The organism is Roseibium sp. QJM3NY_11, from assembly GCF_056173175.1.
This window is the reverse complement of record NZ_CM149660.1, coordinates 2,882,041-2,939,711: the sequence shown is the minus strand read 5'-3', so window position 1 is coordinate 2,939,711 and position 57,671 is coordinate 2,882,041. Positions and strand designations below refer to the sequence as shown.

Sequence of the window (57,671 nt, the reverse complement as noted above, 5' to 3'; positions counted from 1 at the left end):
CACCAGACGATGGACCCCGGATTCCGTCTTCAGCCAGCCATAGGCGTTCTCGCCCTTGATCAGCAGCGTCGCGGACTTGATGCCGGCTTCCTCACCATCGTGATATTCGAGCACTTCCACCTTGAAGCCGCGTTTTTCGGCCCAGCGGCGATACATGCGCATCAGCATGGACGCCCAGTCCTGGCTTTCCGTGCCACCTGCCCCGGAATTGATTTCCAGGTAAGCGTCATTGGCGTCGGCCTCGCCGGACAGCAGCGACTGCAGCTGCAGGGCGTTGACCTTTTCCTTCAGCCCCCGCAGCGCGTCTTCCGCGTCAGTCACGACGGAAGCGTCGCCTTCCATCTCGCCGAGTTCGATCAGTTCGATGTTGTCCGACAGATCCTGTTCGAGCTGTTTGACGCCGGAGATGCCGTCATCGAGCTGCTGGCGTTCGCGCATCAGCTTCTGCGCCTTGCTCGGCTCGTTCCACAGATTCGGATCCTCGGAGAGGGCGTTCAGTTCTTCGAGACGGACGAGAGCCTGATCCCAGTCAAAGATGCCTCCTCAGCAGGCTTATGGCCTGCTTGATTTCATCGACGATGGCTTCCATTTCGGCGCGCATCGGATACCTCGCTTGGTTTTTACGGGAATCGGCCCGGCCTCTTTTCAAAGACGCCGGGCCGTGAATTGGAGCGGGACATTACCCGCGCGGGCCTGCACTGTAAACCGGCCTCACGGCCCAACACAGGCTCAGGTCCGGCCCGAAGGAAGATCAGTACAGACCGCTGGTTCCGTTGAACACGGCGCCCGCGGCTTCCGGCGACACGGCGGTGGGAACCCCCATCGTGTCCTGGAACCCGATCACGGAATAGCTGTCCGGCGGCGCCATGCCCGGCTTGAAGGCTTCCAGGATCGCTCCGGGCGATCCGGCGGCTGTTCTCAGCCCCGTACGCCGGTTGATCGGGATCAGCTGCAGTCCTTTGGGCACCCGGAATTCAACCGGCGGCTTGTCCGCGAGCGCCTTCTTGACGAAATCCGTGAAGATCGGCGACGCGACCTGACCACCTGTCGCCCCGCGTCCCATGGGCTTGGGAGTGTCGAAGCCGACAAACACGCCAACCGCGAGATCCGGGGTGTAACCCATGAACCAGGCGTCCTTTTCGTCGTTTGTCGTTCCGGTCTTGCCGGCAACGGGACGTCCGACGGCACGCACCCTGGTGGCGGTGCCGCGCTGGACGACCCCTTCCATCATGGACGTGATCTGGTAGGCGGTCATCGGATCAAGCACCTGCTCGCGGTCATCGATCAGGGTCGGTTCGTCCTGCCCCTCCCAGATGTCCTGCGTGCAGCCGTCGCAGATGCGGCTGTCGTGCTTGTAGATGGTACGCCCGTAGCGGTCCTGGATCCGGTCGATCAGGGTCGGCCGGACTTTCCTGCCGCCGTTTGCGATCGTGGCATAGGCAGTGGTCAGACGCAGCACGGTGGTTTCCCCGGCCCCCAGCGACATCGACAGCACCGGCAGCATGTTGTCGTAGATCCCGAAGCGCTTGGCATATTCGGCGACCAGCGGCATGCCCATGTCCTGGGCAAGCCGGACGGTCATGACGTTCCGCGACAGTTCGACCCCGGTGCGCAGCGTCGAGGGACCGTAGAACTTGCCGCCGTAATTCTGCGGCCGCCAGGTGCCGAGACCCGGGCCCTGGCTGATTTCAAGCGGTGCGTCCATGATCACCGAAGACGGCGTATAGCCATTGTCGAGCGCGGCCGCATACAGGAACGGCTTGAAGGACGAACCGGGCTGACGGTAGGCCTGGGTCGCACGATTGAATTCACTCTGGGCGAAGCTGAAGCCGCCGACCATGGCCAGCACGCGGCCCGTATAGGGGTCCATGGCGACCAGCGCACCGGACACTTTCGGGATCTGGCGCAATTCGAAGATGCCGGGCGTCACATTGCTTTCCTGAACATAGACAATGTCGCCGGGTGCGAGCACGTCGGACACGCTCCCGGGTGCGCGGCCGTTGACACGGGCCCATTTCATGGTGTCGAGGAAAAGCGGGCCCGTCTTGCGCTCTTCGGAGAGCTGGCCGCTGACCAGCTTGACCGGCTGAATGCCGACGGTTGCCTGATCGCTGCCGCTTTCCAGCACCACGGCAAGCTGCCATTCGGGGATATCGCTGAGCGCCTCGACCTTGGCCAGATCGACTCCCCAGTCCGCGCCGAGCGTGATCCGGTCGACCGGACCGCCCCAGCTGCCGCGTTTGTGGTCGAAATCGATCAGCCCGTCCATCAGCGACTTGCGCGCCATTTTCTGAAGCTCGGGGTCCAGCGTCGAACGGACCGACAGTCCGCCTTCGTAAAGACGCTTGTCACCGAATATGCCGGCAACCTCGCGCCGGACTTCCTCGGTGAAATACTCGGCCGAAAACAGGCGGGACCCGGTTTCCCTGGGTGTCACCACGATCGGCTTGCGCTTGGCTTCCTCGCCCTCTGCGGTCTTGATGTAGCCGTCGGCGATCATGCGGTCGAGCACGTAGTTCCGGCGCGCGATCGCGGCTTCCGTCTTTCTGTAGGGATGATAGTTGCTCGGCCCCTTCGGCAAGGCCGCCAGATAGGCGACCTCGTCCAGAGTGAGCTCATGGACGGACTTGTCGAAATAGATCAGCGACGCCGCCGCGACGCCATAGGCACCGAAGCCGAAATAGATCTCGTTGAGATAGAGTTCGAGAATTTCGTCCTTGGTATAGGCCTGTTCGATCCGCAGGGACAGAATGGCTTCCTTGACCTTGCGTTCATAGGCCGCCGAGCGTCGGCGCCGTTCTTCGCTGACCAGATCGGACAGCAGAAAATTCTTCGCAACCTGCTGGGTGATCGTCGACGCGCCCTCGGGCCGGCGGCCGGAACCGTAATTCTGCACGAACCGCACCGCCGCACGGGCGATGCCTTCCGGGTCAACGCCGATATGGCTGTAGAAATTCTTGTCTTCCGCCGCGATGAAGGCCTCCTTCACCTGGTCAGGAATGGCCTGGATCGGCAGGAACATGCGCCGCTCCGTCGCGTATTCGGCCATCAGCTGGCCATCCGCCGCATGCACGCGCGTCATCACCGGAGGCTCGTAATTCTTCAGGGCGGTGTAATCCGGCAGATCCTCCGAAAGGGTCTGCAGATACATCCACACGCCGGCCGCGATCAGAAGCGCGAACACCGCGCCGATTCCGAACAGGTAGCCAAAAAACTTAATCAAGAATTTCATACTGCGGGCTCGTCTTTCCCCGTCTCTGGTGCTGCTGTTTTTCTAGCACGGAAACTGTCACACGGCACGCTTCGATGCCGACTGTCTCTCAAACTTGATCGCCTTCCTCTTGCACCAATATGGCGATGCTGAGGCAAATACCGGAACGAACCCCGACCTTGCAAGGCAATTCAAGGTTTTTACTGCGAGGGCGCTGCCTGCTGGCGGGCAAGACGCGGCCTGAAAAATCCATGCACCGCCTCCGTCATGGCGTTGGCCATACGCGCGCGCCATTCATCCGAAATCAGGAGTTTCTCGTCGTGCTCGTTGGACAGATAGCCCAGTTCCACCAGCACCGAAGGAACGTCATGCGCCCGCAGCACGCGGAACCCGGCCGAGCGGTGCGGATTGTTGATCAGCCGGACGGCGCTTTCCAGTTCGCTGACCAGCGTGCGCGCGAAATAGACCGAAAACGACCGCGTCTCCCGGCGCGCGAGGTCCAGAAGGATGTCCGTGACCTCCGTCGGCTCCTCCGCCAGTTCCACCCCCGCGATCACGTCCGACATGTTTTCGGACGCGGCGAGATCTTCGGCGAGCTGGTCGGACGCCTTGTCCGATATGGTGTAGACGGTCGCCCCGCGCGCGAATTTCTGGCCCCGGCGCACCGAATCCGCATGGATCGAGATGAACAGGTCGGCCTCCAGCTCATGGCCGATTTCGACCCGGCGCAACAGCGGTATGAATGTGTCGTCGTCACGGGTCAGCTGGACGTTGTACAGGCCGCTTTCGTCCAGTTTCTCTTTCAGCAGCTTCGCGAAATCCAGCACGATCGCCTTTTCCAGCGTACCGTCCACGCCGGTCGCGCCGCTGTCGATGCCGCCATGGCCCGGATCGAGTACGATCAACGGTTTGTCGCTGTCTTTTTCGGCAGTCAGCTTGTCGCTCTTGGGAGCGGACGTCTTGCTGCTCGCTGCCTGTCGGGCGCGCGCGGTTTCCACGAATTCTTCGAACTCCTCAGCCGAGGCGCGCACCAGATCCACCACCAGGCGCGCCGGCTGGTCGTCGACCGCGGGAAGGAAAAAGGTCTTGTCGACCTTGACCGGCCCGGTCAGGTCCATCACGACCCGGGACTTTCCGACCGCGAACAGGCCGAAACGCCAGTCCGCGATCAGACCGCGCCCTGTCTTGCCCGAATCGGTGGCAATGGAGAAGGCCACTTCCGGCAGGTCGATGATGAGACGATAAGGACTGGCCAGCGCCGATATGGCGGGCGTGACCTGACGGTCCATGTCCAGCACGAATCGGGTCCGCGTGTCGTCCCCAGCAACCCTTGCGCCCGTGATGACGGGATTTTGCGACTGCGCGCCGGCAGCGACCGGCAGCATCGCGAACCCCGCAGCAAGCACAACCAGAAGGGCGCAGGAGCACCGAATCCGGTGCAACACGCCTGTCCGGACAAGGGTTACCTGCGGTTTCAGAAAGTTAACCAATTCAATTATTCCGGCCAATGCGCTTGCAATCCCTGCGGCTGAACCCGCCGCCAGCCTCGTCTTATGCTATCCGCCGCCGCTGTAAAATGCCCTGTCGAATTCACATGCTTGCAATGCGGAGCGTCGGATCGTAATAGTACCTTACGGATTTAGGTTCGAAACCGATACCTTCTCCGATGGCGAACATGGGTGTCTATCCACAACGTCATCACGTTCCCGGACTTCCAATCAACAGAACAGAGGCCGTTCTGTTGCTTCATGACGGATCTGGAACGCAAGGGAAAAGGATATCGGCGCCTCTTCGAGACCGCCCCGCCTCGCAACGTGATGCCCTGACCATATGGCAGTTTTTCCGGCGAGGCTCGCGGCGGACATCAAGAGCGAACCATTCCGGAACCGGATGCAGATCAGGCGGACAAGCCCATCTGCATGCCGACATGATTGGTACAACGACTTAACTAAAGGGCCTGCGTTGCCCCGAAGGACCCGCGCGATGCACATGGTGATCGACATAAAGCAAGGAACCGCCGAGGCGGCCGCTTGTGTTGATCATACGACCGCGCCGGGCGCAGACGCCCTTTCATTTCTTAGCAAATCAAGTACGGCAGCCATCCTCCTTTCGGGCGAGGCGCGTTTTGCATACGCGCCCATGCGTGCTGCCGTGGAGACGTTCAATAATGTCAAACAAAATGCTGATAGACGCGGGCCACCCGGAAGAGACCCGGGTAGTCGTCGTGCGTGGCAATCGGGTTGAAGAATTCGACTTCGAGGCAGCGAACAGAAAACAGCTGCGCGGGAATATCTATCTAGCCAAGGTCACGCGCGTCGAGCCGTCGCTCCAGGCAGCTTTCGTCGAATATGGCGGCAACCGTCACGGGTTCCTGGCCTTCAGCGAAATTCATCCCGACTATTACCAGATCCCTGTTGCAGACCGGGAAGCGCTGCTCGCCGCCGAGGCCGCCGACCGCCAAAAGGATGATTCCGACGCGGACGAAAAGCCGAAGCGCCGGCGCCGGTCCCGTGCCGCGAAGAACGAGGCCACCGAATCGGTTGCCAGCGAAAAGGTCGAGGACGACACCTCCGAAGCGACCGACGAAACGGACGGCTCGGACACCGAGGCAGCCGACAGCGCCGAAGACGGCAACGATGCGGCCGATGAAGACAAAGACAACACCAGCGACGCGGCCTCCCCGGAAGACGAAGACGACGCTCCGGTCAGGTCCCGCAGCCGGCGGCGCCGTCGCCGCAACGACGAGGACGACGAGCCGGACTCGGACGACGATGCGGTTGAATCGGTTGGTGCCGAAGACGCGATGGAAGAAGTTCCCGAGCGTGTCGTACCCATACGCAAGCATTACAAGATCCAGGAAGTCATCAAGCGCCGCCAGATCATCCTGGTCCAGGTGGTCAAGGAAGAGCGCGGCAACAAGGGTGCCGCTCTGACGACCTATCTGTCCCTGGCCGGCCGCTATTCCGTCCTGATGCCGAACACGGCGCGGGGCGGCGGTATTTCCCGCAAGATCACCCAGCCGACGGACCGCAAGCGCCTCAAGACGATCGCCTCCGAACTCGAGGTTCCGGAAGGAATGGGCGTCATTTTGCGCACCGCGGGCGCCAGCAGGACCAAGGCTGAAATCAAGCGTGATTTCGAATACCTGATGCGCCTTTGGGAAAATGTTCGCGAGCTGACGTTGAAATCAAGCGCCCCGAGCCTCGTCTACGAGGAAGGCAGCCTGGTCAAGCGATCCATCCGCGATCTCTACAACAAGGACATAACGGAGGTTCTTGTCGCCGGGGATGAAGCCTATCGCGAGGCCAAGGATTTCATGCGCATGCTCATGCCGAGCCATGCCAAGAACGTGCAACCCTACCGGGATCCGTCGCCGCTGTTCATCCGCTACGGTGTCGAGCCGCAGCTCGATGCGATGTTCTCTCCGCAGGTGACACTGAAATCCGGCGGTTACATCGTTATCAACCAGACAGAGGCTCTGGTCTCGATCAACGTCAACTCCGGCAAATCGACCCGCGAGCACAACATCGAGGACACCGCGCTTCAGACCAATCTGGAAGCTGCCGAAGAGGTCACCCGGCAACTGCGTCTGCGCGATCTCGCCGGCCTCGTGGTCATCGATTTCATCGACATGGAAGAGTCGAAGAACAACCGGTCGGTGGAGCGCAGGCTCAAGGATTTCCTGAAAAACGACCGTGCCCGCATCCAGGTCGGCAGGATCTCTCATTTCGGCCTCTTGGAAATGTCGCGCCAGCGAATCCGCACAGGTGTTCTTGAGAGTTCCACCACCCCCTGTCCGCATTGTCAGGGCACCGGCATGATCCGGTCCGTGGAATCGGTAGCGCTTCATGTGCTGCGTTCGATCGAGGACAACCTTCTGAAAGGTGCCTCGCACAACCTGATCATCCGCACGACCACGCAGGTTGCGCTGTATATCCTGAACCAGAAACGCACGAACCTTGTCGATCTCGAGACCCGTTTCGCGATCGAGATGGAAGTCCATGCCGACGAGATGGTCAACGGCCAGCTGTACGTTCTGGAACGCGGTGCTCCCGTCGACCGGGACCGGGTTCCGGCCCCCTCGCCGATTGTGCAGCCCGACACCATCGAAATCGACGACGTCGAACCCGAGCAGCCCGAGATTTCCGAAACCCCGCAGGATGAGGAAACGGATGGCGACGGCCGCCGCCGCCGTCGCCGCAGGAAACGCCGGAAAAGCGGCTCCGACAGTTCCCAGGATGTCGGTGACGATCAGCAGAACGCCGCTGACGGCGAAGACGGCGACACCGGCGATACCGCCGATGTCCAGCCGCAGGAAGCCTCCGCTTCGGAAGAGGACGGGTCGGACGACGAACCGCGCCGCAAGCGCCGCCGCGGCCGCCGTGGTGGTCGCCGTGGCCGCCGCAACGGCGAGAACGGTGACGGTCTGGCTGCCGATGCCGACAACGGCAACGAAGACACGGCAGGCGAAGGCGGCGACGCGTCTGCCGACGCAGGTCAGGAACCTTCCGAGCCGGCCGCCGCCGAAAACGGGGACGGCGCGGCTGAGCAGGCAAGTGAAAGCCAGGCTGCGGCGGACGAAACCGGTGCACCTGCGGAAGTCCTGGAGACAGCCGCGGCCGCGGATGACAGCGTGAGCGAAGCCGCTTCAACGGACGACACCGGCCCCGCCGAAGAGGTCCCTGCCAGTGCCCCTGCCAGTGCCGATGAAGCGCAAGCGGACGCCACACCCGTGGAGACCACGGTTGAGGACAATGCAGCCGAAAGCGACGCTGACGCTGCAAGCACCGCTGAGGACACGCCGGCATCAGAAGAGACGGTTGCAGCCGAGCCCGCCAGCGCGGAACCCGAGGCACCTCCCGCAGCACCGGCGGAACCGGTTGTGACCAGCGAATCGTCCGCCACGGACGAGGAAGACAAGCCCAAACGGGGCGGCTGGTGGCAGCGCGGACGATCCTTCTTCTGATCACTCGACACCAATCAATGAAAAAGGCGGCTTGCGGGCCGCCTTTTTTTGATGCGTCACTCTGACGGGCTGAGCAGGCTCTACGAGAGAAATTCCGCGAGCCGGCCCAAGGCTTCCTTCATGTCGTCATGCGCCCCCGCGAATGAAAACCTCAGATAATCGTGTCCGTGCACAGGATCGAAATCAACACCGGGCGTGGCGGCAACGCCTGCTTCGTGAAGCATCTGCCGCGCGAAGGCCAGACTGTCGGTGCTGAACCGGCTGATATCCGCATAAATGTAAAAGGCGCCATCGACTGGCAGCAGCCTGTCCAGGCCGATGCCGGGCAGACCGCCCAGCAGCAGATCCCGGTTGGCCGCATAGACCGCTTTCACCGCTTCCAGCTCCTGAACGGAACCCAGAGCCGCGGTTGCCGCGATCTGGGACAGTTCCGGCGGCGAGATATAAAGTGACTGGGCGATCCGTTCCGTCGGCCGGACCAGTTGTTCCGGCAGCACCATCCAGCCGATGCGCCAACCGGTCATGCAGTAATATTTCGAGAAGCTGTTGATGATGATGACATTTTGCGAGGTTTCCAGGGCTGTCTTCTGCCCATCCGCGTAGTCCAGGCCATGATAGATCTCGTCCGAGATGAACCAGATGCCGGCGTCATCGCAATAACGGACCAGATCCTCCAGCGCTTCGGCCGTCATCATCGTCCCCGTCGGATTGGCCGGGCTCGCCACCAGCACCCCCTTCACCGGTCCGTCCGCCTGCGCCTTGTCGAGAAGGTCCGGCGTCAGGCTCCAGCGCGTTTCCGCGCCCACCTCGATTTCGACCGGAACGAGGCCGAGCGCCTTCAGGATGTTGCGGTAGGCGGGATAGCCGGGCGCCGTCAGAACCACCCGGTCTCCGGGATCGAAGGCGGAGAGGAAGGCAAGATTGAAGCCGGCCGACGATCCGGTCGTCGCCATGATCCGGCCGGCGGGAACATCAACGCCATATGTGCGCTTGTAATGACCGGCAAGCGCCTGGCGCAGGGGGGCGATGCCGAGCGCTTCGGTGTAACCGAGACGCCCGTTATCCAGCACCGCGCGCGCAGCGGCCAGCGCGGCCGAGGGTGCGGGCGCCGAAGGCTGACCGACCTCCATGTGGATGATCCTGCGTCCCGCCGCCTCCAGTTTCGCCGCCTCGGCAAGGACATCCATCGCGATAAAGGGCGCGACATCGCTGCGCCGGGAAGGCTGAAAGTCGGTTCTGGTCATGGGATCCTGCGCAAGCGGCTGTGGTTGACGTCCCCCTATCGCGAATTTTCAAGACCGATGCAATGTGCTTGGCCCCGCTTCCAGCAAGTTCGGCAAAGTGCCCCTGCCCGCTGCAGCAAGTCTTCGTGTTGCCTGGCCGGAATTCTTGACCCCGGCCACGTGTGTCCATACCTTCGCCACACAGTTGTGTGTTTGGATAGGCTTTCAGGGCGTCCGGCCCCAACAATATGGTTGTTCTGGCGGAGCGAATGGCGAAGGCACCGCTGGCCTTGAGACCGGTCCGCTCGCCGTGTCCTCCCGTCTTGGCGGACGGATCCCGGAGCCCGATAGGAGAGTTGCAAAAGTGCCAAATCTTGTGCCTGCGGCCCATCAGCCCGGACCGGGTCGCAGCTTCCGCCTGGTCCGCAAAAGCCTTGCCCTCGCCTGCACGCTGGCGCTGGTCCTGCCTTTGGCCGTGTCTCCGGCGAGCGCGCAGCGCAGCAAGCTGCCACTGGTGCGGGATGCGGAAACAGAAGCACTGCTGAAAGACTACGCCAAACCGATCTTCAAGGTCGCGGGCATTTCCAATTCCGAACCGCAGATCATCCTGGTCAACGACAAGAGCTTCAACGCCTTTGTCCCCGACAGCAGGCGCATGTTCATCAATATCGGCGTCCTGATGGAAGCGGAGGCGCCGGGCGAGGTCATCGGCGTGGTCGCGCATGAAACCGGCCACATTGCCGGCCGGCATCTGGTGCGCCTGCGCGCCGCGGCCGCGAACGCCCAGATCATGTCGGTGATCGGCATGATCGTGGGCGCCGGTGCGGCGGCAGCGGGCGCGGCGGCCGGGTCGAGCGATGTCGCCGGCGGCGGCGGCGCCCTCATCATGGGGTCAGGGTCCGTCGGAAAGCGGTCCCTGCTTTCCTATCAGCGCGGCGAGGAAGCGGCGGCCGACAGGGCCGCGCTCAAGTATCTCAACGCCACAGGCCAGAGCGCCCGCGGCATGCTGAGAACCTTCCAGCGCATGTCCGAACAGCAGATGTTCACGCGCAAATACGCCGATCCATACGCACAAAGCCATCCCATGGCCCAGAACCGCTACAATGGTCTGTTGAACGAGGCGCAGAAGTCCAAATATTTCAATCAGCCCGATGACTATGTGCTGCAATACCGCCACGAACAGGTCCGCGCGAAACTGTTCGCGTTCACAAGCCATCCCTCCGCGACATTGCGTGCCTATCCGCGCAGCGACAAGAGCCCCGCCGCCCAATACGCGCGTGCCATCGCCGCAATGAAAAGTCGGGGCAAGGGCGCCGTGAAAGAGATCGATGCCCTGATCAGGGTCCAGCCGAACAATCCCTACTATTATGAGCTCAAGGGCCAGGCACTTCTGGAAGGCGGCGATCCCAAACGGTCGATCGCCCCGTTTCGAAAGGCCCTCTCCTACAAGCCGAACGAGCCGCAATTCCTGGTCTGGCTCGGCTACGCCCTGGTGGCAGCCAACGTGAAATCCTATTTGCCCGAGGCCGAACGGTTGCTGAAGAAGGCTATCCAGCGCGATCCGAATTCGGGGGTAGCCTACTCCCAGCTGGCGATCGCGCACGGCCGTCAGGGAGAGCGCGCGGAGGCCGATCTGGCCACGGCGAAGGGGCTGATGGTCACCGGAGATTTCCTTGCGGCCAAGCGTTATGCGGCACGTGCTCAAAAAAGTTTGAAGCGCGGATCGCCCCCATGGCTTCAAGCGGATGATATTGTGGCGTACAACGCACCTAAACTGCCGAACCGACGATAGATTCTGTGACACGCACGGTGTGGCGTAGTCGAAACATGAAAACGCTGCTCCAGGAGCCCTTGATGACCTATTCCACCAATTTCCTGCGGTCCGTGACCGCGCCGGTCCTGATGCGCATGATCACGGTTTGCGCCCTCTTCCTGTCCGTTCTGGCCGCACCTGCTGCCGCGCAGGACGTTGACAAGGGCGCAATCGAAAAGATCGTGCGCGAATATCTGCTGGCCAATCCGGAGGTGATTACCGAAGCCCTCACGGAGCTTGAGCGGCGCGAACGCGAGGCCGCCGAGGCCGCGCGTGTGGCAACCCTGTCCGACAGCGCGGACATCCTGTTCAATTCCACGCGCCAGGTCGTGCTCGGCAATCCGCAAGGATCGGTCACCCTCGTCGAATTCTTCGACTACAACTGCGGCTATTGCAAACGCGCCTACGGGGATATGGCCAGACTGATCGAGCAGCACCCCGAGCTGAAGGTCGTGCTCAAGGAATTCCCGGTGCTGGGCCAGGGGTCCGTCGAGGCGGCACAGGTGGCCATTGCCGTGAATTCCGTTGCCCCGGACAAATACGGCGAATTCCATGAAGCGCTGCTGTTGAGCCGCGGCCAGGCAAACCGCGCCAGCGCCCTGGCGGCGGCGACCGCCACCGGCATCGCGGAGGATGACCTGCTCGTGGCCCTGAAGACGGACGTGGCCGGCGAGACCATCGAGGAAGTCTACGCGCTGGCCAACCAGCTCGGCCTGACCGGAACGCCTTCCTACGTCATCGGCAATGATGTCGTCATGGGCGCTGTGGGCTATGACCAGTTGAACCAGAAACTCGACGCCCTGAAGAATTGCGGTCAGACGACCTGCTGACCAAGGGCCTTGCCTGCCTGAGCTCCCGGCCGATGGCGGAGGAAAATCCGGCCGGCCGGGCGCGGTCGGCGTGGAACGGTCGCCGGTGCGCAAGACAAATTCCGGCTGGGCCCCGCCCGGGAATCCGGTGTCATGCGGCGTTGACCTGTTGGAAACGCCGGAACCTCGATGTCAACGGGAAATCGGGGGTTTTCCTGTTCCCATTGAATCCCTATAAGGAGCGAGGCCCGTCTTCCCCGGAAGACGGGCAAAGATCTTTGTCCGTCCGAAAAGAGGCGGAGCGAGGAACGCGGTATTACCGGCGTGCTCCGCTCCGGATTGGCCTGTCCGACAGTCCCATCCGGAGCGGACGGGACACCCCGCCATGCGAGGCAGCGGGCCTCGCGGATGGCGGACCGACCGGGTTGCCTGCGGACCGTAGTATGAGAGCCAGACGATATTATGCGCAATGATAACAAGAAATTCGACACGGCCCTGATCCGGGATCTCGCCGTCCTTCTGGATGAGACGAATCTCAGCGAGATCGAGCTGGAACAGGGGGACACCCGCATCCGCGTGGCCCGGCAGATATCGATCAGTGCACCGGTAAGCATGGCGGCTCCGGTTGCCGCACCGGCAGCCGCGCCCGCCGCCGCCGCCGCGCCTGTCGCAGCCGCCCCCGAACCGGTCCAGGCTGGCGCAACCGTCGCCTCGCCGATGGTTGGCACCGCCTATCTGTCTCCCGAACCTGGCGCGGCCGTTTTCGTTCAGGTCGGTGACAAGGTCACCGAAGGTCAGACCATCCTGATCATCGAGGCCATGAAGACCATGAACCACATTCCCTCGACAAAGGCCGGAACCGTCAAACAGATCCTGGTCGACGATGCCCAGCCGGTGGAATTCGGCGAACCGCTCATCATTGTCGAGTAAGGAGCCGCTGTGGCCATGTTTTCCAAGATCCTCATCGCCAATCGCGGCGAAATCGCGCTGCGCATCCTGCGCGCCTGCAAGGAGCTCGGCATCTCGACGGTAGCCGTTCACTCGACCGCCGACGCCGACGCCATGCATGTGCGCCTGGCCGACGAAAGCGTCTGTATCGGACCGCCCGCTGCCCGCGACAGCTACCTGAACATTCCGCAGCTTCTGGCGGCCTGTGAAATCACGGGCGCCGATGCTGTCCACCCCGGATACGGGTTCCTGTCCGAGAACGCCCGCTTCGCGGAAATTCTGGAAGCGCACAATATCGAGTTCATCGGCCCGACTGCGGAGCATATCCGCATCATGGGCGACAAGATCGAGGCCAAGAAGACCGCCAGGGACCTCGGCATTCCGGTTGTTCCGGGCTCCGACGGCGCCGTCACCCCGCAGGACGACGCCCATGCGATCGCCCGCGAGATCGGCTATCCCCTTCTGGTCAAGGCTGCTTCGGGCGGCGGCGGACGCGGCATGAAGGTGGCCCGCACCGAGGCTGATCTCGACACCGCGCTGTCCACCGCGCGCACGGAAGCCAAGGCCGCCTTCGGCGACGACGCGCTCTACATGGAAAAGTATCTCGGCCAGCCGCGTCACATCGAGATCCAGGTCCTGGGCGACGGCAAGGGCAATGCGGTGCATCTGGGCGAACGCGACTGCTCGCTGCAGCGCCGCCACCAGAAGGTTCTGGAAGAGGCCCCCTCGCCGAGCCTCAACGCCGACCAGCGCCGGCAGATCGGCGAAATTGTCGCCAATGCCATGCGGAAGCTGAAGTACCGGGGCGTCGGCACCGTTGAATTTCTCTACGAGAACGGCGAGTTCTTCTTTATCGAGATGAACACACGGCTGCAGGTCGAACATCCGGTCACCGAAATGATCACCGGCATCGATCTGGTCAACGAACAGATCCGCATCGCCGCCGGCGGCTCGCTCGACATGACCCAGGATGACATCCGCTTCGAAGGCCATGCGATCGAGTGCCGGATCAATGCTGAGGATCCGGTCACCTTCATGCCGTCTCCGGGCACCATCACCTATTACCACACCCCGGGCGGACTGGGTGTGCGCGTCGATTCGGGCGTCTATCAGGGCTACAAGATCCCGCCCTATTACGACAGTCTGATCGGCAAGCTGATCGTTCACGGCCGCAACCGCGTGGAATGCATGATGCGCCTGCGCCGGTGCCTGGACGAATTTGTGGTTGACGAGATCAAGTCGACTATTCCGCTTTTCCGCGATCTGGTGGACAATCAGGACATAGCGAACGGTCAGTACGACATTCACTGGCTGGAAAAATACCTGGCTGACAAGTCGTCGAACTGACCGAAACCGGCGAAGGGGCCCGCCCCTTCCCGCCCGGACGGTGGGCATCATGGCTGGATACAAAGATGACATCGTGATGGAAATCACGCCGCAGGTGCTGCTCAAAGCCTATGCCTGTGGCCTGTTTCCCATGGCCGAATCGGCGGAAGAGTCCGGCCTCTTCTGGCTGGAGCCTGAACGGCGCGGTGTCCTGCCCCTCGCCGATTTCCACGTGCCCAGGCGGCTCCGGCGCACCATCCGCAACGACGTTTTCGAAATCCGTATCAGCACGGATTTTCAAGGGATCATCGACGGCTGCGCGGCCCCCAGGCCCGGCCGCCAGAAAACCTGGATCAACCGGGAAATCCGGCATCTGTACGGCGAGTTGTTCGAGATGGGGTACTGCCACACGGTCGAGGCCTGGCAGGACGGCGCGCTTGTCGGCGGTCTGTATGGCGTCAGCCTGAACGGCGCCTTTTTCGGCGAAAGCATGTTCGCCTTCAAGACCGACGCCTCGAAAGTCTGCCTGGCCCATCTGGTTGCCCGGCTGATGGCCGGTGGCTATGCGCTCCTGGACACCCAGTTCGTCACGGATCACCTCGGCACCTTCGGCACGATCGAGGTCACCCAGGCCGAATACAACACCCTGCTGACGGACGCCCTCAAGCTGGAGACCGACTATTACGCCCTGTCGCCGCACTCCGGTGGCGAAGAGGTGCTGGCGGTCCTCGACAACCGTAAGGTTCGGTGAGCAGCTCCATCTGAGCTGCAAACAGTGCGTGAAAACAAAAGCCCCGTCACTTGGCGGGGCTTTTTCAATTCATGTGTCGCCGGCGTCCGGATCAGTTACCCGGCGTCCAGGCCTCGTAGTCACCGCTGACTTCCGGGCGTTCTTCCGGTGTCAGGATCGACCCGTGCGGACGGTAGGCTTCCGGCGTGCCGGTGTGGTTCGGCTCATGCGGCTTCTGCCAATGCTTGGCGTGATAGGTCTCATCGACGGGCGGCGTGTCGACGCGGTGATGCATCCAGCCGTGCCAGCCCGCGGGAATGGTCGATGCGTCAGCGAGACCGTTGTAGGTCACCCAGCGCTTCTTGCCGCCGCGTTCCCTGTAATACTTGTTGCCGAATTCGTCCTCACCGACAAAGTCGCCCTTGCGCCAGGTGAAGAAGCGCGTGCCCATGGTCTGGCCGTTCCACCAGGTGAACAATTCAAGCAGCAGTGTTTTCATGGCCCCTTAGAGGTCCCTTGATTTCAGGTCACAAGGCTCCGCGCCGGATTTGCCGAGCGGAATTTCGCGGACTATGGCGCCAACGGCCGCATCTGTCCAGAGTTTGCTCCCCAGAAAAGCGCCGCGCACGGCCGCCCGGAAGGACCTCAGTGCGGTTTCGCGCCCTTGACGGCGGCAAAGCCGGCCTCACGTATGTGTCTGGCCGCCGCCGAGTGCACCTGTCGGGACTCATTCTTGCCGGCCCCGGCCGGAAAGTCCGGACCGCCGGACTTCGACTCGAACGCCGCCTCGACGGCCCCGTCCAGTTCGGCGCGCTTCTGGGTGGCGATTCGGTGATGCAGGCGCGCGCCCGCCAGCGACTGCATCTTTTCTGCCTGGTGATCCAGGGTCTTCTGAATTCCATAGATGTTGTAGAAGCCGGATTGCTCCAGGATCATCGGACGGTCGTCGTTCAGGATCCACTTGAGCCGCTTGTAGAGCGTCGACGGCGAGACCGGTTTCACCAGCACATGATGGGCCCCCGCCCGCAAGGCCTTGTCCACCAGGGGACGCGTGCCGTGCGCCGTGACGAACAGCATCGGCACGTAGCACAAGGGCTCCATGTGCCGGTGCCGGACCAGGCGCAGGAACTGGTAGCCCGAGGTCGGCGCCATGCGCCAGTCGGTGAGAATCACATTGGGCGGCTCGGCGAGACTCGCCTCCAGGGCTTCGTCGACCCCGTCGAAGACCCGCACCCGGGAGACCTTGAAGCTCGACAGAATCGAACGCAGAATCGTCTGCATCGGCTTGCTGTCTTCCACGACGACAACATCGATGTCTTCTATCGCAAGACCGAACGCGGCGTGATGTTTCATGAAATGCGGCCCCTTTCCCCGGACATTTCCCTGCCCCGTCCGCACTAAACCAGACCCGGCTTAAACCCGCTTGAAACCGGTCCGCGCCATTTTCTTCAAATTTTCATAAAATGCGGTCTATTCTCATCCACAGGCTTTGGCGGAACCGGCTGCGGCATCCCTTCGCCGGGAAAGCAAGCGCTAATTTCCCCAAGGTTCGGCGGACCCCGCCGGGCTCCCCGCTATCCACACCAGCACACAATATTTTGCGTTTGCCCACAATGTGAGCACTAGCTGTTGTCACTCACGCCTTGACCTTAAGAATTCATTTACCTTAGTTTCCTAGTCATTGAGATGGGCGTAGGCGGATCCCGTCCCGGGCTCTCCGGTCATCCAGAAACCACCAGTTCATGCGTACCGCTCCAGGATTTTTCCAGAATCCGGGAGACGGATTTTTGTGTGCCGGCTTTCCGGCGCATGGCGTGACAAACCTGTTGATGACCACTATATATAGTGGACCGAATCACGTGAAACGCTACATACAGACTACAAGACCTGTAGCAGACAGGACGACATCCGGTGACGAGGCAGGCTTTCAGCGCCACGCCGGGTGAGATGCGGACGATAAGTCCGGTTCGAAGCGGACCGGCCGGAATTTGATAAGGGGACAGTGAGAATGCGGATCGAGCGGCGCTATACCAAAGAAGGTCAATCGCCTTACGCAAGCATCGAATTCCGGACCGCGACCAGCGAGATCCGGAATCCGGACGGGTCCATTGTCTTCCGCCTGGCGGACATTCAGGTGCCGACCCAGTTTTCCCAGGTCGCCTCGGACATCCTCGCCCAGAAATATTTCCGCAAGGCCGGCGTGCCGGCGAAGCTGAAGGCCGTCGAGGAGAACACCGTCCCGTCCTGGCTGTGGCGCCACGAGGCCGACCTGGCCGCTCTTGAAAAACTGCCCGAGGACGAGCGCTACGGCTCCGAGATCGACGGCCGTCAGGTGTTCGACCGACTGGCCGGCACCTGGACCTACTGGGCCTGGAAGGGCGGCTACTTCGACCAGGAAGCCGATGCCCAGGCATTCTACGACGAACTGCGCTTCATGCTGGCGACCCAGAAGGTGGCGCCGAACTCCCCGCAGTGGTTCAACACCGGCCTGCACTGGGCCTACGGCATCGACGGCCCGGGCCAGGGCCATTTCTATGTCGATTTCCAGAGCGGCAAGCTGACCAAGTCGAAGAGCTCCTACGAGCATCCCCAGCCCCATGCCTGCTTCATCCAGTCCGTCGGCGACGACCTGGTCAACGAAGGCGGTATCATGGACCTGTGGGTGCGTGAGGCGCGCCTGTTCAAATACGGCTCCGGCACCGGCTCCAATTTCTCCCACGTGCGCTCCGAGGGCGAACGGCTCTCCGGCGGCGGCAAGTCCTCCGGCCTGATGAGCTTCCTCAAGATCGGCGACCGGGCGGCCGGCGCCATCAAGTCCGGCGGCACCACCCGCCGCGCGGCCAAGATGGTCGTCGTCGATGTCGACCATCCCGACATCGAGGAATACATCAACTGGAAGGTCAAGGAAGAGCAGAAGGTCGCGGCCCTCGTCACCGGCTCCAAGGTCTGCCAGAAGCACCTGTCCGCCATCATGCGCGCCTGCATCAACTGCGAGGCGGACAACGGCGACTGTTTCGACCCGGCCAAGAACCCGGCCCTGAAGCGCGAAATCCGTGCCGCCAAGAAGATGATGGTGCCGGACAACTACATCCAGCGCGTCATGCAGTTCGCCCGCCAGGGCTTCACCAAGATCGAATTCCCGGTCTATGACACCGACTGGGATTCGGAAGCCTACCTGACCGTCGCCGGCCAGAATTCCAACAACTCCGTGCGTGTCACCGACGGCTTTCTCAACGCCGTGACCGACGACGGCACCTGGGACCTGACCGCGCGCCGCACCGGCGAGACCCTGAAAACCGTCAAGGCCAAGGACCTGTGGGAGCAGATCGGCTACGCCGCCTGGGCCTCCGCCGATCCGGGTCTGCAGTATCACACCACCATCAACGACTGGCACACCTGCCTGGCCGACGGCGAAATCCGCGCGTCCAACCCGTGCTCGGAATACATGTTCCTGGACGACACCGCCTGCAACCTGGCGTCCCTGAACCTGATGCAGTTCCGCAAGGACGACGCCTCCGTCGACATCGACAGCTTCGAACACGCCGTCCGCTTGTGGACCATGGTTCTGGAAGTCTCCGTGCTGATGGCCCAGTTTCCGTCAAAGGAAATCGCCGAACTGTCCTACAAGTTCCGCACCCTCGGTCTCGGCTACGCCAATATCGGCGGCCTGCTGATGACCTCCGGCATCCCCTACGATTCGGACGAGGGCCGCGCGCTCTGCGGCGCCCTGACCGCGGTCATGACCGGCGTTGCCTATGCGACCTCCGCCGAAATGGCCGGCGAACTCGGCGCCTTCCCGGGCTACAAGAAAAATGCCAAGCACATGTTGCGGGTGATGCGCAACCATCGCCGCGCCGCCCATGGCGAGACCGGCGGCTATGAGGACCTGAACACCGCCCCGGTCGCCCTCGACCATGCCAACTGCCCGGACAAGGTGATCGTGGACCGGGCCAGGAAGGCCTGGGACCGCGCCCTGGAACTTGGCGAGCGCAACGGCTACCGCAACGCGCAATCCACCGTCATCGCCCCGACCGGCACCATCGGCCTGGTCATGGACTGCGACACCACCGGCATCGAACCGGACTTCGCCCTGGTGAAGTTCAAGAAGCTGGCCGGCGGCGGCTATTTCAAGATCATCAACCGCGCCGTTCCCGAGGCTCTCTCCAGGCTCGGCTATTCGGAAAGCCAGATCGCCGAGATCGAGGCCTACGCGGTCGGCCACGCCTCCATCGACCAGGCGCCGGCGATCAATCCGGCAGCGCTCAAGGCAAAGGGCTTCTCCGACGAGAGCCTGGAAAAGATCAAGGCCTCCCTCGGCTCCGCCTTCGACATCAAGTTCGTCTTCAACCGCTGGACGGTCGGCGACGAGCAGATGGCCGCCCTGATGGTTCCGGAAGAAAAGCTGAGCGATCCGGCCTTCGACCTCCTGACCCACATGGGCTTCACCAAGTCAGAGATCGAGGCCGCCAACACCCATGTGTGCGGCGCGATGACACTGGAAGGCGCGCCCTTCCTCAAGGAAGAGCATTACCCGGTGTTCGACTGCGCCAACCCGTGCGGCCGCATCGGCAAGCGCTACCTGTCGGTGGAAAGCCACATCCGCATGATGGCCGCGGCCCAGCCGTTCATCTCCGGGGCGATCTCCAAGACCATCAACATGCCCAATGACGCCACGGTCGAGGACTGCAAGGAAGCCTATCTGCTGTCCTGGAAGCTGGCGCTGAAGGCCAACGCGCTCTACCGCGACGGCTCCAAGCTGTCCCAGCCGCTCAACGCCCAGCTTCTTGCCGATGACGACGAGGACGAGGACGACACGGTCGAGGACATCGCCGCAAAGCCGCAGGCCGCGCGCGCCGAGGTCGTCGCCGAACGCATCGTGGAACGGATCGTCGAGCGGGCCATCCGCGAACGCGAGAAGATGCCGGACCGCCGCAAGGGCTACACCCAGAAGGCCCGCGTCGGCGGCCACAAGGTGTATCTCACCACCGGCGAATACCAGGACGGCCGTCTCGGCGAGATCTTCATCGACATGCACAAGGAAGGCGCCGCTTTCCGCTCTCTGATGAACAATTTCGCCATCGCCATCTCGCTCGGCCTGCAATACGGCGTGCCGCTGGAGGAATATGTCGACGCCTTCACCTTCACCCGGTTCGAACCGGCCGGCATGGTGCAGGGCAACGAGGCGATCAAGAACGCCACCTCGATCCTCGATTACATCTTCCGCGAGCTGGCCGTCTCCTATCTCGGCCGCCACGACCTGGCCCATGTGCCGCCGGAAGCCATCGGCAACACGGCCATGAGCACCGGCCCGAACGAGGGCCGCGGCGACGACGGCAGGACCGGCGGCCACGTGGTCTCCCACGGCCTGGTGCGCGGCCAGACCGAGCGCTTCCGCCTGGTTGCCAGCGGCGACCCCGCCGGCGAGGCCACCGAGGCGATCTCGGTCCAGACCGCCAGCACCCCCGCCGCCCAGGTCTCCGCCGTCGCAACGGCCTTCGCCCGCGGCTCGGAAGCCGCCGCTGCGGTGGAAATCTCCACCTCCCCGGCCCCCCAGCCCAACTCGGCCGCCCAGCAGATCGCCCAGGCCCGCATGAAGGGCTATGAGGGCGAAAGCTGCTCCGAATGCGGCAACTTCACCATGGTGCGCAACGGCACATGTTTGAAATGCGACACGTGTGGCGGCACCAGCGGGTGTAGCTGAAGGATAAAAGCCGGGCGCCGCCCAGGCCGGTCCCCATCGGCCAAGCGCGGTGCCCGGCGCCCAGACAAGGAAAAACCCGCGCGATCGGAGACGATCGGGCGGGTTTTATTCGTGTGTTCTGGTATGAGGTCGGTGTCTCAGGATTGCTGATCGTTTCGCGCTATACGGAGAATAGCAATTCCTCATTTTGTTTCGATGGCAGCTCGCTGCCGCAAAAAAGGCGGGAGACGGTCAATTTCATACTGAGCCATCGATTGCTGACGAGCATCCTCAATTTGACTTTGAAACTTCTTTGCCCACTCCAATTGTTCTTTTGGCATAGGTTTGGCGGTCATCTCGTCGAATTTCGCGAGGCAATCCCGCTCTACACCTTCAAAAGAAAAGTCACTGACCCAACCATTTTCAAAAACATAACGAAGGATCGCCATACAACCGTCAGGTAATTTCTTCCCGTCGCGGAATTGCTTATAAAGCCAAAGTACAATATCCGCGATTTGTATACCTGCGCTCTCGTCATCAGCACACACCTCGAAAGTGCTACCGGCCACTTTCTGGAATTTATGTGACTCTCCGGCCCACAACAATACATCGTCTGATGCTGTAGAATACATGTCGTGCCACATTGCTAACGTTCGCTCAAACTCGCTCTGACGGTCGTGCTTGATACAGGCAACCGGTTGGCGAAAGAGGCCAGAAATTTCCTCCAACCCACTAAGCAAATTCGCGAAAGCTACCATGTTTGGGAAATGTCCTTGTCGGGCAGCCCTACGGTCGACGTGGATCTGGATCGATTCAGGATGGTTTTTTGCCCATTCTAGTCCTTCACGGATTACATCCTGCGACCGTCGATCTGGAAGGCGATCAAGGTTTCTCATTAAACCGGCGCAAACTTCAGGCAGCATCCTCTGCACCGTTTTGTAATTCGGTTCGAGAATGCAACGCCAAAATAACTGGGCGACATCCATGTCAATCAAAAACGACATTTTAAATGTCAACATTAGGCGCAGAAATCGGAAATTGTAATGATGCCAAGCAACGCCAGCATTCTCACCTGAATCCATTAAACTATCGAACATTTTTGTTGCTAAGAGGTACTTTTTCTCCACTCTTGATACGAAGAATTTGGCACCTGAGCGGACTAAAAGTTTTATAATGCGTTGCGCCACGCTCTCTAGCTTTCCAATGCCGAGCTCATTGGCGTGTAGGGCATTTCCCCCTACATCTTTGGCAATGGCAGCAACGAATGCCGCATATGTGACATCGAAGTCTCCTCGAGTGACAAGCGCTGCCGTGAAGAAGTTCGGCTGAGCCTCATCGAAAATGTTGTGTCCAGTGTTTCCTGTTTCATCCACGTAAGCGTGGATCGGCCTTCGCTTTGCCTCTCCCATTTTACGCCCTCCAATCGACCGTCGACCGAAAAAACATCACCAAAATCTATTGCCAAACGAGGGAATTTAGCGTCCGCTCATCAATTGGAATCTGCTAGATGGCAATCTCAATCGCGCAAACCAAGTAGAGAAATCAGAACGTCGAATAAGTGCTCAGTGTTGTTCAAATATAAAACTTGAAGGGCGCCCGCTCGAAGCCCTTGGCTGACCCCATCACCAATACCTCTCCAACCTTGTCTGCGAACCGAACGGTAACCGGCAGGCCGTCATTAAAGTTGCAGGAGTTGTAGTTAATTTTGGTCAGGCCAAGAATATCGCGCAAAACGTCCTCTAGTTCAGGCATCTGACCGGAACTGCGGAGTAAAGAAATAAAAAGTGGGTTCGGGGTTTCCGGGCCGATATAGGTATCAAGGCGCGGCAGAAACCCGTTGCTCCAGAAATACGCATTGAGTTCATCCAGAATCAATGCCGTACCCCTTATGACGGGGTAGTCGCCGTGCCGGAATAGCTTGGTTTCACCGGTAGTCGTTTTGATCCGGACATACACAAGATTGGTTTCATCCGGACACGCCTCGCAAAAGGCGTTCCATTCATTGTCGTCGAACTTCGTCCGACCGTGTATAAACAGCTCTTTTGGCGGTTTGCCGTGTTTGTCCTTGAACGTATCGACCACCTTTTTAAGAAGGTTATGCGCTTCGTCAGCCGGTAGGTGGAACTCCTTTCTCCTTGTCTCCCAAGGACCGTTCGCACCACGAAATACAAGGCCGTCACCTTCATTGAGAAACATCTGCGCCGCGCAGCAAGCGTGCTGCTGAGGGTGATTGGGTATTAGCTTGAAGACAAGCCCCATATAACAAACACCTTCCCTTGCCGAGATCAGTTTCCAGGGTGGTTCGGGACGGGTCTTGTAGTAGAGCCCTGTAGACAGGTTCCAAGCCAGCGTTGCCCGGTCCTGCAATTGACGCTTGGGATTCCCGGCGCTGTTCAAGAATGCTTCCGGAGCCAGTGTTGTTTCACGTATAAGCTGCGAGGTTTTTCCGACCTGCAACATCCTAGCTTTGACCTGACGATGAAAGTCCGGGATATCTTCAAATATCTCCTCTCTAGAAAGGTCGAGTACAGGATCCAGCAAAGGCATATCGGCAGGCTTTTTTTGTTTCTTTCCGAAATCGCCTTTAACAAGCGGCAAGCCTGTCCTCTTTGCTTTCGGCTTACAGCGCTCGAAAATGATGTCCGGCAGAACGAGTACCCAGACATCGACTTCAAGCTCTTCATTGCGTTCGTGATATTCGATTTCCGAAACGTATAGATCGACCACCTTTCGAACGGCCTCATGAAGGTTCAGGTTTCGGGTCGCCTCATCAATCTGCTTTTCGTCAATGCTGCGCTCGACCAGAGTATCTTTATCGACACCAAACCCGAATGCCTCTGTCAGTCCCGGGAAATGGGAAAGATGCAGACGAAATTCCTTGTCACGCGGGCCAGGTGCCGGCACCTCGACAAAACTCTCGATTTCAGCAAGTTTTGAGCGGAAATGGCCGATGCCCGTCGCCGTTCCGACAACGCCTAGGTTTACCGTCACAGTGCGATTGGGCGCTGAGTGCGGGCCGTAAAGATACAGCCCGTCTTTTGGATGATCGCAGGTCTGGCCATGTCCAAAACCCAATTTGGGTTCTTCAATATACAAAATCTCGGAGGTTTGCTCAGGAAGTTCCAACCCGTTCCTCCTCTTCGTCTTCGCTCATCAATTCGCGTCCAGCCAGTACGGATTCATCGGTTTCTTCAGCCTCATCATCGGTTTCATCGGGAAGCGGCGTGGAAACCGGGCTCGTAAAGCTAATCGGCTCTGCCACAATCTTGATTTGCTCTGAGGGAGACAGGGCAAGCGATATGTAAGCGCTGTCGCCGGACAAGATTTCAAGGAATGCTAGCAGACGGCCATACCACTGTTTGTTCCGCCAGCCTTTACACACAGTTCGCCGCAATCGGAACTGGGCGTCAACGCTATCGATAATACTTCCAGCTTTGTTGCCCTCTGCGACCTCGGCGAAAAGAACGCGGTTCTTGATCTTGAAATGGGGGTACGGCCAGAATGCGGGACTCGCGGTAGCTCCGAAATTCCAAACTTTACCTTTTGCGATATTGCGCAACATGGCGGACCGCCGGTCACCCTGGCGACCCCAAGGCACCTTTTTGCTGATGGCGAGCTGGCCGTCACCAACATGATACCCGGATTGAGAAGAGTACTTGTACTCGACAAAACCCTTTTGTCGGCAAAAGTTGTCCCAAGCTTCGCGGAACATAGACATTAAAATGTTATGCGCATCAAATTGAGCAAGATCGATTTCCGGCATTCCATTTTGCTGAAAATCAAGAGTTCCAGTTTCGCATTTGAGTTCCAAAGCGGCTAAGTCGACAAAGAGTTCGGAGACCTCATCGAAGGACAGGAATGTCAGAATTCCTCTATTGTGATAATGGACGGGAAAGCGTGCATCTTTGCATCGTGCGGAAAAAGCACCGATCGATATGGCTCCTTTTGGAACATAGTATTTGATTGTATCCGGAATCGAAGAGATACGAAGCCAGTTGGATATGAGTGCCTCGGGTTGATTCTGAACGGAAATCGAACGCCGTGCCCTATAGTTCTGCCATTCCGGATTGATGGTAACAGGCCCAAAGCGAGGAACATTTTCCTCTTCCAAATACTCAAGCAGATTGTGCAGGCCGTCCGCCCAGCTCTTTGTGAAATCCGCAAATTGCAGGCCAGTTGTACCAAACGGGGCTCGAAAGTTCCTTTCTAGACGAAGCGGAACAATAAACCTTGGATCGGAAAGCTCACGCGACAACCGGTCTGCGATCTCAATTTCTTCCAGGACCCCCCCTTTCGCGAGGGTGCTGGTTTTGCAGCAAAGCAGCATTTTACACGCTTGGTCGTATAGGGTGTCCGTCAAAACCTTTCGCCAGCGGTCGCCAAACTTCAGGCAAAGAATATCGGCAAATACCTTGTATCCGGCTGCTTCCAGTCTAGGCGCTAACCACAGCGCGAAGTCATCGTCATCTGGGGTGCCTTTACTTAAAAAGACAAGATTGCGAATGTCATTTTGAGTTTTGGGATCAGAAGCCGGTTCAACGCTGGTCATCACTCACTCCGCAGCTTCAGGCGGGTAAGTACGCAATTCGGCTAGCAGTGGGCAGGCCCAATCGATTTTCTCAAACATGATCGCATTCTAACGAATAAAGCCACACGCCCAACTAGAATTAGTCAGAGCACACTACTTTTGCCCCTGTTAATTTTCGCCCGAAGACAGGGCTTGGAACAAAATTACTGCGCAGCTTAGGAAAGTCGACGTTTCTAGCTGCCATGCCCCCCAATCCGGGCTGACCAGAAACGCTATCGCGCCCCTTGGTGCCGCAGTGCGAGCCCTATGACGGTCACCCAGGCCGGTCCCTACCGACCAAGAGCGGCGCCTGATGGTCAATCGTGAAAAACCCGCCCGCCGGAGAGAAATCGAGCGCGTTACTTCTTGGCTGCCGATATGGTGCCAGTTCTGGGGAATAAGTCGCCAAAACTCCGTCCCCCAAAGTCCCCCTCCTACCCAAACAATTTCCCCTCGCCTCCTCCCCGCCCCTCGTCTATTGAACTCCCCCATGGCCATCACCCCGATCCTTCAGACCGCCCAGGCGCCCTCCGCCCGCCGCACCGACAGTCTGCGCGGCATCGCGCTGATGGCGATGGGGATGTTTCTGTTTTCCTGCGTCGATACGATGGCGAAGTTCCTGACCGAGACTGTCCATCCCGTCCAGATCGTCTGGTTCCGCCAGAGCGGGCTGCTCCTCGGCGTGCTCGTGCTGATCGGGCTGCAGGGACGGTCGATCCTGGCGTCCCGCAACCCGAAACTGCAGATCGGGCGCGGCGTTCTGGCGGCCTGTTCGGCGACGCTCTTCATCGTCGGTGTCGGCTATGTGCCGCTGGCCGATGCCGTCGCGATCACCTTTGTCGCACCCTTCATGGTGACCGTCCTGGGGGCGCTGATCCTGCGCGAGCCGGTGGGCATCCGCAGGTGGTCCGCCGTCGTGATCGGGTTCCTCGGCACCCTGATCGTCATCCGGCCCGGCCTGGGGGTCGTTCACCCGGCCGCGCTGCTTCTTGTGGTCGCGGCCTCCGCCTTCGCGCTGCGCCAGGTGCTCTCCCGCCTCCTTGCCGGAGCGGACAGGACACGCACCACGGTCGCCTATACGGCCATCGTCTCCTGGGGGCTCTTGAGCCTGCCCCTGCCGTTCGTCTGGCAGACACCGTCGGGCGCGCTGGAGCTCGGCCTGCTGATCGCCATGGCCGTGCTGGCGGCGGTTGGCGAGACCCTTGTCATCATGGCACTGGGCGCTGCCGAGGCGGTCGTCGTCGCCCCGGTCCAGTACAGCCTGCTGATCTGGGGGACGCTTTACGGCTTCCTCGTGTTCGGGCAGTTGCCGGACGGCTGGACCTGGGCGGGCGCCGCGATCATCACGGCGACGGGGCTCTACACGCTGAACCGCGAGCGGCTTGCGATCAAGGCCCTGAAGCGCCACCGCAAATAGCTGCGCCGCCCCCGGTCCGTGCACGAGGCAGGGCAATCGCATCAGCTCCGCCATTGCAGGACTTGATCCTGCAATCCATGCCGAGACCTTGCATCCGGCGAGGCTTGGGTTAGAGGCGATGTATCGGCATGGATGCCTTGGTCGACCCGGTAATCATCCCGTTTTTTACCGGATCGAAAACCGGACTTCAGGCAGCCTGTTTCATTTTCGGCGTGGTTCCGAGCGGAATATCGGCCATGCTCGGCCGGTCCCCGAGAATATGGGCCCTGTCTGCCAGGTGCCGGTCAAGGATCGTCCACAGGGCGCTGCATTCGGCAATGGCGGCGTTGATCGCCGAGGGATCGCGATCCTCGTCAGCGGTCCTGACCAGTTGCCAGAACAGCGTCGTCATGGGCGGATGGAGTGTGGTGGGATACCAGTCCATCCACTGGTTGGCGTGCCCGCGCAGTTCCGGGGTGCCGGGCTGCCATGAAGCCGATCCGTACCTGTCGCAGAGGTAGCGGACGATCGCGTTGGATTCCCACTGGACGTGATCCCCGTCCACCAGGGTCGGGATCCTGCCGTTCGGGTTCCTGGCCAGATAGTCCGCCTTGTCGTTGCCGCCGAACGCGCCGCCGATATCGGCTCGCTCGACCGGCAGGCCGAGCTCGGCGGCACACCACATGACTTTTTGGACGTTGACCGAATTGGCACGTCCCAGAACCTTGATCATCGGCGGCTTCCTGGCTGGTTGACTGTGAAGGGGCCGTGTCTGTATCAGCAACAGGCTGGCCGGTCGATCATCCTTGCGCGGTTTTTGTCCCCGCCGCGACCGCCTGGCGGACGAAAGCCTCGATATCGCCGGCGGGCCGGGCCCCCGAAAGACGGGCAACCTCGCGGCCCTTGTGCCACAGAATCAAGAGCGGAATGCCGCGAATGCCGAGGCGCTGCGAAACCGCGGGAAAATCCTCGGTATTGATCTTGGCAAAGCGTGCCTGGGCGGAGAGAGCCTTGGCCGCCCTGGCGAACTCCGGCGCCATCATCCGGCACGGACCGCACCAGGGCGCCCAGTAGTCGACCACCAGCGGCACCTCGTCGGTCCGCGCCGCCTTGTCATGGGTCCTTGCATCGAGCTCGGCGACATTGCCGGTCATGAGCGGATCGCCGCAGGAACCGCATTTCGGTCCGGCGGTGAGCCTGGCCACCGGCACCCGGTTGGCCTGGCCACAGGTGGTGCATGTCAGTTTTGCCGCGTCCGTCATCGGGTCGATCCAATATACTGGTCCTTGAAAACATACCGGCTTGCTGTCATCCGGCGTGCAAGAGGGGTGGACAAACAGGAATTCATCACCCCGAAGAGGTCCGTTGCGAAACCGCTTTCCTGAGCATCGCCAGCCGGTCGAGAACAGCTTCGCGCCGGTCTTCGAGATCGGCCCGCAGCCGGTCGATGTGGCCGAGTTTTTCCATCAGTTTTTCGATGCCGCCTGCGCAGGGGCCGGCGCCCTCGTCCGTCAGGCAGGCCGCCATGGTCCGGATTTCCCGGGTGGAAAAGCCGGTGGCGATGAAATCGTGAATGCGGCCGGCGCGGCGCAGGTCCGCTTCGGTGTAGAGGCGATAGCCGTTTTCGGACCGGCGCACATCCATCAGGCCGACTTTTTCGTAGTGGCGCAGCATGCGCTGCGTGATCCCGAGCCTCTCCGCCGCTTCCCTGGCCTGCATCGCGGTCCCTTTCGTTCTGTCATGGTTCCAGCAACATATGTGTTGGCGGTCCGACGTGAGATCAAGACACACCGGGCGGCCGCCACGCAGCCGCCCGGCCCCTGGAGCATCAGGCGCGCAGCGCCCAGCCGCCGTCAACTGTCAGCACCTGGCCTGTCAACCAGGCGTTGCCGGAACTGCCCAGCCGCAGGATCCAGGGCACGATATCGGCGGCAAGACCGCGCCGCCCCAGAGGAACCTGGGCTTCCTCCTGCGCCTCGATGTCCCGCGCCATCTCCGCCGGCAGGCCCATCATGCCGGTGAGCGCGCCGCTCCTGACCGGGCCGGGGGAAACCGCGTTCACCCTTATGCCGTCACCGGCCAGTTCGATGGCCCAGGAACGGGTCAGATGCTCCAGGGCGGCCTTTGTCGCCCCGTAGTGAGCCATCGGCGGCGCGGCATTGCGCGACACCGCGGTGCCGATGTTGACGACCGCTCCTTTCGTCTCGCGCAGGGCCGGCAGGCCTTGCTTCACCAGAAGCGAGGGCGCGGTGATGTTCACTGCGCACATGCCGGCGATCACCGCCGCGTCGTAGGCCTCGACCGGCAACGGCCGGCCCGCACCGGCATTGTTGACGATCAGGTCCAGCCGCCCCCACCGGCCCAGAACCGTTTCCGTGATCCGCGCGGCACTGGCCGGATCGGCGCTGTCGGCCTCAAGGGTCGCCAAGTCGCCATGGCGTGCCGCCACATCGGCGAGCCGTGCCGCGCCGCGCCCGGTGACAAGCACCCTGGCGCCCTGTTCCGCCAGCGCCAGCGCGGTCGCCTCGCCAATGCCGGAACTGCCCCCGGTCACAATCGCGACCTTGTCCTGCCAACTGCTTTCTTGTGTCATTTGATGCCTTTCCTGGTTTTGAACGCCGTACACACTGGTGCGCAAATTGGCGCGCAAACCCGGTCTAGGCCCCTGACATTAGTGTCAGGGTCAAGCGCAAAACGGCCCTGTGCCCTGCGCCGGAAGAACGACCGCAAGGCCCCGTGCGCCGACATCCGCTCTGGCGGGCTCACACCAGGGCAAATGCCCCTGTCATGCCCCCCCGACCTCCGTTAGGTTGTCCCGAAACCAGCTTGGAGACCGGACATGGAACTTATCGCGAAGGCAACGGAACTGGTGGGCGGCGCCGTGGCGCTGCTGCGGCGGATCGGGGCGCCGTCCCATCAGGCCATGGGGACAGCACCGGACATACCGGAGGCGAGGAAACAGGGGATCATGACGCTGAAGATGCCGGTGGCCAAAGGCTGGGAGGACGGACATCTGCCCACCTGCGCGCCAGGGCTGAAGGTCAACGCCTTCGCCTCCGGCCTCGAACATCCCCGCTGGATCGAGGTTCTGCCGAACGGCGATGTTCTGGTTGCCGAATCCAAGGAACAGGCCGGACCGCCCAAGACCCTGATGGACCGCGCCGCCCAGGCCACAATGCGCCGGGCCAGGGCCATCGGCGAAAGCGCCAACCGAGTGACCCTGTGGCGGGACGCCGACGGCGACGGCGTCGCCGAGCAACGGGAGGTTTTTGTCGAAAATCAGAACCAGCCCTTCGGCATGGCCCTGGTCGGAACGAAATTCTATCTCGGCAACACTGACGGCATCGTGGTCTTCGACTATGCTCCCGGCGCCACATCGCTGGCGGGTCCCGGCAGGAAGCTCGTGGAATTCAAGCCGCACGGCCACTGGACGCGCAGCCTGATCGTGTCGCCGGACGGGACAAAGATCCATGCCGGGGTCGGATCGCTCACCAACATCGCCGATGACGGCATGGAAGTGGAAAAAGGCCGGGCGGCGATCTGGGAGCTGGACATAGCGAGCGAAAAGGCACGTATCTTCGCATCAGGCCTGCGCAACGCCGTCGGCATGGCCTTCGAGCCGGTCACCGGGGCGCTGTGGACGGCGGTCAACGAACGCGACGGTCTCGGCGACGAGACGCCGCCCGATTACCTGACCTCGGTCAAGGACGGCGGCTTCTACGGCTGGCCCTATTGTTACTGGGGCGACACGGTGGACGACCGCGTGCCGCAGGACGCAGAGATGGTCGCCAGGGCGATCAGGCCGGATTATGCCCTGGGTGGGCACACGGCGTCCCTCGGCCTGTGCTGGATGCCCGCAGGCACCCTGCCCGGCTTCGGCGACGGCATGGTGATCGGGCAGCACGGATCCTGGAACCGCTCGAAGCTGAGCGGCTACAAGCTGATCTTCGTGCCGTTCGAAAACGGCAAGCCGAACGGCCCGCCCCGCGACATTCTCAGCGGCTTCCTGTCCGAGGACGAAAAGACCGCCTACGGACGCCCGGTCGGCGTGACGATCGGAGCTGACAAGAAGTCGCTGCTGATGGCCGACAACGTCGGCGATATCATCTGGCGCGTCACGGCGGCCTAGCTGCCTGCACCGTGTTCGCGATAAAGGCTCCGGACGCCTGACCGCGCCCGAAGCCTTCATGGAGCCCTTCATGGTGCCTTCGTATTGCTGACGTCCTATTCGGCCCGGCGTCCGGTTTCATTCAGGTCGCCATCGAGCTCGATGTCGAACTGTTTGCCGCCCTTGCAGATGACGTCGTCAAGCTCGAAGCCGTCCTCGGTGACCTCGATGTCGTCCGGCGCCATCTGGCATTCCATAGCGGTCAGCTTGGCCATGATCGCGGCTTCCGTTTCCGCACTGACCTCCGCTTCACCAGCGGCAAAAACACTCGTGGAAAAGGCAAATACCGCCGTCACGGCCATGATCGAAGTCTTCATTTGATGTCCCCCTGTACCCGGATGTTGACTGTCACTGGATGTTGAAAGTTACTTTTTGAGATCCGCCCGTGGAGCCGGGAATTCTGAGCGTGTGGCTTCCGGGCTTGATGGCGACGAAGGAAAGTTCGGCGGTTCCCGCCGCGTCGAATTCAAGACTGTCGATGGCCATCGGCCGGACTTCGATCTGGTTGATGACGATCTCGTTCATCCAGATCGCCCGGAAGAAATCGGGGCCTGAGACCGCAAGCTCGGCCGATCCGTCGGCGGTGATGAAAATCTTGTAGTAGGCACCGGACTGAAGCGTGTAGGCGCCCTCCTCGGAGAGCGGCTGGCCGGAGGCCAGGGTCAGTTCGATCGGCTCGCCCCGGTTGCAGGAGGCCAGCAGCCCCGCGAACCCGAGATCGTCGCACAGTGGCGCGGCCAGCGCGGGATGCGCCAGCAGCGTCATCAGCGAGGCAAGAAATATGCGTTTCATCGAAGAGTTTCTCCCTGTTGTCGGTCAGTTCGGCTGCACAACGACACCCCAGGGCTGTTGCCCCACCTGAATGGACTTGATCGCTTCCTGCGCCTCGACATCGATCACGGTGATATCGTTCGAATTGCCGTTTGTCGTGAGCAGGTATTTCTCGTCAGGGGTGAAGGCGAGTTGCCAGACGCGCTGGCCCACGAGAATGTATTTCTCCACCTCGTAGGTCTGCGCATTCACCACCGCGACACGGTTTGCCGGACCGAGCGCGACGAACAGCCATTTGCCGTCCCCCGTGACCCTGGCTCCGACCGGCTGCAGCCATTCCGGCAGGACACCGGGCACCGAAAAGCCGATCTTGTGAACCAGGGTCGGCGTGCCGTCCGCGGCAATGTCCATCACGCTGACCGTGCCGCCGATCTCCGATGTCACGAAGAGTTTCGTGCCGTCGCTGGAATATTGTGCATAGCGCGGGCGCTGGTCGACCAGCACGTTGTGCCTGATCTTGTAGTCCTCGGTGGAGATGAAGTGCGCCATGTTCGTCGTTTCCGACGTGTTCACAACCCATTTCGCATCCGGGCTGATCGCCATGCCTTCCGGCTCGACACCGACCGGCACCTCGGCAAGCACCGTATGGCTCTGCGTGTCGGTCACCGTGACGATATTGTCGTCCTCATTGGCGATATAGAGCGGATTGCCCTCAGGATGGATCACGAACAACTCAGGATCCGGGCCGGAGGGCAGCGTGTAGACCTCCTGATAGGTTTCGGTGTCGAAAACGCGGACCGTGTCGTCGTCGGAGGCGCACACATAAAGCAGCGCCCCATCCGGGCTGATGGTGATCCCGCGCGGCCGGTTTCCGGCGGGAAACTCCTCAAGAACCTCCCACGTGTCGCTGTCGACGACCGTGACGGTGTTGCCTCTTTCGTTGCTCACGAACACCTTGTTGGCAAAGGCCGGGGACGCCGCCGTGACGGCAAGGCAAAGCATGGTCAGGAAACGAGCGGTCATCGGGCACACCTTGTTCAAACTCCCTCAATCAGGTTCGCGGGACCCGCCGTGCGGGCGGATCGGTGTCAGGGCCGGCAGGCCGCCGGCAACCGCACGGCCTTCCCCGGAGAAGTCCAGCCGGGAAAAGAGAAGGAGCCAGGGCAGGCAATCCGCAGGACAGCGGTCCGGATATCCAGCGCCGCGGCGGGAGTGACGCCGCAATCGTGAGGAGGCACGATGGCACCGACCGTTTTCCCGGCTCCTTCCTGCTTTTCCACTTCGAACGCTAGCAGCGCGCCCCGCGCCGTGCCTCCCAAAAGTCACCGGGAACAATCGGCAATGCCATTGCCGATTGTTCCCGGTTTCGAGTTCTTTGATCGACGGATGTCATTCCTCGCGCTACGGTTTGCCGGTTGGAATTGAGGAGGAATTTGTGTTCGGTCGAATGCATCTGAACCGTCAGGCAGTGCTTTCCATCTGTCTGGTTCACCTGGTTGCAGTCTCCCTGACGACCGCAATCCTGGTTGCGAACGCACGCGAAGCGGTCCGCCTGGAGATCGATGCCAGCGCCAACAGCGCAAGAGCGCTGGTCCTGTCCAATCTGGGTTACGCACTGCGCCAGTCCTCGCCCGCCGACGTGCTGCCGCGCCTTGCGGAGATCCTGGTGGCGCCGCGGCATGTCGACATCACGCTGCTCGACGCGCGCCTGGGCGTTCTGCCCTTGCGGCAACTCTCCAGGACGGACGAACCGGGCGCTGCGCCCGACTGGTTCGTGCGGCTGGCAACACCCGGGCCCCGGGAAACACGCATTCCGATCGAGACCAACGGCAGATTGCACGGCTATGTTTCGATGACGGCGGCCCCCGGCGACGAGATCGCCGAGGTCTGGCATGACGTCGCCAGCATGATCTGGATCGTGGCCGGCACCGCGATGGTGTCCGCACTGATCGTGACGATGTTGGTGAACCGGACCCTCCGCCCCCTCGAAACGCTGCGAACGGCGCTCGCCCAGCTTCGGCAGGGACAGCATTCGGTCCGGGTCGGACGTGGCGCAAGTGCCGATCTGGTACCGATTTTCGAGGGCTTCGACGCCCTCTCGGAAGCCCTGGAGACCGCCGAGGCGGACCGGGTGAGGCTGAACCGCAGAATTGTCGAACTCGGCGATGCGGAACGCCGCACTCTCGCCATGGAACTTCATGACGAGTTCGGCCCCTGTCTGTTCGGATTGAAAGTCAAATCATCCGCGATCGCCCGCGCCGCTGAAGCGAACAACGACCGGGACCTTGCGCAGGACGCGTCAAGCATTCAGTCGATCGTCGCGCAGATCCAGGCTTCCAACAGCCGCCTCCTGACGACGCTCAGACCGATGGCGATCGGCCAGTTGCCGCTGATCGATGCTCTTCTGGATCTCTTCGCGGCGTTTCGCAAGACCCACCCCGATGTCGACTGGCGCGTGGATCTCCCGCAACACTTGCCCGAGACACCCGAGATCGTCGATCTCACCGTCTACCGTTTTTTCCAGGAAGGCGTGACCAATGCCCTTCGCCATGGCAAACCTGGCCGCATCACCGTATCCTTGTCGCGGCAGGAAACAGAGGGCGGTGCGACGCTGCAGCTCGGCGTGGAGGACGACGGCCTGGGCATGACCGGCGAGCGCAACGAAGGCAGGGGCCTGACGGCCATGCGCGACCGGATCCGCGCGGTCGGTGGAGGCCTGACCATCGACGCGACCGAAGCCGGAGGAACCAGACTGACCTCCCGCCTACCCATGCTGATGTCCTCGGACCGTCCCGAGGGATTGCGGGCAGTCTCATGAAAACGGCGCTTGTCATCGACGATCATCCGGTTACCCATCTGGGCTGCGGGCAGCTTCTGCGCGAACTGGACTACACGCATGTTCTCGAAGCCCTGACCGACCGGGACGCCCTGTCCCTGGCCAGGACGCACACGCCCGACCTCATCATTCTCGATCTCGGCATGCCCGGCCTCGGCGGACTGAACCTGATAGACCCGTTGCTGCGGCAGGTGCCACACGCGCGCATCCTCATCTTCTCGATGAACGAACAAGCCGTTTTCGTTGCCAAGGCCCTGTCCGCCGGCGCCGCGGGCTATCTGACGAAGAACTCCGGGCCGGACCAGTTTCATGCCGCGGTCCAGGCGCTGGAAGCGGGAAAAATCTATCTGGAACATGAAATGGCCATGTCCGTAGCAACGTCCAAGATCGGCGGGCATGCCGATCCGCTCTCCATGCTGACGGAGCGGGAGTATCAGGTTCTGCGCCTGCTTGGTCAGGGCGACGACCTCCAGGCAATCGCGGACGCGCTTCGTATCAGCTACAAGACAGCCGCCAACACGTCCTCCGCGATCAAGAAAAAACTCGGCGCCAGGAACACGACCGAGCTGATCCGGGTTGCGATCTCGTCTGGCGTCGTCTCTTAAACAACGGGCTTGCCAGAAAGGTCTGCACAAGACGCTCCGGCGCCAGGTGCCCGACCCGGTGTTGAAGGCCGAAGCGTTAAAGGCCGAAGTGTTGAAGGTCGAGGCGGGGTGGCCTGTGACGCCCCCTCACCGCTCTCTCCGGCGATCATCCGGAAACCGGCGAAGGCGATCGTGACGAGCGGGTTCAGCAGGTTGAAAACCGCGCAGGAGATAGAGGACACCGTCCCGGCCCCCAGCGTCGCAGCCATATACGCGCCGCAACGGTCCCAGGGAACCAGCGCGCTTGTCACGGGGGCGGAAACCCCGACGGCGCAGGCGGCATGACGGCCCAAGACGGCGCGTCATACCTCGCCCATGTGACCTAGGCGTTGGCGACGAGATAATCCATTGCCGCGTTCGCCCCGCCTTTCCGGTGAGGCACACCGGCTTTTTCCAGGGCCATTTCAATGCCGGAGAGAGTTCCCATCAGCATCAGGTCGTTGAAATCGCCCAGATGCCCGATCCGGAACACGCGATCGGCAACCTTCGACAGGCCGTTGCCAAGCGAAATGTTGTAATTTTCCAATGCCACCGCCCTGAAGGCGTCCGCACTATGGCCTTCGGGCATGAGAACGGCCGTCAACACGCCGCTTTCCTGGCCCTGCCGGTTGCACAGAACCTCCAGCCCCCAGGCCGCGACCGCGGCACGGGTTGCCTTACCGTGGCGGGCGTGGCGGGCAAACACACTGGCCATGCCTTCTTCCCGAAGCATGTCGATGGCCACATTGAGCCCGTAGAGCAGGTTGGTCGCCGGCGTATAGGGGAAATAGCCCACTTCATTTGGGCCGATCATCTCCTGCCAGTCCCAGTAGGACCGCGGCAAAGCCGCCGTCCGGGATTGCTCCAGCGCCTTCGCACTGACGGCATTGAAGGACAGTCCCGGCGGGAGCATCAGTCCCTTTTGCGATCCGGACACACAGACATCCACACCCCACGCGTCGAACTGAAAATCCAGCGAGGCCAGGCCGGAGATCGAATCCACCAGATAAAGGGCCGGATGACCGGCGGCGTCGATGGCCCGGCGGACCTCGGCGATCGGTGAAACCGATCCCGTGGAGGTCTCGTTGTGAACGACACAAACAGCCTTGATTTCATGGTTTGTGTCCGCGCGCAGCCGGTCCTCGATCTGTTGCGGGTCGGCGCCGCCGCGCCAGTCGCCCGCGATCACCTCGGTGTCCAGGCCGATTTTCTGTGCCAGTTTCTGCCAGAGCATCGCAAAATGACCGGTCTCGAACATGACTACCTTGTCGCCGGGCGACAAGGTGTTGACCAGCGCCGCTTCCCAGGCGCCCGTGCCGGAAGCCGGATAGATGAACACATTGGATCGGGTCTGAAAGATTTCCTGGAGGCCCTCGAGGGCTTTCCGGCCAACCTGGGGAAAGTCCGGTCCCCTGTGGTCAATCGTCTGCATGGCGATTGCTCTCAGGATTCGTTCCGGAACAGCGCTCGGCCCCGGAATTTGAAGAAAGTGATGTCCAGTCGCACGCATGGATCGTCCGCCTTGCTTGTTGATGAGAGTGAAACCCGGGGGGGCCGGTCTGTTTCAGGCCGGGGCCGCAGGTTTCCGGATGAAGCGTCCGATCAGCGGCGACAGGATGACCAGTGCCGTGAGGACGAACAGGGAGAGCGCGATCGGGCGCTCGAGGAACACAAACAGATCGCCTTCGGACTGGATCAGGGTCCTGCGAATGTTGCGCTCTAGCATCGGGCCGATGATCAGACCCAGAATGAGCGGCACAGGCGGGTATTCCAGTTTCAGGAGGATCAGGCCGAAGGTGCCCGCCAGAAGCGTGATGATCACCGCGCTCATGGAATATTCGATCGCGAACACGCCGAACACCACGGTCGCCAGCACCGCCGGATACAGGAGCGCCGTGGAAATGAAGAGGACGCTTGCCAGCAACGGCGTCAACAGCAAGGTCAGAAACACCAGCATCAGGTTTCCGATCCAGAAGCTCCCGAAGACGGTCCAGATGAAGTCGCCGTTGTTGGTGAACAGCAAGGGGCCGGGCTGCAGGCCGAGCATGAGCAGCCCGCCCATCATGACGGCCGTGGTCGCCGACCCGGGAATGCCGAGCGTGAAGAGCGGGATCATCGAGGAATAGGAGGCGCTGTTGTTGGCGGATTCCGGAGCCGCGATCCCCTCGATGGCGCCCGAACCGAATCTGGCCGGGGTCTTCGAGGACCGTTTCGCAAGCGCATAGGAAATCATCGTCGCCGTTGTTGCGCCCACCCCCGGCAGCACACCGACAAACACTCCGATCACCGCGCCTTGCAGCAAGGCCCACCTGGACTGCAGCGCGTCCTTCAATCTTGGAAAGAGATTTGAGAACTTGAAGCTCACCATCTCGTTTTTCACGTCGGACCCGAGACTGGTGTAGATGGCCGTCAACCCGAACAGGCCAACGGCGATGATAGCAAAATCAAGCCCCTCGAACAGTTCGATAAAGCCGAAGTTGAACCGGATGGGGCCCGCGATGGGGTCGATGCCGATCATGCCGAGCCAGAAGCCGATCCCCAGCGCCACAAAGGACTTGAAGGGATTGGCCCCGCCCAGCACGCTTGCCAGGGACAAGGCCAGGCACATCAGGGCCGTCATCTCCGTCGGCCCGAAGGCCAGGGCGGCCTTCGCGATCGGTATGGACAGGACGACCAGACCAAGCAGACCGATCATGCCGCCGAAGAAAGACGCGAACACGCTCATCCCGAGGGCACGGCCAGCTTCCCCGTTCCTGGCCATCGGGTGGCCGTCCAGCACGGTCATCACAGAGGGGGCGTCTCCTGGAATACCCAACAGGATGGAGGTGACCGCTCCGCCGAACATGGCCCCGTAGTAGACGCCGGCCAGACAGGCCAATGCCGGAACGCCGCCGAAACCGATTGCCACCGGCAGCATGATGGCGACGCCAGCAGTGGGGCCGAGCCCCGGCAAGGCCCCGATGAACAGCCCGATGACGACCCCGAACAATGTCGCGCTCAAGGTCGCGGGCTGTGCCGCCTGCGCGATACCTTCGAACAGCAGAAAGAATATTTCCATTTGTGGATCCTTTGGTGTCCTGTGTGCCGGCTTGGGGCGCGCAGCTTAAAAACCGAACAGGTTGACCGGGACCGGTATGCCCAGCAAATGCCCGAAACCGAACTTCAGGAACACGGGAAAAAGCGCGCAGGTCGGGAGCAGGCGCAGCAGGAACTTTTTGTCCAGCGTCGGATTAATCGTGAAACCGACGACCAGCATCAGCAGCGCGACAGCCACCATGAGGCCCAGATACGGTGTCAGCAGAACAACCCCGAGCAGCCCCAGGGAAATGCCCGCGATCTTGGCCAGGTCAATCAGCTTCATGCTGTCCGCCAGGCGTTCCGAGCCAGCGAGACTGCGCACCAGGTTGACCACGCTCAGGACGACGATCACGCCTCCCACGATAGCCGGAAAGAACCCTGGACCAGGTGTCGTGCCCCGCATGTATCCATAGTCCGTTCCCGCCCAGACGACGTAACAGCCGAAAAATATCAAGAACACCGCAAACAGCTGATCAACCCGATTGGTCATCTTGGGACCTTTTATCCTTGGATACGCAGTATGAAACACGTGACCGGAAGCCCGGCTCCGGGGAAGGAACAGATTTCCCCGGAGCCCTGAAGCCGTGCCTTTAACGGAGGCCCAGCTCTTCCATCAGAGCCTTGTAGCGCTCGTTGGTTTCTTCGATCTTCTTCTGATATTCCGCGCTGGTCAGAAACGCAGGTTCGTCAAGATAGCGATCGATATACTGGGTGCGCCACTCATCGCTTGCGGCGACCTGTTTCAGAATATCCTCCCAATAGGCCACGACTTCCGGCGGAACATCGGCAGGCATCACCAGACCGCGCAACTGGGTATGCTCGATATCATATCCCAGTTCGGTGAATGTGGGCGTTTCCGGCAAGGCGGCAATGCGATCAGCGGTGCTCACCGCGATCGCGCGCATCGCCCCCGTTTCGATCTGAGGCAGGATCTCGCTGGGGTTCATGAATACAAAATCGAGATGGCCGCCCAGCACAGCGGCCATGGCCTCGCCTTCCCCGTCGAACGGGACCGCATCGATTTTCACGTCAAGCGCCTTGGACGTGAGCGCGGCAAGCAGGGCTGGATCCGAAACCACACCAACGGTGGCCGTCGTCAGCCGGCCCGCCGCCTTGACATCGTCAAGGGACTGGATCGGCGAGTCCTTGGCAACGGCCATGATGTAGGGCGAGATCGAGATCGCGGCCAGCGGGGTGAAATCCTTGTAGCTGACCGGTGACGCCCCGCGCAGCGGCGTGGTGAAGAAGCTGACGCTGACGGTCGCGACGACATTCGGATTGCCTTTTTCGCCAGCGACGAAGGTATAGCCGATAGCACCGCTCCCCCCTGGACGGTTCTCCGGATAGATGCTGACCGGCAGCAATTTCAATTCGTCGATCACGCCGACGATCGTGCGGGCAAGCGTGTCACTGCCACCGCCAACGCCGAACGGGATAACCATTCGGATATCTCCATCCGGATATTCGGCCGATGCGGGCGTTGCCGCGCTGAGGGCGGCAGAGGCCGCCATGGCAAAGGCTGCCGCTTTTGCACCTTTGCAAATTGTGGAAAGTCCCAGGTAATTCATAGTATTTCCTCCCATGGAAATTCTGTTCGCGATTGGTGTCACCCGCCGGTCCTCCTCCGTGTAATACCGAACTGACAGGTCTCGAAGCCATTGAACTAACGGCTTCATTTTCCGGATTTTATCGTGCGGCCCTCCCTCATCATCGCGCGTTTCGCAACACGCCACGGTCCGGCCCCGGCTGCCGGGGTCTGGCACCGGAACGTCACTTCGCTTGCCCGGAAAGACGGGCACGGCCCTTTTCAAGGGCGGCGAAGGAACGAGTGGGCGATGCCATCAGCCACCGGTAGCCTTCATCGATCAACCCGTCGATGTTGTTCGGATTGACGTGCGGGTGGCCGCAGACAACGCCCTTCTCCGTGCATATGCGACGAATATCGGTCATCGCCTCGACAACTTTCGGATGGTCGTACTGGCGCGGAAAGCCAAGGTCCTGTGACAGATCCCCTTCGCCGATGACCACAAGGCCGATTCCGGGAACCTGATCGAGAATGTCGGGAAGGTTCTTCCAGGCCTCGACCTTTTCACACATCATGCCGACAAGGATTTCGCCCTTGGGATCGATCGGCCATACATCGGCACGCGAATAATACTCCTGCTGGGTCAGACCCCAGTATTTGGCAGCAATCCCGGGACCGTCGCCGCGCTGGCCGGCGGGATCGAAATTGGCGGATCCGGCGGGACGGGAATACCGGCATGCGGCGACCGCGGCTCTGGCATCCTCGACCGTGCAGACATGCGGCCAGAGAATTCCGTAAACGCCCATGTCCAGGACCTGCTTGGCCATCCACTGGTTGCGCTCGACCCCGTTGGAAGGAAGGCGCACCATTGGTGTAACGGACGGAGCGACACTGCCCGAACTGGCAACCCTGCGCCGGTCAATCATGTATTGCAGACAGTTGCGCAGGAGGGTCACATCAAACGGGTTGTGCTCCATCTCGAAGACAACGGCATCATAGTCGGCAGCGTCGATCGCCTGTGCGGCGGTAATCTCGGCCACGGAAAAAGCAGTCAGTGCAATTGCTCCGTTTTCAAACGCCCTGATCGCCCCGTTCAACCTCGGTAAATCGCTCATACTCTTGTCCTGACTTCAAAAAAATTGCCAATCTCGGCGCTTCGGCAGCGCTATAAATCTGTTTTGCAATTTTCATTTCATCAGATCCAATACAAATTTTGAATTTTGATATAAGCTATAACTTATATATTTTTTCGGAGGCACAATTGGACCCCAAGCTCAGAAACCTGGAAATTTTCCGGATCTTCGCATTAACCCAGAACGTTACCGAAACCGCCCGGCTGGTTCGGATTTCCCAGCCCGCCGTCAGCCAGATCCTCCGGGATCTGGAGAGCCTGCTGGGTCTGACCCTTTACAAGCGGGTCGGACGTACCTTGCAGTTGACGGCGGAAGCCAGGGCAATCCTGCCCGACATCACGAAACTGATTGCCCAGATGGGCGCATTGAGAAATCAGGTGGAAGGTCTGCGCGATGCCAAGGCAGGTCACCTGTCAATCGCCAGCGTTCCGACCATGATCAACAATCTGATCCCGGACGCCATTTCGGATTTTCGCAAGTCCCGGCCAAGCGTCCGCCTCAGAATAATGTCGATGACCGCATCCGATGTTGCCAATCAGGTCCGCACCGAAAACGCTGAAGTCGGCCTGACATTTCTGCCCGTCAACGGCAATGGACTGGACATTCAGCCGCTGCTCAAGACGGAAATGGTTTGCCTGCTGCCACGGGGACATCACCTTCAGAAACACGCCGTGATCACGCCGGAATTGCTGCGAAATGAAACCGTTATGGCCCAGGGCCCGGAGACACCGCCCGGCTTCGCCCTGCGCGACACATTCGACCAGTTCGGAATTTCCGACCTTATTGTCGTCGAGGTCAACCAGTCAGGTGTTGCCCTGCCGATGGTCAAGCGGGGCATGGGCGTCGCATTGGCGCATCCATTTGTGCTTGATATCAATGATCCGGACGTGGTCGCCATCCCGTTCGAGCCGCATGTGGAACTCATTCTTGCGCTCGTGTTTCCAAAATTCGCAACTCGGTCCCAACTCACCGTCGCCTTCGTCGGCGAATTCAAAACCCGGATTCAGGCACATTCGACCATGCTGGCTGAACACAGCCTGAGAGGCGAAATGCTGTAACGGCCCGAAAGACCGGTCAGTCCTGGTCTTGGTCGTTTTTCCTGTGCGCCAGGAAGAACTTCGCAAGAAGCGGTGCGCCCGTGATGACAAAGATCATCCGTGTGAGATGGTGAACCACAACATATCCCAGGTCCGCACCGGCGATGATCGCCAATACGGTCATCTCGGCCTGCCCCCCCGGAGAAAACGCCAGAAGTCCATCGAGGGGAGCAGCAAGACCGGATGTCACCACGATCTCGGTGAATACCAGCGCCAGAGCAGCGAGCAACAGGACATAGGCGATCCCCGACGCGACGAACTGGCGAAGCTCCCTCAAGGTTATGCCGACGTACCCGACGCCAATACCCATTCCGATGAAGAACTGCGCGCACAGAATTGCTTCTGAAGGTGGCCGGTGGAGTATGATGCCCGGAAGCGACAGGGCAGCCGTAACGATCATCGGCCCCAGGATCGATGCGCCGAACAGGCCTATCTTCTCCCCGCCCTTCCAGCCCACCAGGGCGGCAATCACCATGAGGGCCATTTCGAACGGCGGCAGTTCTGATGCCGGTTCTCCAACCGGGTTGTCCAGTCCGAAACCCATCATCTGCGTCAGAATGATCGGTGCCAGACTGACAATGACCAGAACGCGCGTGGCATGAACAAGGGACAGCGCGCGAACATCTCCCCCCGCTTCCTGCCCGAAAATCACCATGTCCTGCAAACCGCCGGGCATGGCGGAATAATAGGCCGTGACCCTGTCAAACTTGCAGACCTTGCAAAAAAACGGCACGCCGACCGCTGCGATCGCAAGAATGTAGAGCGGCACAAGCGCGATCGAGACCAGCATATGCGGTATCTGATTGAGGACGAGTGGCGTGATGGACGCCCCGACCGCAACACCCAGAATGGTCCGGGCACCGACCGAGACCTGACCTGCGCCGCGCAGGCGTACACCGGAAAGCGCCGCCAGAAGGCTTGCAAACAACGGCCCGAACAGAAATGGCAGCGGCAAATCCAGCGCCCAGAATATGGCGGCACCGGCCCCTGAAATGACAAAAGTCAACAAAGTCTGCAGCACCGCACTCGCCTTCGATCCAAAAAGCAAAGCGAGACCTCTCTGAAATTGTGAAATGGCATACAATGGTATACGAAAGTTTCAAATCTTGAAACCGCTGAATGAGAGAGCGCCAGCCAATAATCAAACGCGACGTCCAGCGACCCCGTCAGGTGGGGCCAGGTCTAGGGCGCCTGGGACGAGCGTGGCGGCGCCGATCGGCCCGGTCTTCGACATCGATCCGGGTGACAGCGCCGCCCTCCTCACTGCAATTCAAGGGTCTGTGGACAACCAGGATTTGGTCGAGGCTTGAATGCGAATGAACAATCTTCGTGGAGCCTACGCCTGGCCTTCCGGTTCGGCTGCACCATCGCGCCTGGCGATCATCCGGAAACCGGCGAAGGCGAAGGCGATCGTCACGAGCGGGTTCAGCAGGTTGAAGACCGCATAGGGCGCATAGGAGACCGTGGCGACGCCCAAGGTTGCGGCCATGTAGGCGCCGCAACTGTTCCAGGGCACGAGGGCGCTTGTGACGGTGGCGGAATCCCCGACGGCGCGGGACAGGACAACCGGAGCCAGGTTCAGTTTTCTGAAGGCCTTCTGGAAAATCCGGCCTGGCAGCACGATCGCGATATATTGATCGGATGCCAGGGCGTTGGTGCCGATCGCCGCCACGACCAGCGCCGAGATCAGCCGTCCCGCGGTATTGGCCGCCGCAAGAACCGGTGCCAGCAACCGGTCGAGGACACCGATCTTTTCCACGACACCACCGAAGGCCAGCGCTGTCAGGATCAGCCAGACAGTCACAAGCATGGAGGACATCCCGCCCCTACTGAGGAACCGGTCCAGAACATCATATCCGCTCGCGGACACGTTGCCGTCCGCCATCGCGGTCCACACCCCCTTGATCATGGCAAGCGCCACCGGAAGGTCCGGATCGCCCGCCAGGGCAATCACGTTGCCGGGGGCAACGATGATGGCAATGACACCACCGGACAAGGCACCCAGAAAGATGGTGACGAAGGGCGGATAGCGCAGGACCGCGAGCCCCAGAACCAGGACCAGGGGCAAAAACGGCAAGATGCCGACATTGTAGTTTGCCGCAATGCCTCCGGTGATACCGCTGGCATCGAAATCACCCGGTTGGCCAAGGCTCCAGAAGACCAGCAGCGTGATCAGCAGCGTCGGGACCGATGTCCACAGCGTTTCGACTATGTGCGAATAGAGATCCGCCCCCGCCGCGGCCGTCGCCAGATTGGTCGCGTCCGAAAGCGGCGATGACTTGTCTCCGAAATAGGCGCCGGAGATGACCGCCCCGGCCGTTATGACGGGATCCAGCGCCATCTGCTGCGAAATGCCCATCAGCCCGATGCCGAGGGTTCCCACCACTGTCCAGGAACTGCCGATGCACAAGGCCAGCGCAGCAGAGATCAGAACGACGGTGAAATAGAAATAGTCGGGCGACAGAATTTTCAAACCCCAGTAGACCATCGCCATCAGGGTGCCGCTCATCGCCCAGGTTCCGATCAGGGAGCCCACCGCGAGCAGGATGAACACGGCGCCGACGCCGGTCATGACGCTGTCGCGGGCCGCTTCCGACATCTCCGTCCAGGAATAACCGTGAAGCCCCCCGACGAACACTGCAATCAAGGCTGAAAACAGCAATGCGATCTGGTTCGCTCCCCCGGCGGCTTCCTCTCCAAAAAGGGCATAGGCCAACGCCAGAAGCGCCATCAGCGAAACAACCGGAACCAGCGACCAGGCCAGGGACGGTGTTCGCGCGTCAAGGTTCATGGCAAGGGGTCCTCAGTCCGGCCGGCCTTGGACGGCTGCCGTTCCATCCGTTCAATGTCATGATCCAGGAAATAGGACAGCAATATCCGGATCGCGACGACACCCCCGAGAAACGCCACTTCCTCCAGTGTGCGATGCGCGATGGAATGCAGAATGTCGGACACGATGAGGATTTCCAGGGCCGTGAGCAGCCAGCGGCCGAGCGAAATGCGAAATCCCCGCAGGACATCGCCCGTCATGGTCTCGATGAAGGGCGTATCGGCGGCGCGCGCATTCCTGATGGTGGCCACGACTGAAATCACCAGCCCCGTCAACAGCACACACACCGCCAGGCCATCCACGACATCTGCAATTTGTTCGATAAGGGGCATGAGAGTTGTCCGGTCGGCTCAATAACAGGAAAACAGCTTCCAAACTTGTCTTTCCAGAAAATTCGGTTCCTGGCAAATTGGTAAGTATTTACCACAACCAGTCAAGGGGCATCGAGACCCGCAACCACGCAAGTCTCAAATAACCGTCTCCAGAAAGTCATTGATCTGTTTTCCTGATCCGCTAACCTTCCCTTGTGATATTTTACGGGAGGCCTTTTATGGCTCGGTTCAAATTTCCGACAGCCTTCACGATACTGTTCGCACTGATCGCGATTGTCGCCGCGCTGACCTGGGTCATACCCGCCGGTGAATATCAGCGCGCCATGAACGAGGCGCTCGGCAGCGAGGCGCCGGTGCCCGGAACATATCACAGGGTCGATCCCAATCCCCAGGGCCTCACGGCCGTCATCCTGGCGCCCATCGCCGGAATGTACGATCCCGGCCTGCTGGGCAGTTCCTCGAGCGCGGCGATCGATGTTGCGCTTTTCGTTCTGGTGATCGGCGGGTTTCTGATGGTCGTCACCAAAACCGGCGCGATTGATGCCGGCATCGGCTGGCTGCTGCACCGGCTGGCGGGGCGCGAGATCCTGATGATCCCGATCCTCATGACCGCCTTCGCTTTCGGCGGAACAAGCTATGGGATGGCGGAGGAATCCCTGGCCTTCTACGCGCTGATCATCCCCGTGTTCATACGCGCCGGCTACGACGCGCTGACGGGAGTTGCCGTGATCATGCTCGGCGCCGGGATCGGCACGCTCGGCTCGACCTTCAACGCATTCGCGACCGTTGTCGCCTCACAGGGCGCGGGCATCCCTTTCACCGACGGGATCGTCTTGCGCTTCGTCATTCTTGCCCTGTGCCTTGCTGCCGGCATCGCCTTCGTCATGCGCTATGCGACACGCGTCAAGGCGGATGCCTCCGCGTCGGTTGTCGCGGACCAGGCGGAAGACAATCGGGCTCATTTCCTGAAAGGAGCCGGTGAGGACGATTCCTTTCCCGATCTCACGGGAACCCGCACGTTTATCCTGACGCTGTTCGGCCTGACCTTCGCGGTCATGATCTATGGTGTGGTCGCGCTGGACTGGTGGATGGGCGAAATGTCGGGGCTTTTTCTCACCATGTCCATCCTGGTCTGGTGGATCGGCAAGTTCGACGAGGGCTCGCGCATGGACGAGGCCACATTTGTGGAAACCTTTGTCGACGGCGCGCGTGACCTGTTGGGCGTGGCCCTGATCATTGGCGTGGCACGGGGTGTCGTCGTGATCATGGACGCAGGCAAGATCACGGACACGATACTCGCCGGCGCCGAGGGCGTCGTTTCCGGCCTGAGCGAATTTCTCTTCATCACCGTCATGTTCGGCATCCAGATCCTGATGTCTTTCCTGGTGCCCTCCTCTTCGGGGCTGGCGACCCTGTCGATGCCGATCATGGCGCCGCTGGCGGACTTTGCAGGTGTCGGCCGCGATCTCGTCGTGACGGCCTATCAATCGGCAAACGGCTGGGTGAACCTGTTCAATCCGACGTTTGCAGTCGTCATGGGGGGCCTCGCCATCGGCCGCGTTTCCTACGACCGCTGGCTGCGTTTTGTCGCCCCGCTTCTGCTTGTACTCGCGGTCATTATCGTGGCGACCCTCAGCCTTGGCGCGGCAATGAGTTGAACCGCATCTTCAGGAATTCGGGCAACGCGTCAGGCCGTGGCGTCCGGGTTTCAAATGTTCTTGGGAGGTCAGCATGAAATTCGGCGTGCATTCAGAAGTCGGCAAACTCAGAAAAGTCATGGTTTCACGTCCCTCTCTTGCCCATGACCGACTGACCCCGAACAATTGTGAGGAATTGCTCTTCGACGATGTGATCTGGGTCGAAAAAGCGCGCGAAGACCATGCCGAATTCGTCCGGGTGATGGAGAGCCGCGATATCGAGGTCCATGATATTCAGGACCTTCTGGCGGAAACCATCGACCAGAGCGCGGGCGCGCGCGCCTTCGTGCTCGACCGACTGATCACGGCCAACGCCGTCGGCCCGGGCCTGGCGCAGGCAATGCGTCCCTGGCTCGACGAGCTGAGTGGCGCGGCTCTGGCCCGGCAGTTGATGGGAGGCGTCATCGTTTCGGATGTCCCCGAGGGCGAACTCACCCGTCTGGCCAAGGCCGAGCTTCCGGGCAGCGAATTCCTGATCCCGGCCGTTCCCAACGCCCAGTTCCAGCGCGACCCGTCCTGCTGGATCTACAACGGCGTCACCTGCAACCCGATGTTCTGGCCGGCGCGGCGGCCCGAAACGCTGTTTCAGCGCACGGTTTACAAGTTCCATCCCATGTTCATGAACGCCGAGTTCGATATCTGGTGGGGCGACAGCGACGAGAATTTCCAGAACGCCACCATGGAAGGCGGTGACGTCATGCCGATCGGAAACGGCACTGTTTTCATCGGAATGGGCGAGCGAACCACACGCCAGGCCGTCACTCAGGTCGCGCAGAACCTGTTCGCGGCAGGCGGTGCAGAACGTGTAGTGGCCTGTGTCATGCCCAAATCACGCGCGGCCATGCATCTGGACACGGTGTTCACCTGTCTGGAGCAGGACAAGGTCACCGCGTTCCACGAGGTCGCCGACGCGATCACCTGTTTCTCGCTGCGTCCCGACGGCAAGGGCGGCATCGACACCCGCAAGGAAACCGGCTCGATCTTCGACGTCTACAAGGAGGTGCAGGGTCTTGGCGAGTTGATCGTGATCGGCACCGGTGGCAACGAATTCCAGGCGGAACGCGAGCAGTGGGACGACGGCAACAACGTCGTTGCTCTCGAACCCGGTGTCGTCATCGGCTATGCGCGCAACACCTTCACCAACAAACGCATGCGCAGTGCCGGTGTCGAGGTGATCGAGATCAACGGACAGGAACTGGGCCGTGGCCGTGGCGGCGGGCATTGCATGACCTGCCCGATCCTGCGCGACCCGGTTTACTGATTTCATTCGAATATCCAAGGGGAGATCACAATGGCGTTCAATCTCAAGGGCCGCAGCTATCTGAAAATCGCGGATTTCACGCAGCGCGAAATGCTGTTTCTGCTTGACTTGGCGCGTGACCTCAAGCGCGCCAAATATGCCCATTCGGAACAGCAGTCTCTCAAGGGCAAGAATATCTGCCTGATCTTCGAAAAGACCTCGACCCGCACCCGCTGCGCCTTTGAAGTCGCGGCCTACGATCAGGGCGCCAACATCACCTATCTGGATCCGTCGGGGTCTCAAATCGGTCACAAGGAATCGATGAAGGACACCGCGCGGGTGCTGGGCCGCATGTTTGACGCCATCGAATTCCGCGGCGCCGGGCATGACATGGTCGAGGAACTGGCAAAATACGCCGGCGTGCCCGTCTACAATGGCCTGACGGACGACTGGCACCCGACACAGATGCTGGCCGACATGCAGACCATGGTCGAACACGCCGACAAGCCGCGCAAGGATATCGTATTCGCCTATTCCGGCGATTGCCGGTCGAACATGGGCAACTCGCTGCTGATGCTGGGAGCGATCATGGGCTGTGACGTGAGAATGATCGCCCCGAAGGAGGTCCAGCCCCATGATGACGTGCGCGCCCTCGCAACGGAACGGGCAACTCAATCGGGAGCACGCGTGACAATCACCGATGACATCAATGCGGTTGAGGGAGCGGACTTCATTCACACCGATGTCTGGGTCTCGATGGGAGAAGCCAAGGAAGTCTGGGCGGAACGGATCAAGCTGTTGTCCCCGTATCAGGTCAACATGGATCTGATGAAAAAGACCGGCAATCCCAACGCCAAATTCATGCACTGCCTCCCCGCCTTCCACAATCTGGAGACCGGCGTGGGCAAGGACATCCACGAAAAATTCGGGATCACCGAGATGGAGGTGACAGACGAGGTGTTCGAAAGCGAGATGAACATCGCGTTCGAACAGGCGGAAAACCGCATGCACACGATCAAGGCCATCCTCGTTGCAACCCTGGGGTCCTGAGCCATGCGTATCGTGGCGGCCCTTGGAGGCAATGCGCTGTTGCGGCGCGGTCAGGCGCTGACCGCCGACAACCAGCGTCAGAATGTGCGCATTGCCGCCCGGACCCTGGCGCCGCTGGCGGAAGACCATGAACTCGTCGTGACCCACGGCAATGGCCCGCAGGTCGGACTTCTTGCCCTCCAGGAGGCGGCCTACACCGACGTGGACGAATACCCGCTGGACGTTCTGGTGGGCGAAACCATGGGCATGATCGGTTACATGATCGAGCAGGAAATGGGCAATCTTCTGCCCTTTGAAAAGCCTCTTGCCACCGTCCTGACAATGGTCGAAGTCGATCCGGACGACCCGGCCTTTGCCGATCCGGCCAAGTTCATCGGTCCGGTCTATTCCGAGACGGAGGCAAAGGCCAACGCGGCCGAAAAGGGCTGGTCGGTCAAGCGCGACGGCGACGCCTGGCGCCGGGTGGTGCCATCTCCTGCCCCCAAACGCATCTTTCAGGTCAGACCCATTCGCTGGCTTCTGGAAAAAGGGTCGGTCGTCGTCGCCGCAGGTGGCGGCGGCATACCGACCAGATACGGCAGCGACGGCAATCTTGAAGGAGTGGAATGCGTGATCGACAAGGATCATTGTTCCTCGCTGCTGGCCCGCGAAATCGATGCCGATGTCTTTGTGGTCGCGACCGACGCGGACGCTGTCTATCTCGACTGGGGCACACCGCGGCAACGCGGCATTCGCCGGGCCTCTCCCGACCAGATGGACCAGTTCGATTTTCCTGCCGGTTCGATGGGTCCCAAGGTGAAATCGGCTCAGGACTTCGCCCGTTCCACAGGTGGAAAATCCGTCATCTGCGCTCTCGCCGATATTCCAGGTGCGCTGCGCGGGCAAAAGGGCACGACGATCGATCCGGATTGCGCCGAAATCGAATTTCACAGCTGACCGTCACAGAAGGACGATTCTGACATGTCCAAAACTGCCACAGTTCAGTCGCCCGGAATGGAACCCCCGGAACCGTCAGAGGCGCCCAGGGAGCCCTGGGGCATCTCCGTCGACCAGGCAGCGCAGACATTCGGCGCGGATCTCGGGAGAGGTCTGGACAGCAAGGCGGCAGCGGAAAAACTGTCCCGAACCGGGCCGAACAAACTTGACGAGGCTGAACAGATTTCGCCTCTGTGGCTGTTTCTCGCCCAGTTCAGGAACCCGCTTCTCATCATCCTGATCGGCGGGGCCGTGATCTCGGGCTATACGGGCCACTGGGTGGACGCCATCGCGATCGGCGTGATCGTGCTGGTCAACGCGATCATCTCCTTTCTGCAGGAGCACCGTGCCGCGCAATCCCTCGCGGCGCTGCGCGAAATGGCAGCGCCCCATGCGTTCGTTCGTCGGGACGGAGACTGGATCGACATCCCCGCCGCCGACATCGTTCCCGGTGACATCCTGCGTTTCAAGGCCGGCGACATCCTCGCCGCGGATATCCGGTTCAGCGAAGCACACCGGTTGCAGGTGGACGAAGCCGCGCTGACGGGCGAATCCGAGCCGGTCGACAAGCACACCCTCGCCATCACCGGCGAGGACGTTGCGCTCGCGGATCGGCTCAACATGGGTTTCATGTCGACCAAGGTGGTCAATGGAACCGGACAGGGTGTCGTCACCGCAACGGGCATGGCGACGGAAGTGGGTCATATCGCGGGCCTGATGGCATCCGCGAAAGAGCCCAAGACCCCCCTGCAGGAGCGGATCGAAAACCTGTCCCGAATTCTCATCGGAGCCGCTCTGAGCGTGGTGGCTATCGTCATCGGCATCGGTGTCATGCAGGGCATGGACCTGACCGAAATGCTGAACACCGGCATCTCGCTTTCGGTCGCCGCAATTCCCGAGGGTCTGCCGACTGTCGTTACCATAGTGCTCACGCTCGGGTCACAGCGGATGGCCGGCAACAACGCACTGGCCAGACGGCTGAGCGCCGTCGAAACGCTTGGCACCACGTCGGTCATCTGTTCCGACAAGACCGGAACCCTGACGCAAAACCAGATGCAGGTCATGCGCATCTGGGCGGGCGGCAAAACCTGGGCCGTCACCGGCGAGGGCTTCGATCCCACGGGAGACTTTCTGGGCGAGGACGGCGCGGCCGCGGATACCTCGGGAAATGAAGACCTGCAGCAGATGCTCCGCGTCTCGGCCTATTGCAATGACGCCGAGCTGATCACGGTCGATGGCCGGCACACCATTCAGGGAAATCCGACGGAAGGTGCTCTTGTGGTCGCGGCCCAAAAGGTCGGCATCACCCGTCAGGGCCTGAAAGACAGCAAGATCGACACCCTGCAGACCTTCCCATTTGACAGCACGCGCAAGATGATGAGCCTGCATGTGCGGCTTTCAGACGGCAACAAGTACCTTGTCGCCAAAGGCGCCCCGGACGTCATCCTCGCCCGGGCCAAGGAAGTGCGGATCGACGGCCAGAACGTGCCGTTGACGGAAGAGCGCCGCGCCGAGATTGAAGCTATCATCGACGCTTTCGGCAGCGACGCCCTGCGCACGCTGGCGGTTGCCTATCGCCAGGCCGAAGAGGGCACGATTGATCCGGACAACCCCGAACAGGATATCGTTCTGCTGGGTATTCACGGCATCATGGACCCTCCCCGGCCGGAAGTGAAAGAGGCCGTCGCAGACGCCACCAGCGCCGGAATCCGCACGGTGATGATCACCGGCGATCATGCCATCACCGCCAAATCGATCGCCGAGCAGATCGGGATCAAGACACGTGACGACCAGACCGTCCATACCGGCGCCGAACTGGACCGGATGGATGACGATGAGCTTGAGCGGGTCGTCGTGAATGCGGCGGTTTTCGCAAGGGTTTCGCCGGAACACAAATTGCGCATCGTCAGTGCCCTGCAGCGCAACGGCGAAGTCGCGGCCATGACGGGCGATGGCGTGAATGACGCCCCCGCCCTGCGCACCGCCGATATCGGTGTGGCCATGGGGATCACCGGAACGTCGGTCGCCAAGGACAGCGCCGCGCTGGTGCTGCTGGACGACAATTTCTCGACGATCGTGCAGGCCGTGCGCGAAGGACGGCGCATCTATGACAATCTGCTGAAGTTCGTCCGCCAGGCCCTGACCGCGAATGTCGCCGAAGTCTCCACCATCCTGTTCGCCTTCATCCTGATGGGGGCCGATCCCTTGATGCCGCTGACACCGTTGATGATCCTCTGGGTCAATCTCGTTTCCGACGGAATTCCGGCATTGGCGCTCGGCTTCGAAGAAAGTGAAGACGACATAATGGAGCGCAAGCCGCGACCGCGCGACGAAGACATCTTCGCCGGCGGGCTGAAGGAAAGGATCGTGCTGAGGGGCCTCGCCGTCGGCGGCGTCACGTTTTGGGTGTTCCAGACCGCGTTGGCACGCGATGCGGAGCTGCAAACCGCGCAGACCATGGCCTTTGTCACCATCATGTTTGCCCAGATCTGGCATGTGTTCGACGCGCGCACCACAACAACCCTCTTCCGCCGGTCCCCCTTCGGCAACCCAAAACTGCTGATGGCGATCGGACTGTCGCTGGTGCTCTCCGCTGGCGCGATCTACACGCCTTTCGGCAATTTCGTCCTCGGCACCGCACCACTTCCCCTCGGTGTCCTGCTCGGCTGTGCCTTCGTTGCCGCGATCCCGACCTTCGCCCTGTCCGGGCTGAAGGAGGTCTTCGGGTTCAGGTTCATCTAGGCCGGCGGCCGTGGGTGATACTTGTTTCCATCGCCGCGGCGGCCGTGAAGGGCGGCGTGCCGATTGGCCCTGAGCGCAAGGTCTAGGGGCATTGCGCGGGCCTTCAACGATCACCTGGGACCGAGACCACACTTCGCGGGGTCCCGCCCTGCTCCTGTGCGATCTTGCGGAGCCACTCCAGTTGCATTTCGCTCTCGATGGATTCGGAAAATTCGGAGCGGATGACGGCGATGGCCCGATCGAGCGGATAGCCACGCTCGATCAGCATGCCGGCCGCGATGGTGCCGGAGCGGCCGGCGCCGTAGTGGCAGGCGAGCGCAACCGTGCCGCCGGTTGTCAGGGCGCGGGTCATCTCGCCATCCATGTTCCGCCAGGCTGTCATGAAAGCCTGGTCCGGCACCTGGTAGTCCGGGATGGGCAGGTGAACCAGCCGGATCGATCGTGCCTCCGCCGCGCCTTGCAGAAGCTGCCAGGCCTCCGGCGGAACTTCGTCCCCTTCAACGAGCACGACGAGGATCCTGCAGTCAGAAAGTGCGGGTGCGGATACGGTCGCCTCCAGGCGCTCCGGATCGATGTAGGCATCGCCCTGGACATCGAACGCCAGACCGGGAAAACCCAGGGTGACGATGTGCCCGCCGCCCGGACACGCGATGACGGTGCGAATGCTTGTTGTGTCTTCCATCAGCCGCGCACGTGTTTCGGAGGGATATTTTTCCATCAGGTGTCTTCCAGACTTATACCACCCTCAACAAATAGGAACCTGTTCGACCCTGACATGAGCGTGTTCCGTGAGGAGCGTATCGCAGGGCGATGTGGGACATCGGCCAAGACGCGCGACGCGGCGGAACACGCTCATGTCAGGGCCTCCGGTGGCTTGTTTGTTGAGGTTGGTATTGTTCTTGTTTTTGTCAGATCCCAACCCTGAAACCGGCGGATGCGTGATCCTGCATCCGCCGGCCAGAGGTCTTGCCGCTGCCGCGGTTCCCTTTAGCGGATCGGATAGGCCATCATCTGACCGCCATCGCCGACCAGCGCGTTCGCCGTTTCCGTCAGTTCGATACCGAACGGGGTTTCCTTGCCCAGATGGCGCTCGAAGACTTCCGAATACGCGCCGACCTGGCTGAGAACCTGAAAGGCCCAGTCCTTCGGCAAGCCGAGCTTGCCGGCCATCTCGGCCGTCGCGCTGTCCGTGGCCAGCAGCCGGCGGACGCCTTTGGGCTGATTGTCCAGATCCGCGGCAATAGCGGCGACATTTTCGGAATTGATCCCGAACTGGTCGGCGTTCAGCATGACCTGAAAGGCCCAGAAGACGGCGGCTTCCAGCGCCTGGTCCGGCTGGGTGACTAGGGTCAGCGGCTCGGCGGAAATGACCTCTGGAAGAACCACGTATTCCTCGGGTGTGTCGGACAGTAACCGGTCGCTCAAGAGCGCGGTGACATCGGACGCATAGACGTTGCATTTGCCCGAATAGAAGGATTCCAGGCGCGCCGTCTTGTCGGCGATGTTCTCCACCCGGTAAGCGATATCCCGGTCCCCGAACCAGTCGGCTATGTTCAGCAGCGTCGTGGACCCGTCTTCGGCACAGACCGTCGCGCCGTTGAGCCCGGCCGCGCTTTTCACGCCGAGCGACCTGGGCACCATGAAACCCTGACCGTCGTAGAAGGTGGTCACGACGAACGCCATGCCCGGGTCGGCATCGCGGGTGCCGGTCGCGGTGATCGAGCGCGAGGCCATGTGGGCACCGTCCGCCACGAGCGTTTTCATGGAATCGGAAAACCCGATGCCGCGAATATCCGCCTTGGACGCATCCCCGAGAATGGCCGCTGCCGCCATCCGGCAGAAATCGGTGTTGAACCCCTGGTAGACGCCTTCACTGTCGGGCACCGAAAAGCCGGGGGAATTCGGATTGACCAGGCAGATCAGCTTGTCAGTCGCCTTGATATCGTCAAGCACCGGTCCGGAATGGGCCGGAACGGCCAGTAGCATGTTGGTCAGCACGATCGCTGAGGACAACAATTTCTTCATCGGGATCATCCTTTTCCTTCAGTCCGAAGGAGGCTCCGTAAACGCGCCTCAATACCTGTATACAGGTATACTATGACAGTTTCTTGAAGCCTTGACTATCGAAAACGGCGCTCCGTCACACCCATGCGGCGTGGCACGGTTCACCCGGCCTTCCCCTTGTGCAACCGGCGGCCCGTGCGCGACAGGAATGCACAGGAAAGGAAGAACCAGACACCGACGAGGGCATAGGCCTCGATGGCATGACCACGCCATCCCGGATCGCCGAAGGACATGCGCGCGGTTGCTGTCAGGTCCAGAATTCCCACGACAACAACCAGCGAGGTGTCCTTGTAGGCACCGATGGTGCTGTTCACCAGGGACGGCAGGCTCCGGCGGATCGCCTGGGGAAGCACGACCAGACGCATCGCCTTCCAGTAGGGCATGCCCAGTGACCTGGCCGCCTCGCCCTGCCCCGCCGGCAGAGACAGGAGCCCGCTGCGCATGTCTTCAGCGAAATAGGCCGCATGAAAGAGAACCAGCGCGGTCAGCGTCGCCGTCACCGGTGACACGCCGACACCTTCAGGCAGGGTCAGGGGCAGAACGAAAATGCCGACGAACAGGACTGTCAGCATCGGAACGCCCCGGGCAATCTCGATATAGACGGTGGCGAACCGGGACAGGAACCAGTGCGTGTCCTGAACCCGCGCCAGTGCCAGCAGAATGCCCAGCGGAAAGGCGAGCGCCACGGCGATGATCGACAGCATCAGGAGGATCGGCAGCCCGTTCCAGCGCACCGGATCGACCGCCTCCAGCCCGAACACTCCCCCACCCATCAGGACGAATGCAAGGCAGATGCACAGACACCAGGCAAGCGTCAGTTGCCACACGCTCAGGGACGGTCCGCGCCCGGTTAACTGGCGGCAGGTCAAAACGGCCAGCCCGCAGAGCAGCAGCGAGACCGCCGCCGGCCGGACATGAAGGTCGTAAGGATAGGTTCCGAACAGGATGAAGCGCGTCTTCTCGACCAGGAACGGCCAGCAAAGGCCCCGCGCAGCGGAACAGAGCTCCGCGTCCTGCCAGGGCCACACCGCCAGGAAAACGGACCATCTCAGCGCAACAATCGCGATCGTGACGATCAAGACAGCCGACGCCACGGACAGAACCGCCGCCAGCGGCGAAGAAAACGCTGCCTTCAGCGATGCGGAAATACGTGCCGGTACTCTGTTCGCGAAACTCATCTGCTTTCCCTGACCGTCAGGCGCCGGTGCCAGCGGTTGAGCGAGGTGGTCACCGACAGGCAGATGACAAGGTAGATTGCCATCGTGATCAGCATCATCTCCAGTGGCTTGAAACTCTGGTTGATGATGGTCCCGGACACCGACATCAGGTCTGAGTACCCGACCGCGATGGCGATCGACGTGTTCTTGATCAGGTTGACATACTGGTTGTTCATCGGCGGCACCACGATGCGGAACACCTGTGGCAGGACGACCAGCCGAACCGTCTGCCACGAGGTCAGACCGAGCGCCTTGGCCGCCTCTCTCTGACCGGCGGGGACAGCCTGCAACCCGCCGCGTACGACCTCTGCGATCTGGGCCCCGTGATAGATGCTCAGTGTCACCGCCACCACCGCGAACTGCAGGGAGATGCGCCCGCCTCCCTCAAAATCAAATCCTTTCATCCGGGGGAATGAAAAGTCGATCCCGAGGCCGAGAAGAAACGGCAGCAGGACCGCGAAACTGACGACCGCAAGGCGGACCGACCAGGGGACCTGCCGTCCGGTGCACCTCAGGCGCCGGTCCGCCAGCCGCACCAGCAGGTGCCCTCCCCCCGGTCCCGCGCACAAGGCGACCAGCAGGGTCCAGGTGCCGGGGTTCCAGACCGGCGCAGGGAAATTGACGGCGCGGTTGGACAGGTGAAACGGTCCCAGCGAAAGAGCCTCGCGTACATGCGGCAGGCCGTTGACCGCAGCCGTGTAGACCACCAGCAGAATAAGTATTTTCGGCAGGTTCCGGAAGAGATCGACATAGGCGAGTGCAAGCCCCCGGCCGACCGGGCTCGGGCCGACACTCAGCAATCCGAAACCGATCCCGATGAGGGTCGAAAGGACGCAGCACACAATGGCCAGGAGAATCGTGTTCAGGACACCCGCAAGGATGACCCGCAGATAAGTGTCGCCGGACGCATAGGGGATCAGGGATTCGCTGACATCGAATCCGGCTTCCTGTGCCAGAAACCCGAATCCCGGACTGGCGCCGGCGGCTTCGAGATTGGCCAGAATATTCAGGACAGCAAGCGCGGCCACAAGGACAACGGCCAGGGCGGCGAAACCATCGGAGATCCGGAGGCGTCGTTTGCGGGGCGGTGGCGCACTCGAAGGAATCATAATATACATGTATACTAGAACATCACTCCGTCCTGTATACAGGTATGCCTGAAAATTGCAAACGGGCATCCGCCAAAGAAATACACACCATGCCCCAAGGTCCTCAAGCTGAAAGCAAACACGCGTACGCCCTCGAAGCGTTGCGGCGGTCGATCTGTCTGGCGACGCCGGATGAAGACATGGTTCTTCATGAAACGACGCTGACTGCCGAATTCGGCATGTCCCGCACCCCCATCCGGCAGATCCTCCAACGGCTGGCTTACGAACGGCTGGTCGAAACCCGCAGCGGGGTCGGAACGGCTGTCGTCCCACTCAGGCCGGAAAACCGCGCCCGGGACGCGCTGGTTCACAAGGGCATCCTGGAAGCGGTGCTTCTGCTGGACCTTCCGAAGCTCAGCATCACCCAGCATTCCGACATTCTGGCGATTTCCGGACTGGCCTCCCTGGCCGGGGAGGACGACCGCGATCTGCAATACGACATCAGAAGCCGGTTGCATGCGCTGATGTCCGCGTTG

46 protein-coding genes (2 of these 46 only partly in view) are annotated in these 57,671 nt (G+C 61.2%); 18 read left to right on the top strand and 28 right to left on the bottom strand.

The features are described from left to right. From prfB to AC0VX3_RS13620, 3 genes are all read right to left on the bottom strand, one after another. Window positions 1-601 (bottom strand): peptide chain release factor 2 gene (prfB, locus tag AC0VX3_RS13630; RefSeq protein ID WP_475520992.1). Its coding sequence is split into 2 segments (ribosomal slippage): window positions 1-531 and window positions 533-601, totalling 1,131 coding nucleotides; it reaches 531 nt to the left of the window's first position; the frame shifts between segments, so codons are not numbered across the junction. Between the two features lie 150 nt (window positions 602-751). Next, window positions 752-3,232, bottom strand: coding sequence for a penicillin-binding protein 1A (locus AC0VX3_RS13625; RefSeq protein WP_342895833.1), 2,481 nt, complete (start codon window positions 3,230-3,232; stop codon window positions 752-754). Window positions 3,233-3,411: 179 nt separating this feature from the next. After that, window positions 3,412-4,596, bottom strand: coding sequence for an N-acetylmuramoyl-L-alanine amidase (locus tag AC0VX3_RS13620; RefSeq protein ID WP_475520991.1), 1,185 nt, complete (start codon window positions 4,594-4,596; stop codon window positions 3,412-3,414). Between the two features lie 782 nt (window positions 4,597-5,378). Here AC0VX3_RS13620 and AC0VX3_RS13615 point away from each other — a divergent pair. Beyond that, entirely contained in the window at window positions 5,379-8,177 is a 2,799-nt protein-coding gene (locus AC0VX3_RS13615) for an Rne/Rng family ribonuclease (RefSeq protein WP_475520990.1), read from the top strand. A gap of 80 nt (window positions 8,178-8,257) precedes the next feature. On the opposite strand, the gene AC0VX3_RS13610 is transcribed toward AC0VX3_RS13615, so the two are convergent. After that, on the bottom strand, window positions 8,258-9,421 hold the full coding sequence (locus AC0VX3_RS13610; RefSeq protein WP_475520989.1) for a pyridoxal phosphate-dependent aminotransferase: 1,164 nt from the start codon (window positions 9,419-9,421) through the stop codon (window positions 8,258-8,260). A 343-nt stretch (window positions 9,422-9,764) separates the two neighbouring features. Here AC0VX3_RS13610 and AC0VX3_RS13605 point away from each other — a divergent pair, with 343 nt between their 5' ends. The 5 genes from AC0VX3_RS13605 to aat all read left to right on the top strand — a co-directional run bounded on the left by AC0VX3_RS13605 (window position 9,765) and on the right by aat (window position 15,047). Beyond that, window positions 9,765-11,192, top strand: a complete 1,428-nt coding sequence (locus AC0VX3_RS13605) for a M48 family metalloprotease (RefSeq protein WP_475520988.1) — start codon at window positions 9,765-9,767, stop codon at window positions 11,190-11,192. Window positions 11,193-11,254: 62 nt separating this feature from the next. After that, complete coding sequence (locus tag AC0VX3_RS13600) at window positions 11,255-12,043, top strand: DsbA family protein (protein ID WP_342895828.1); 789 nt, start codon at window positions 11,255-11,257, stop codon at window positions 12,041-12,043. Between the two features lie 441 nt (window positions 12,044-12,484). Next, window positions 12,485-12,952 carry an acetyl-CoA carboxylase biotin carboxyl carrier protein gene (accB, locus tag AC0VX3_RS13595; protein ID WP_475520987.1) on the top strand — a complete coding sequence of 156 codons (468 nt, stop codon included), beginning with the start codon at window positions 12,485-12,487 and terminating at the stop codon, window positions 12,950-12,952. Window positions 12,953-12,967: 15 nt separating this feature from the next. After that, window positions 12,968-14,317: an acetyl-CoA carboxylase biotin carboxylase subunit gene (gene accC / locus AC0VX3_RS13590; RefSeq protein WP_475520986.1), complete on the top strand. Its 1,350-nt coding sequence runs from the start codon at window positions 12,968-12,970 to the stop codon at window positions 14,315-14,317. Between the two features lie 49 nt (window positions 14,318-14,366). Then, entirely contained in the window at window positions 14,367-15,047 is a 681-nt protein-coding gene (aat, locus tag AC0VX3_RS13585) for a leucyl/phenylalanyl-tRNA--protein transferase (protein ID WP_475520985.1), read from the top strand. A 91-nt stretch (window positions 15,048-15,138) separates the two neighbouring features. On the opposite strand, the gene AC0VX3_RS13580 is transcribed toward aat, so the two are convergent. Both AC0VX3_RS13580 and AC0VX3_RS13575 read right to left on the bottom strand, forming a co-directional pair. After that, window positions 15,139-15,525, bottom strand: a complete 387-nt coding sequence (locus AC0VX3_RS13580; RefSeq protein WP_342895824.1) for an NADH:ubiquinone oxidoreductase subunit NDUFA12 — start codon at window positions 15,523-15,525, stop codon at window positions 15,139-15,141. A gap of 146 nt (window positions 15,526-15,671) precedes the next feature. Beyond that, the gene (locus AC0VX3_RS13575; RefSeq protein WP_475520984.1) at window positions 15,672-16,379 is read right to left on the bottom strand and encodes a response regulator; all 708 of its coding nucleotides are present in this window, start codon (window positions 16,377-16,379) and stop codon (window positions 15,672-15,674) included. 655 nt (window positions 16,380-17,034) lie between these two features. Here AC0VX3_RS13575 and AC0VX3_RS13570 point away from each other — a divergent pair. Next, on the top strand, window positions 17,035-20,727 hold the full coding sequence (locus AC0VX3_RS13570; RefSeq protein WP_475520983.1) for a vitamin B12-dependent ribonucleotide reductase: 3,693 nt from the start codon (window positions 17,035-17,037) through the stop codon (window positions 20,725-20,727). Window positions 20,728-20,909: 182 nt separating this feature from the next. Here the strand turns inward: AC0VX3_RS13570 and AC0VX3_RS13565 are convergent, their stop codons facing one another. From AC0VX3_RS13565 to AC0VX3_RS13555, 3 genes are all read right to left on the bottom strand, one after another. After that, window positions 20,910-22,115 (bottom strand): DUF3800 domain-containing protein, encoded by a 1,206-nt coding sequence (locus AC0VX3_RS13565; protein WP_475520982.1) that lies wholly within the window; start codon window positions 22,113-22,115, stop codon window positions 20,910-20,912. A gap of 163 nt (window positions 22,116-22,278) precedes the next feature. Next, window positions 22,279-23,832: an argonaute/piwi family protein gene (locus tag AC0VX3_RS13560; protein ID WP_475520981.1), complete on the bottom strand. Its 1,554-nt coding sequence runs from the start codon at window positions 23,830-23,832 to the stop codon at window positions 22,279-22,281. Continuing rightward, window positions 23,819-25,255, bottom strand: coding sequence for a toll/interleukin-1 receptor domain-containing protein (locus AC0VX3_RS13555; RefSeq protein ID WP_475520980.1), 1,437 nt, complete (start codon window positions 25,253-25,255; stop codon window positions 23,819-23,821). The genes AC0VX3_RS13560 and AC0VX3_RS13555 overlap by 14 nt, the downstream gene beginning before the upstream one ends. 508 nt (window positions 25,256-25,763) lie before the next feature. Here AC0VX3_RS13555 and AC0VX3_RS13550 point away from each other — a divergent pair. Further along, window positions 25,764-26,690, top strand: coding sequence for a DMT family transporter (locus AC0VX3_RS13550; protein WP_475520979.1), 927 nt, complete (start codon window positions 25,764-25,766; stop codon window positions 26,688-26,690). Between the two features lie 187 nt (window positions 26,691-26,877). Here AC0VX3_RS13550 and AC0VX3_RS13545 read toward each other — a convergent pair whose 3' ends face one another. From AC0VX3_RS13545 to AC0VX3_RS13530, 4 genes are all read right to left on the bottom strand, one after another. Then, on the bottom strand, window positions 26,878-27,402 hold the full coding sequence (locus AC0VX3_RS13545; protein ID WP_475520978.1) for a glutathione S-transferase family protein: 525 nt from the start codon (window positions 27,400-27,402) through the stop codon (window positions 26,878-26,880). A gap of 67 nt (window positions 27,403-27,469) precedes the next feature. Then, the gene (gene trxC / locus AC0VX3_RS13540) at window positions 27,470-27,931 is read right to left on the bottom strand and encodes a thioredoxin TrxC (RefSeq protein ID WP_475520977.1); all 462 of its coding nucleotides are present in this window, start codon (window positions 27,929-27,931) and stop codon (window positions 27,470-27,472) included. Window positions 27,932-28,016: 85 nt separating this feature from the next. Beyond that, on the bottom strand, window positions 28,017-28,388 hold the full coding sequence (locus tag AC0VX3_RS13535; protein ID WP_475520976.1) for a MerR family transcriptional regulator: 372 nt from the start codon (window positions 28,386-28,388) through the stop codon (window positions 28,017-28,019). A gap of 109 nt (window positions 28,389-28,497) precedes the next feature. After that, entirely contained in the window at window positions 28,498-29,262 is a 765-nt protein-coding gene (locus AC0VX3_RS13530) for an SDR family NAD(P)-dependent oxidoreductase (RefSeq protein ID WP_475520975.1), read from the bottom strand. A gap of 246 nt (window positions 29,263-29,508) precedes the next feature. Between AC0VX3_RS13530 and AC0VX3_RS13525 the strand changes: the two genes are divergently transcribed. Then, on the top strand, window positions 29,509-30,798 hold the full coding sequence (locus AC0VX3_RS13525) for a PQQ-dependent sugar dehydrogenase (RefSeq protein ID WP_475520974.1): 1,290 nt from the start codon (window positions 29,509-29,511) through the stop codon (window positions 30,796-30,798). Between the two features lie 95 nt (window positions 30,799-30,893). Here AC0VX3_RS13525 and AC0VX3_RS13520 read toward each other — a convergent pair whose 3' ends face one another. From AC0VX3_RS13520 to AC0VX3_RS13510, 3 genes are read right to left on the bottom strand one after another with little or no spacing between them, the layout of a single operon-like run. Further along, a complete protein-coding gene (locus AC0VX3_RS13520) occupies window positions 30,894-31,154 on the bottom strand; it encodes a PepSY domain-containing protein (RefSeq protein WP_475520973.1) in 261 nt (86 codons plus the stop codon). 31 nt (window positions 31,155-31,185) lie between these two features. Then, window positions 31,186-31,629: a cupredoxin domain-containing protein gene (locus AC0VX3_RS13515; RefSeq protein WP_475520972.1), complete on the bottom strand. Its 444-nt coding sequence runs from the start codon at window positions 31,627-31,629 to the stop codon at window positions 31,186-31,188. A gap of 24 nt (window positions 31,630-31,653) precedes the next feature. Then, the gene (locus AC0VX3_RS13510; protein WP_475520971.1) at window positions 31,654-32,631 is read right to left on the bottom strand and encodes a YVTN family beta-propeller repeat protein; all 978 of its coding nucleotides are present in this window, start codon (window positions 32,629-32,631) and stop codon (window positions 31,654-31,656) included. Between the two features lie 412 nt (window positions 32,632-33,043). On the opposite strand from AC0VX3_RS13510, the gene AC0VX3_RS13505 reads away from it, so the two are divergent. Further along, window positions 33,044-34,426 (top strand): ATP-binding protein, encoded by a 1,383-nt coding sequence (locus AC0VX3_RS13505; RefSeq protein ID WP_475520970.1) that lies wholly within the window; start codon window positions 33,044-33,046, stop codon window positions 34,424-34,426. Next, window positions 34,423-35,049, top strand: coding sequence for a response regulator (locus AC0VX3_RS13500; protein ID WP_475520969.1), 627 nt, complete (start codon window positions 34,423-34,425; stop codon window positions 35,047-35,049). The genes AC0VX3_RS13505 and AC0VX3_RS13500 overlap by 4 nt, the downstream gene beginning before the upstream one ends. 361 nt (window positions 35,050-35,410) lie before the next feature. Here AC0VX3_RS13500 and AC0VX3_RS13495 read toward each other — a convergent pair whose 3' ends face one another. The 5 genes from AC0VX3_RS13495 to AC0VX3_RS13475 form a co-directional block, all read right to left on the bottom strand. After that, window positions 35,411-36,577, bottom strand: coding sequence for a pyridoxal-phosphate-dependent aminotransferase family protein (locus AC0VX3_RS13495; protein WP_475520968.1), 1,167 nt, complete (start codon window positions 36,575-36,577; stop codon window positions 35,411-35,413). 54 nt (window positions 36,578-36,631) lie between these two features. After that, window positions 36,632-38,125: a tripartite tricarboxylate transporter permease gene (locus AC0VX3_RS13490; RefSeq protein WP_475520967.1), complete on the bottom strand. Its 1,494-nt coding sequence runs from the start codon at window positions 38,123-38,125 to the stop codon at window positions 36,632-36,634. Window positions 38,126-38,170: 45 nt separating this feature from the next. Further along, entirely contained in the window at window positions 38,171-38,635 is a 465-nt protein-coding gene (locus AC0VX3_RS13485; protein ID WP_342892581.1) for a tripartite tricarboxylate transporter TctB family protein, read from the bottom strand. Between the two features lie 100 nt (window positions 38,636-38,735). Further along, complete coding sequence (locus AC0VX3_RS13480; protein ID WP_342892580.1) at window positions 38,736-39,587, bottom strand: tripartite tricarboxylate transporter substrate binding protein; 852 nt, start codon at window positions 39,585-39,587, stop codon at window positions 38,736-38,738. A 328-nt stretch (window positions 39,588-39,915) separates the two neighbouring features. Further along, window positions 39,916-40,785 (bottom strand): HpcH/HpaI aldolase family protein, encoded by an 870-nt coding sequence (locus AC0VX3_RS13475; protein ID WP_475520966.1) that lies wholly within the window; start codon window positions 40,783-40,785, stop codon window positions 39,916-39,918. Window positions 40,786-40,883: 98 nt separating this feature from the next. Here AC0VX3_RS13475 and AC0VX3_RS13470 point away from each other — a divergent pair, with 98 nt between their 5' ends. Next, window positions 40,884-41,861 (top strand): LysR family transcriptional regulator, encoded by a 978-nt coding sequence (locus AC0VX3_RS13470; protein ID WP_475520965.1) that lies wholly within the window; start codon window positions 40,884-40,886, stop codon window positions 41,859-41,861. A 16-nt stretch (window positions 41,862-41,877) separates the two neighbouring features. Here AC0VX3_RS13470 and AC0VX3_RS13465 read toward each other — a convergent pair whose 3' ends face one another. The 3 genes from AC0VX3_RS13465 to AC0VX3_RS13455 form a co-directional block, all read right to left on the bottom strand. Next, window positions 41,878-42,921, bottom strand: coding sequence for an AbrB family transcriptional regulator (locus AC0VX3_RS13465; RefSeq protein WP_475520964.1), 1,044 nt, complete (start codon window positions 42,919-42,921; stop codon window positions 41,878-41,880). Window positions 42,922-43,236: 315 nt separating this feature from the next. Continuing rightward, window positions 43,237-44,691, bottom strand: coding sequence for a Na+/H+ antiporter NhaC family protein (locus AC0VX3_RS13460; RefSeq protein ID WP_475520963.1), 1,455 nt, complete (start codon window positions 44,689-44,691; stop codon window positions 43,237-43,239). Continuing rightward, on the bottom strand, window positions 44,688-45,062 hold the full coding sequence (locus tag AC0VX3_RS13455; RefSeq protein ID WP_342892575.1) for a DUF1622 domain-containing protein: 375 nt from the start codon (window positions 45,060-45,062) through the stop codon (window positions 44,688-44,690). Before AC0VX3_RS13455 ends, AC0VX3_RS13460 begins: the two co-directional genes overlap by 4 nt. A 218-nt stretch (window positions 45,063-45,280) precedes the next feature. Between AC0VX3_RS13455 and AC0VX3_RS13450 the strand changes: the two genes are divergently transcribed. From AC0VX3_RS13450 to AC0VX3_RS13430, 5 genes are all read left to right on the top strand, one after another. Continuing rightward, window positions 45,281-46,720: a YfcC family protein gene (locus AC0VX3_RS13450; RefSeq protein WP_475525113.1), complete on the top strand. Its 1,440-nt coding sequence runs from the start codon at window positions 45,281-45,283 to the stop codon at window positions 46,718-46,720. A gap of 73 nt (window positions 46,721-46,793) precedes the next feature. Then, window positions 46,794-48,020, top strand: a complete 1,227-nt coding sequence (locus AC0VX3_RS13445; RefSeq protein ID WP_475525112.1) for an arginine deiminase — start codon at window positions 46,794-46,796, stop codon at window positions 48,018-48,020. 30 nt (window positions 48,021-48,050) lie between these two features. Further along, window positions 48,051-49,049, top strand: coding sequence for an ornithine carbamoyltransferase (gene argF / locus AC0VX3_RS13440; RefSeq protein WP_475525111.1), 999 nt, complete (start codon window positions 48,051-48,053; stop codon window positions 49,047-49,049). Between the two features lie 3 nt (window positions 49,050-49,052). After that, a complete protein-coding gene (gene arcC, locus AC0VX3_RS13435; RefSeq protein ID WP_475525110.1) occupies window positions 49,053-49,985 on the top strand; it encodes a carbamate kinase in 933 nt (310 codons plus the stop codon). Window positions 49,986-50,009: 24 nt separating this feature from the next. Next, window positions 50,010-52,766, top strand: coding sequence for a cation-translocating P-type ATPase (locus tag AC0VX3_RS13430; protein ID WP_475525109.1), 2,757 nt, complete (start codon window positions 50,010-50,012; stop codon window positions 52,764-52,766). Between the two features lie 103 nt (window positions 52,767-52,869). On the opposite strand, the gene AC0VX3_RS13425 is transcribed toward AC0VX3_RS13430, so the two are convergent. From AC0VX3_RS13425 to AC0VX3_RS13410, 4 genes are all read right to left on the bottom strand, one after another. Then, the gene (locus tag AC0VX3_RS13425) at window positions 52,870-53,484 is read right to left on the bottom strand and encodes a protein-tyrosine phosphatase family protein (protein ID WP_475525108.1); all 615 of its coding nucleotides are present in this window, start codon (window positions 53,482-53,484) and stop codon (window positions 52,870-52,872) included. Between the two features lie 269 nt (window positions 53,485-53,753). Then, window positions 53,754-54,791 (bottom strand): type 2 periplasmic-binding domain-containing protein, encoded by a 1,038-nt coding sequence (locus tag AC0VX3_RS13420; protein WP_475525107.1) that lies wholly within the window; start codon window positions 54,789-54,791, stop codon window positions 53,754-53,756. A gap of 140 nt (window positions 54,792-54,931) precedes the next feature. Continuing rightward, window positions 54,932-56,008: an amino acid ABC transporter permease gene (locus AC0VX3_RS13415; protein ID WP_475525106.1), complete on the bottom strand. Its 1,077-nt coding sequence runs from the start codon at window positions 56,006-56,008 to the stop codon at window positions 54,932-54,934. Continuing rightward, complete coding sequence (locus tag AC0VX3_RS13410; protein ID WP_475525105.1) at window positions 56,005-57,165, bottom strand: amino acid ABC transporter permease; 1,161 nt, start codon at window positions 57,163-57,165, stop codon at window positions 56,005-56,007. The genes AC0VX3_RS13415 and AC0VX3_RS13410 overlap by 4 nt, the downstream gene beginning before the upstream one ends. 170 nt (window positions 57,166-57,335) lie before the next feature. On the opposite strand from AC0VX3_RS13410, the gene AC0VX3_RS13405 reads away from it, so the two are divergent. Further along, window positions 57,336-57,671, top strand: partial view of a GntR family transcriptional regulator gene (locus AC0VX3_RS13405; protein ID WP_475525104.1) — the 5' portion only. The gene runs 207 nt beyond the window's last position; the window shows 336 of its 543 coding nt (coding positions 1-336); the start codon lies at window positions 57,336-57,338; its stop codon lies off the right edge, out of view.

Excerpts from the sequence above, each read along its gene's own strand:
- AC0VX3_RS13625 (WP_342895833.1), bottom strand. The coding sequence starts at position 3,232 with ATGAAATTCTTGATTAAGTTTTTTGGCTACCTGTTCGGAATCGGCGCG.
- AC0VX3_RS13620 (WP_475520991.1), bottom strand. The coding sequence starts at position 4,596 with ATGCTGCCGGTCGCTGCCGGCGCGCAGTCGCAAAATCCCGTCATCACG.
- AC0VX3_RS13615 (WP_475520990.1), top strand. The coding sequence starts at position 5,379 with ATGTCAAACAAAATGCTGATAGACGCGGGCCACCCGGAAGAGACCCGG.
- AC0VX3_RS13610 (WP_475520989.1), bottom strand. The coding sequence starts at position 9,421 with ATGACCAGAACCGACTTTCAGCCTTCCCGGCGCAGCGATGTCGCGCCC.
- AC0VX3_RS13600 (WP_342895828.1), top strand. The coding sequence starts at position 11,255 with ATGACCTATTCCACCAATTTCCTGCGGTCCGTGACCGCGCCGGTCCTG.
- accB (WP_475520987.1), top strand. The coding sequence starts at position 12,485 with ATGCGCAATGATAACAAGAAATTCGACACGGCCCTGATCCGGGATCTC.
- accC (WP_475520986.1), top strand. The coding sequence starts at position 12,968 with ATGTTTTCCAAGATCCTCATCGCCAATCGCGGCGAAATCGCGCTGCGC.
- aat (WP_475520985.1), top strand. The coding sequence starts at position 14,367 with ATGGCTGGATACAAAGATGACATCGTGATGGAAATCACGCCGCAGGTG.
- AC0VX3_RS13580 (WP_342895824.1), bottom strand. The coding sequence starts at position 15,525 with ATGAAAACACTGCTGCTTGAATTGTTCACCTGGTGGAACGGCCAGACC.
- AC0VX3_RS13575 (WP_475520984.1), bottom strand. The coding sequence starts at position 16,379 with ATGAAACATCACGCCGCGTTCGGTCTTGCGATAGAAGACATCGATGTT.
- AC0VX3_RS13570 (WP_475520983.1), top strand. The coding sequence starts at position 17,035 with ATGCGGATCGAGCGGCGCTATACCAAAGAAGGTCAATCGCCTTACGCA.
- AC0VX3_RS13565 (WP_475520982.1), bottom strand. The coding sequence starts at position 22,115 with ATGGGAGAGGCAAAGCGAAGGCCGATCCACGCTTACGTGGATGAAACA.
- AC0VX3_RS13555 (WP_475520980.1), bottom strand. The coding sequence starts at position 25,255 with ATGACCAGCGTTGAACCGGCTTCTGATCCCAAAACTCAAAATGACATT.
- AC0VX3_RS13550 (WP_475520979.1), top strand. The coding sequence starts at position 25,764 with ATGGCCATCACCCCGATCCTTCAGACCGCCCAGGCGCCCTCCGCCCGC.
- AC0VX3_RS13545 (WP_475520978.1), bottom strand. The coding sequence starts at position 27,402 with ATGATCAAGGTTCTGGGACGTGCCAATTCGGTCAACGTCCAAAAAGTC.
- trxC (WP_475520977.1), bottom strand. The coding sequence starts at position 27,931 with ATGACGGACGCGGCAAAACTGACATGCACCACCTGTGGCCAGGCCAAC.
- AC0VX3_RS13535 (WP_475520976.1), bottom strand. The coding sequence starts at position 28,388 with ATGCAGGCCAGGGAAGCGGCGGAGAGGCTCGGGATCACGCAGCGCATG.
- AC0VX3_RS13530 (WP_475520975.1), bottom strand. The coding sequence starts at position 29,262 with ATGACACAAGAAAGCAGTTGGCAGGACAAGGTCGCGATTGTGACCGGG.
- AC0VX3_RS13525 (WP_475520974.1), top strand. The coding sequence starts at position 29,509 with ATGGAACTTATCGCGAAGGCAACGGAACTGGTGGGCGGCGCCGTGGCG.
- AC0VX3_RS13520 (WP_475520973.1), bottom strand. The coding sequence starts at position 31,154 with ATGAAGACTTCGATCATGGCCGTGACGGCGGTATTTGCCTTTTCCACG.
- AC0VX3_RS13515 (WP_475520972.1), bottom strand. The coding sequence starts at position 31,629 with ATGAAACGCATATTTCTTGCCTCGCTGATGACGCTGCTGGCGCATCCC.
- AC0VX3_RS13510 (WP_475520971.1), bottom strand. The coding sequence starts at position 32,631 with ATGACCGCTCGTTTCCTGACCATGCTTTGCCTTGCCGTCACGGCGGCG.
- AC0VX3_RS13500 (WP_475520969.1), top strand. The coding sequence starts at position 34,423 with ATGAAAACGGCGCTTGTCATCGACGATCATCCGGTTACCCATCTGGGC.
- AC0VX3_RS13495 (WP_475520968.1), bottom strand. The coding sequence starts at position 36,577 with ATGCGTGCGACTGGACATCACTTTCTTCAAATTCCGGGGCCGAGCGCT.
- AC0VX3_RS13490 (WP_475520967.1), bottom strand. The coding sequence starts at position 38,125 with ATGGAAATATTCTTTCTGCTGTTCGAAGGTATCGCGCAGGCGGCACAG.
- AC0VX3_RS13485 (WP_342892581.1), bottom strand. The coding sequence starts at position 38,635 with ATGACCAATCGGGTTGATCAGCTGTTTGCGGTGTTCTTGATATTTTTC.
- AC0VX3_RS13480 (WP_342892580.1), bottom strand. The coding sequence starts at position 39,587 with ATGGTTATCCCGTTCGGCGTTGGCGGTGGCAGTGACACGCTTGCCCGC.
- AC0VX3_RS13475 (WP_475520966.1), bottom strand. The coding sequence starts at position 40,785 with ATGAGCGATTTACCGAGGTTGAACGGGGCGATCAGGGCGTTTGAAAAC.
- AC0VX3_RS13460 (WP_475520963.1), bottom strand. The coding sequence starts at position 44,691 with ATGAACCTTGACGCGCGAACACCGTCCCTGGCCTGGTCGCTGGTTCCG.
- AC0VX3_RS13455 (WP_342892575.1), bottom strand. The coding sequence starts at position 45,062 with ATGCCCCTTATCGAACAAATTGCAGATGTCGTGGATGGCCTGGCGGTG.
- AC0VX3_RS13450 (WP_475525113.1), top strand. The coding sequence starts at position 45,281 with ATGGCTCGGTTCAAATTTCCGACAGCCTTCACGATACTGTTCGCACTG.
- AC0VX3_RS13445 (WP_475525112.1), top strand. The coding sequence starts at position 46,794 with ATGAAATTCGGCGTGCATTCAGAAGTCGGCAAACTCAGAAAAGTCATG.
- argF (WP_475525111.1), top strand. The coding sequence starts at position 48,051 with ATGGCGTTCAATCTCAAGGGCCGCAGCTATCTGAAAATCGCGGATTTC.
- arcC (WP_475525110.1), top strand. The coding sequence starts at position 49,053 with ATGCGTATCGTGGCGGCCCTTGGAGGCAATGCGCTGTTGCGGCGCGGT.
- AC0VX3_RS13430 (WP_475525109.1), top strand. The coding sequence starts at position 50,010 with ATGTCCAAAACTGCCACAGTTCAGTCGCCCGGAATGGAACCCCCGGAA.
- AC0VX3_RS13425 (WP_475525108.1), bottom strand. The coding sequence starts at position 53,484 with ATGGAAAAATATCCCTCCGAAACACGTGCGCGGCTGATGGAAGACACA.
- AC0VX3_RS13420 (WP_475525107.1), bottom strand. The coding sequence starts at position 54,791 with ATGAAGAAATTGTTGTCCTCAGCGATCGTGCTGACCAACATGCTACTG.
- AC0VX3_RS13415 (WP_475525106.1), bottom strand. The coding sequence starts at position 56,008 with ATGAGTTTCGCGAACAGAGTACCGGCACGTATTTCCGCATCGCTGAAG.
- AC0VX3_RS13410 (WP_475525105.1), bottom strand. The coding sequence starts at position 57,165 with ATGTATATTATGATTCCTTCGAGTGCGCCACCGCCCCGCAAACGACGC.